This is a genomic window from Mesorhizobium sp. CA13 (genome assembly GCF_020165235.1).
In the GTDB taxonomy this organism is placed as follows: Bacteria; Pseudomonadota; Alphaproteobacteria; order Rhizobiales; family Rhizobiaceae; genus Mesorhizobium.
This window is the reverse complement of the sequence record NZ_JAIUHS010000007.1, coordinates 169,419-227,089: the sequence shown is the minus strand read 5'-3', so window position 1 is coordinate 227,089 and position 57,671 is coordinate 169,419. Positions and strand designations below refer to the sequence as shown.

The window sequence follows — 57,671 nt, the reverse complement described above, 5'->3', positions numbered from 1 at the left end:
TGGGCGTAGGCGCGGCCGAAGCGGTTGGCGAGGAAGGCGTCGAGCGCGATGTCCTCCTGCTTGACGAAGCCTGTCGCCGGCAAGGTGCCGTCGGCCAGCATGTCGAGCACGGCGCAGATGCCGGACGCCGTGGTGATCTGGATGGCGCTGCGCACCGTCTGGCCGACCCGCTTCGAATAGATCTTGTTGGCGTAGGTCTCCTGCAGCAGGCGGCCGTTCTTGCGCCCCGAGACGGTGACGAAGACGATGACCACGTCCTGCAGCGTCGCTGGCAGCGCGCTTTCGAAAATATCCTTCAGCACCTCGCGGCGATGGCGCAGGCCGAGATCGTTGAGCAGCGCCTTCATGATGGCGGCGTGGCCGGGATAGCGGATGGTGCGGTAGTTGAGCGTGCGCACCTTGCCCTTCAGCGTCTCGGCCAGCGTGCCGAGCCCGCCCGAGGTGTTGAAGGCCTCGTAGGTTACCCCGTCGAGCGAGAATTCCTCGCGCTCCTCCAGCGGCGGCACCTCGACCAGCTCACCCTCGACGATCGCCTCGCAGGGCTCGCAATATTCGTTGATGACGCCGTCGGTGCTCCAGGTCAGATTGTAGTTCAGCGCGTTCGAAGGATATTGCGGCAGCGCGCCGACGCGCATGCGCACGCTTTCCAGCGTGTCGAAGCGGCTGGCGAGATCGTTGGCGACGATCGAGATGAAGCCGGGCGCCAGCCCGCATTGCGGGATGAAGGCGCTGTCGGCCGAACGCGCCAGTTCCTTTACGCGCCGGGTCGAGACGACGTCTTCGGTGAGGTCGAGATAATGCACGCCGGCGCTTGCGGCGGCTTCGGCGATACGCGTGGTCAGATGGAAGGGAGCGGCGCTGAGCACCGCGAACTTGCCGGCGAGCGCAGCTTCCAGCGTGCCCGCGGCCGCGATGTCGAGTTCCAGCGTCTCGACGCCGTCAGGCAGTTCGGCCGCGGCAAGCTGCGCGGCCGAGCGGTCGACGAGGGTGACGTGATAGTCCCCGGTTGAAAACAGCATCTCGGCAATGGTCGAGCCGATCTTGCCGGCGCCGACGACAACAATGTTCTTCATGATGCGGTTCCCTCGCCCGACAGTTGATTTGCCCCGCTACAATCGCGGCTTGCCGGACGAAAGGAAGCGTGGAATTGTGCGAAATGAAGTACAGTTTTAATCAATATGCCGACCAGGTTCGTTGAAATGCTCAGTGATGCCGACCAGGCCCTGCTTGCCCTGCTGCGCGAGAACGCGCGCGCCTCGACCGCCGCTTTGGCGCGCCGGCTCGGCGTGTCGCGCACTACGGTGCAGAGCCGCATCGAACGGCTGGAGCAGCGCGGCATCATAGCCGGCTACGGCGTCAAGCTTGCGCCCGACTATGAACAGGGACTGGTGCGGGCGCATGTGCTGCTCACCGTGACGCCCAAGCTCGCCGACAAGGTGGTGCGCAGCCTGCGCGCCCTGGCGCCGGTCAGGACGCTGCATTCGGTGAGCGGCAATTTCGACATGATCGTCATCGCCGACGCGCCGTCGATCAAGGACCTGGACACGCTGCTCGACCAGATCGGCGCCCTCGAAGGGGTCGAACGGACGTCGTCGTCGATCATCCTGTCGACGCGGATCGATCGCTAAAGCACTCGGCCCACAGGCGATCCGGATGAATACGCCCGCCTCAGCCTCCCAGCGGATAGGGCATGTAGCCGACGAAGCCCGCGATCTTCCAGCTGCCGCCGACCTTCCTGCAGAAATACAGCGTCTGCCATTTCAGCCTGTCGACGCCGCCATCCGCCTTGGCGACGGTGCCGTCGAATTTCTTGTGCAGCACCGCGCGGTCGCCGTCGACATCGATGTCGCGCAGGTTGGTGACGCGGAACAGCGCCTCGCGCAGCGGCTCGGCGAATTTGGTCGCCGCCGTTTCCTTGGCCTGGCGCAGCCACTCGTCGCGGTAGATCTCCAGCCTGGGGAATTGCAGCCGCCAGGCGTCGGCGTTGGCAAGAAAATGCGCGTGCATGCCGAAGAAGCTTTCGGCGACGAAATCATCCTCGACCATGGGCCAGTCCTGGCCAATGAAGGCATCGATGTCGCGCCGCACCAGCATCTCCCAAAGCGCGTGGCGGTCGGCATCGCCGGATGGAAACGGATTCTTGTCGAAGGTCATTCTAGGTTCTCCGCTCTGGAAATGCGCCCGGCCCGAATGGCTTGGAGCCCGGCCGGCGAGCGCACGATGCAAGCGCTTCTGTAATAAAGCAACGTGGATTTCCAAGAATGTTGCTTTCCAACAAGGCCTCTATCGGGATCGCCTCGATCGGGGTAAATCTCGGCCGAGGCGGGCGCTCCCATAGTGTCCCGCCATATCATCAGAGGAGGTCCGCTCTTGCCCAAACAATGTTTTGGAACATCGCATGTCCCGCTGTCACCCGCGGTGCGGGCCGGCGACTTCGTCTATGTCTCGGGCCAGGTGCCGGTCGGCGGCGACGGCATCGTCGTCAAGGGCGGCATAGCGGAACAGACAGAGCAGGTGCTTTCCAACGTCAAGGCGGCGCTGGCGCTGGCCGGCTGCACCATGGACGATGTCGTCAAGACCACCGTCTGGCTGGAGGACGCGCGCGACTTCGGTGCCTTCAACACCGTCTATGCCAGGCATTTCCCGAAGAACCCGCCGGCCCGCACCACGGTCGAATCGCGGCTGATGATCGACATCAAGATCGAAGTGGAAGCCGTCGCCTACCGGCCGCTCTGACGGCCGTCGGCGAGGATGGAACGAAGCGAAGAGGCGCGCCCGATGCAATTTGATCTTCTGTTCAAGGGCGGGCGGCTGATCGATCCGGCGGCCGGGCTCGACGCGCCGCGCGATCTCGCCATCGCCGATGGCCGCATCGCCGCCATCGATGCCGACATTCCCGCCGACCGCGCGGCCCGCGTCATCGATGCCAGGGGCCGCATCGTCGCGCCGGGCCTCGTCGACCTGCATAGCCACGTCTATTGGGGCGGCACCTCGCTCGGCGTCGATGCCGACCAGCTGGCGGCCAAGAGCGGCACCACCACCTTCATCGATGCCGGCAGTGCCGGCGCCGGCAATTTCCTCGGCTTTCGCCGTCATGTCATGGAGCGCTCGAAGGTGCGCATCCTGGCCTATGTCAACATCTCCTTCGCCGGCATTTTCGGCTTCTCGCAGACAGTGTCGGTCGGCGAGTGCAGCGATCTCAGGCTCTGCGAACCGCGCGAGGTGGTGGCGGCGGTGCGCGAGCACGCCGACGTCGTCGTCGGCGTCAAGGTCCGCTCCGGCAAGCATGCCGGCGGTGCCAGCGGCATCGCGCCGGTCGATCTGGCGCTGGAGGCGGCCGACAAATCCGGTCTGCCGCTGATGGCGCACATAGACGAACCCCCGCCCGGGCGCTCGGAAGTGCTGCCGCGCCTGCGCCGCGGCGACATTCTCACTCATTGCTTCCGGCCGTTTCCCAATGCACCGGTCTTCGCCTCCGGCGCGGTGCGGCCCGACATGCGGCTGGCGCGCGAGCGCGGCGTCATCTTCGATCTCGGCCACGGCATGGGCTCGTTCGACTTCGAGGTCGCCCGCGCCATGCTGGCCGAAGGGCTGGCGCCCGACGTCATCTCGAGCGACGTGCATCTCTACTGCGTCGACGGTCCTGCCTTCGACATATTGGTGTGCATGTCGAAGCTGCTGGCGCTCGGCATGCCGCTGGTCGAGGTGTTGCGCGCCGCCACGCAAGCGCCGGCGCAGGCGATCGCTCGGCCTGATCTGGGCACGCTCAAGGTCGGAACCGCCGGCGACGTCGCGCTGCTGCGGCAGCACTCCGGCCGCTTCACCTTCGTCGATGCGGTCGGCGCCTCGCTGGCCGCCGACCAGCGGCTGGTCTGCGAAGGCATCGCGATCGGCGGCGCCTGGTGGCCGAACGAGACAGTGAACGATATCGGCGACACCGAGCGTTTCGAGGCGCATGCCCCGCATACGCATGTCGAGGTGGCGGCGAGGCATTTCGGGCGATGATTGGCCAATCTCCCCTCTCGTGGGGGAGATAGAACGTCACCGCTGTGCGTTGCTGACCGCCCCGTAAACCGGCGTCGCAATTCCCTCCATCCGCGCCTTGATCTGCAGCGCCACATATTTCGAATAGAAGCGCGACAGCGCCAGATTGCCGCCGTGGAACCACAGCGCCTCCTGCGCCGTCGGTTTCCACATGTTGCGCAATTCGCCCTGCCATGGCCCGGGGTCGCCCTTGACGCCGGAGCCGAGGCCCCAGCACGGGCCGACCTTGTCGGCGACCTCGCGCGAGACGATTTGCGCCACGGTCTCGTTCATCGACTGATAGCCGGTGCAGGCGATGATGGCGTCGGCTTCAAGCTCGCTGCCGTCCTCGACCAGGATGCCGCCAGGCGTGAGCGACTTGATCGCCACACCGCTGCGGATGCCGATCTTGCCGTCGATGATCAGGTCCGAAGCGCCGACATCGATGTAGTAGCCGGAGCCGGTTCGGTAGGCCTTCATCAGCAGGCCGGTCTCGTCGTCGCCGAAGTCGAGGGCGAACCCGGCGGCGCCAAGCCGCTCGTAAAAAGCCGCATCGCGTGCGCGGATGATGTCGTAGAGCGCCCGCTGGCCCTTGGGCACCAGCGCGAAGGGCGTCGAGGCGACGATCATGTCGGCCTTTTCGGTGGTGATGCCGCGCGCCAGCGCGTTCTCCGAAAAGATCTCGAAGCCGACTTCCATCAGCGTGTCCGACTTGACCACGGTTGTCGGCGAACGCTGGATCATGGTGACCTCGGCGCCGCTTTCCCAGAGATCGACGCAGACGTCGTGCCCGGAGCTCGCCGCGCCGATGACGGCGACCTTTTTGCCGCGGAATTTCTCGCCGCTGGAATACTGGCTGGAATGCAGGATCTCGCCCTTGAACCGATCGGCGCCGGGCAGGTCGATCGGCCGCGCCGGACCATAGGCGCCGGTGGCGAAAACGATGTGCTTCGGCTTCAGCGTGATGTGCTGGCCGACGCGGTCCACGACCACGGTCCAGACCTTCTCGACCTCGTCATAGCTGGCGCTGACGCATCTGGTGGCGACCCAATAGTTGAGCTCCATGACGCGCGTGTACATTTCCAGCCAGTCGCCCATCTTGTCCTTGGGCGTGAAGACCGGCCAATTGTCGGGAAACGGGATGTAAGGCAGATGGTCGTACCAGACCGGATCGTGCAGCACGAGGGTGCGATAGCGCTTGCGCCAGGAATCGCCCGGCCGGGCATTCTTCTCGATGACGATCGAGGGCACGCCGAGCTGCCTGAGCCGCGCGCCCAGCATGATGCCGCCCTGGCCGCCGCCGATGACCAGGCAATAGGGCTGCTCCGAAGCGCCGAGCTCGCGGATCTCGCGCGCCCGCGCCTCCGACCAGGTCTCGCGCTCCGGGTCGGCCTTGTGGCGCACGCCCAGCGGCCGCGCCGCGCCCTTGCGCTCCTCGAATCCTTTGAGGTCGGTCATTGCCGTGAACAATGTCCGGCAGCGGCCGTCGCGCAGGCGCATGATGCCCTGGCCCGAGGCCACAGCGGTCTCGAAGGTGAACCAGGCCTCGATGATGCCTTCGTCCGAGGTGGCTTCGCCAGTGAGCTGCCATGCGGAGGGCTTGGTTGTCGCCAGCGTCGCCTTCAGCATGTCGGCGATTGCGTCGCGGCCTTCCATCGTGGTGACGTTCCAGGTGAAGGTCAGGAGGTCGCGCCAGTAGCAATCGTCGACGAACAGGTTGGCCGCGGCGGGAGCATTGCCGGCTTCGAGCGCTTGCGACAGGGATGCGAGCCATGCGGCTGCCTGTTTCGTCGGTGCCATTTCGAGCATTTTTCTCTTTCCCTCTTTACTTCTCAAGTCAGCGCCGCCCGTCTTTTCCTTCTCCCCTTGTGGGAGAAGGTGGCCTCGCGCAGCGAGGTCGGATGAGGGGTGCTCCAGGGAATGCCAACGCCTCACTCCGCTGGAACACCCCTCAACCGTCTCGGCGCTGCGCGCCGATCCACCTTCTCCCACAAGGGGAGAAGGAAAAATGCGCCTCAATCCCCGAGCGGCTCCATTTCCTTCCCCGTCCGGTGGATCTGGGCGTTGTACTTGATGCGGCGCACCGTTTCGCGGGCCGAGCCGTCGAGCTTGTAGGCGGCAGCCACCGCCATGAGGTCGATCATGGCCAGGAAGGCGAAGCGCGATGCCGTCGGCTTCAGCGTATCGGGATATTCCGGCACCGCCACGGTCAGCCTGACGTCGCCGACGCGGGCGAGCTCGGTATCGGGCGCCGTCACGCAGATGGCGTTGGCGCGGTAGTGCTTGGCGAGTTCGACCGCCTCGATCACCTCACGCGTGCGGCCCGTCGCCGAAATGGCGATCACCAGGTCGCCTGGTTTCAAGGTCGAGGCCGTCATGCGCATCAGATAGGGGTCGCATTGCGCGCTGATCGATATGCCGTAGCGAAACAGCCGGTATTGCGTTTCCTGGGCCAGCGCCGAAGAGCTGCCGCCCAGTCCGAACACGGTGACCTGGCGCGCCTTGGCGATCAGCTCGGCGGCCTTCTGCAGCTGGACCGGGTCGAGCTGCCGTTCGGCCTCCTGCAGCGCCCGCCGCGCTTCGCCGAAAACGGCGTTCCAGAACGGCATGCCGGTGTCGCTCTCCCTGGCCGGCGAGGTGTCCAGATAAAGCGCGCCGACGACCAGGCTCTGCGCCAGCTTCAGCTTGAAATCACGCACGCCCTCGCAGCCGATGGCGCGGCAGAAGCGGGTCACCGTCGGTTCGCTGACGCCGGCACGCTGGGCAAGGGCGGCATTGGAGGCATCGACCGCGTATTTGACGTCGTCGAGCACGACGTCGGCGACGCGGCGCTCGGCCGGACGCAGCTCGGCATAGGAATCCTTGACCAGCGAGATGATGTCGGGAATCCGCCGGACAGGCTCGCGCCCGTCCGCCTCGCCGTCCGTCATCAGGCCTTCCCGGCTGTCAGCTTCGGTCATGAAGTGGTCTTCCCTGGTCCCTTGTCGACCTCTTACCATGCTTGCACGCTGTCGTTCCATGCGCGCGACCCGCTGCAACTGCTGCGTGCCGCTGCGGCATGCCGCCCGCTTTACCGGTCGGCGCCATCCGCCTCCCGGCGTCGCTTTTGCCGAGTATGTAGGAAAGCAACACGCATTTCAAGACAAAGAAAAAACAATGAAAGCAGACATATAGAGGAATAGGCGGCCCTCAACGGCGGAACGGTCGCGCTCTTCGCTTGACACCAAAGTAGGATAGTTACAGACTGATTTTTGGCAGTCGATTGGACGCACTCTCCGAGGGGCGGATGAACGCGGGCGAAGCAACAGCGCCGAAGCTTGGTGTGCAGGCAGCGACCAAGATCTATCACACGGCATCCGGCGACCTCCTGGCGCTGGACCGCTGCAGCCTCGACGTCCACGCCAATGAAATCGTCTCGATCGTCGGCCCTTCCGGCTGCGGCAAGACCACGCTTTTGTGGTCGATGTCGGGCTTGCACAGCCTGACCGGCGGCGAGATCCGGCTCGACGGCGTCAAGATCACCGGCCCGCATCCCGACATCGGCATCGTGTTCCAGGAAGCGAACCTGCTGCCCTGGCGCAACCTCGATGCCAATATCCGCTTCCCCTTCGAGATCAAGGGCGAGAAGCCGGACCGCGCCTGGATCGCGCATCTGCTCCACCGCGTCGGGCTCGACGGTTTCGGCGGCAAGTTCCCGCGCGAGCTTTCGGGCGGCATGCAGCAGCGGGCCGCGATCGTGCGGGCGCTGGCGCCAAAACCCTCCGTGCTTTTGATGGACGAGCCGTTCGGCGCGCTCGACAGTTTCACCCGCGAGGAGATGAACCGTCTCGTCGAGGAGATCTGGCTCGACACCAAGACCACCATCGTCTTCATCACCCACTCGATTGAGGAAGCGATTTTTCTCTCCGACCGCGTGGTGGTGCTGAGCGCCCGGCCCGGCCGCGTCGCCAGGGAATATCGCGTGCCGTTCGTGCGGCCGCGTTCGCTGGAGATCATGGCGACGAAAGAGGTGTTCGACCTCACCAACCGGATCAAGATGGACATCGTCGGCGAGCGCGTCAGGCCGAAGGCGCCGGAGCAGGAACGCGTCGGCGCCGAGATCGTGAGGATCAGGCCGTGAGCGACGCCATCCCGGAATTCTCGAAGTCCAAATCGGGTGCCAAATCCGGCGATGGGCAGGACGTCAGCCTGACCAATCTCTCGGCCTTCGCCAGCGGCCCCGGCATCAAGTCGGGCAAGGAGGTGGCGGCGATCATCGCTGTCGCCGTGATCATCATCGGCGGCATCGAATTGGCGCTGCGCCTGTTCCACGTGCCGCTCTACATCATGCCGCCGCCAAGCTCGATCGCCTACGCGCTGTTCGACGAATTCCCGCTGATCGCGCCGCATCTCGGCTATACGCTGGTCGAGCTGGTTTCCGGCTTCGCCATCGGCGCCGTCGTCGGCCTGGTGCTGGCCGCCGTCATCACCCAGTTCCCTTTCGCCGAGAAGATCGTAGCGCCCTACATATTGCTGCTCGTCACCACGCCGATGCTGGCGCTGGTGCCGCTTTTGATCCTGCGCTTCGGCTTCGGTTACACGCCGCGCATCATCGCTGTGGCGCTGGCCGCCGGGCCGATGGTGATGATCAACGCCGCCACCGGTTTCCGCCGCGTCGACAGCGCCAAGATCGCGCTGGCGCGCTCCTATGGCGCCAGCACCTTGCAGATATTCTGGAAGATCCGCGCGCCGATGGCGCTGCCGATGATCCTGGTCGGGCTGATGATCGGCGCCATCTTCGGCCTGCTGACCGCCGTCGGCGCCGAGATGGTCGGCGGCGGCTTCGGCCTCGGCAACCGGCTCACCACCTATTCGTCGATGATCCAGATGCCGCAATTCTTCGCCGTGGTGCTGATCCTGTCGACGCTCGGCATCCTGATCTACGTGCTGTTCTTCCTGATCGGCAAGAAATGGGCGAGCTGGGAGGCTTGAGCGCGATCATGATCGCCCGGGAGCGACAGCCATCGATCAATAAAAAGGGCAATCAACAAAAGGGGAATGCCATGACTAACGAAAACTCATTCCAGACGGCGACAAGAACGGGCATCACCCGCCGCACCTTCCTGCAGGTGACCGCGGCCGGCGTCGTGACCGCCACCGCGCTCGGTGCATCGGGCTTGAAGGCCAGGGCGGCGGCCTATGGAAAATTCACCTGGATCTCGCCGCGCGGCACGCTCGAAGTGCTCGACGACTATCCCTATTGGGCAGCCAAGAAGGCAGGCTATTTCGACGGGCTCGACACCGACATGCAGCCGGGCCCGTCGGACGGCACGGCGACGGTGAAGTTCGTCGATGTCGGCCAGGCCGATATGGGCTTTCCCTCGCCCGGCGTGTTCTCCTTCGCCATCCAGAACGGCATGAAGCTGAAGTCGGTGTTCCACATGGGCGCGCGCGACACGTTCTCCATCGCCTTCCGCAAGGGCGAGGGCACGAACGACCTGAAGAAGCTGGAAGGCAAGACCATCCTGCTCGGTTCCGCCGCCTGGCAGTCGATCACTGATCCGCTGCTCGCCGCGCAAGGCGTCGACATCAAGAAGGTCAAATATGTCGAGGCTGGTTGGCCGACCTGGGGCACGGCGCTCGCCGGCGGCCAGGGCGACGCGGCCTTGTCGTGGGAGGGGCTGCGCGCCGAATGGATCGCCAAGGGCCTCGACTTCGAATATTGGCTAGGCGTGAAGAACTCGAAGCTGCCCGCCAACACTTTCGTCGTGCGCACCGCCGATCTGGAAGATCCCGACAAGAAGGCGTTCCTGGAAAAATATCTGCGCGGCTGGGCGATGGGGCTCGAATTCGGCTACCAGAACCCGCGCGCGGCGGTCGAAGCTGTGTTCGAGCAGTTCCCGACATTGGCCAAGAACCTCGGGCCGGAGCTCGGCACCACATCGATCCTGCAGCAGATCAACGTCTTCCGCGGCGACATGGACAAACGCGGCGGCTGGGGCTCGCACGACATGGCGAGCTGGCAAGGCTTCTTCGACGAGATCCACAAGATCGGCCAGATCACCAATCCGGTGAAGGCCGAGGATGTCTGCACCAACGATCTCATTCCCGCGGCCAACGACTTCGACAAGGCCAAGGTCAAGGCCGATGCCGACGGCGTCAAGCTGTCGGAGGGCTTTGCCGCGCTCGATGTCGAGAAGATCAAGGCGCATCTGTTCGATTCGGCGGTGAAGTAGGGGCAAGGCATGGCTGCGCCGGCGCCGTTGCCCTGCCGGGCATTTCTCCCCGTATAGTGACGGAGAAAGACGCTGTCGTCGATGGCTTCGCCAGTCTCCCGCGTCTCAAGAAAAGGCGCGGAAGTTGCGGCCGTCTCCCTTCTCCCCATCACTACACGGGGAGAAGGTGCCGGCCGGCGGATGAGGCGTGGCGCAAGCCTCGATGACCGAGATCGGCGGCAAGAGCTTTGCCGCTCGCGATTCAATCAAGAATTGGGAGGCTGATTTGGCCGATAAGGTAAAAGTGCTGGTCGTGGGTCTCGGCAATATGGGCGCCTCGCACGCCAGCGCCTATCATCGCTCCGACGGCTTCGAGATCGTCGGCATCATGAGCCGCTCGATCAAGAGCAACAAGAAAATCCCCGCCGAACTTGCCGGCTATCCGCTCTACGAGGATTTCGACCTCGCGCTGAAGGAGACCAGGCCCGACGCCGTGTCGATCAACAGCTGGCCCAACACCCATGCCGAATACGCGCTGAAGGCGATAGCGGCCAACTGCCACGTGTTCATGGAAAAGCCGCTCGCCACCAACATCGAGGATGCCGAGAAGGTGGTGGCGGCCGCGCGTGCCAGGAACCGCAAGCTGGTGCTCGGCTATATCCTGCGAGTGCATCCATCCTGGATCAAGTTCATTGAGGTCGGCAAGACGCTGGGCAAGCCGCTGGTGATGCGCCTCAACCTCAACCAGCAGAGCAGCGGCAGCGCTTGGCACTGGCACAAGAACCTGATCGATTCGCTGATCCCGATCGTGGATTGCGGCGTCCACTATGTCGATGTCATGTGCCAGCTCACCGGCGCCAGGCCGGTGCGCGTGCACGGCATCGGCGCCAAGCTCTGGGCGGAAGCCGACAAGCAGAATTACGGCCACCTCCACGTCACCTTCGATGACGGTTCTGTCGGCTGGTACGAGGCAGGCTGGGGCCCGATGATGAGCGAGACGGCCTATTTCGTGAAGGACGTGGTCGGCCCCAAGGGCGCGGTATCGATCGTCGCCGGCCAGCAGGCGAGCAGCGCAGCGGAAGCGGCGGAGGTCTCGAACTCGGCCGACATCGACCGCCACACAAAGACCGACGCGCTGAAGATCCATTATGCGGCGGTCGACGCCGACAAGAACTTTTCGAAACCCGACGAGATCGTCAGCATGGAGGACGAGCCCGGCCACCAGGAACTCTGCGACCGCGAGCAGGCCTTCTTCCTGCGCGCCATCCGCGAGGATCTCGATCTGACCGAGCAGATGGACGCCGCCGTCAACAGCCTGCGCATCGTGCTCGCCGCCGAACAGAGCATCGAATTGGGGCGCACCGTCGAGCTGACGTGAGACAAGCGCGCTGCTGGGGGCAGCAGTTCAGGTCGGCGCCGCCCCTCACTCAGCCCTCTCCCGAGAAGAACGGGAGGCGGGTCGGTAGCATCAGAGCGCTTTCCTTCTCCCCGTCGTTACGGGGAGAAGGTGCCGGCAGGCGGCTGAGGGGCGGCGCCAACGTTGGCCCGAAGCGATAGCTCGGGCGGCGGCGCAAGGCACAAAACCGGGAGGAGAGACATGGTCACCGACAGCCTGCTGAAAACCTATGCGAACTCCGATGCGCTGGATCTTGCTGACTTGGTGCATCGGGGCGAGGTTTCACCTGCGGAACTGGTCGAAGCGGCGATCACGTTAGTCGAGAAGCTCAACCCGGCGCTCAACGCGGTCATCCATCGCCTCTATGACATGGCGCGTGCCCAGGCGCAGACGGTCGACAAGAACGCTCCCTTTGCCGGCGTGCCGTTCCTGCTCAAGGAACTGGCCTCGTCCTGGACCGGCGCGCCGAACACCAATTCCTGCTTCTATCTGAAAGACGTGGTCGCCGATTTCGACACCGAAGTGGTCCGCCGCATGAAGGCGGCCGGGCTGGTGCTGGTCGGCAAGTCGAACGCGCCCGAAAACGGCTGGTCGATCACGACGGAGCCAAAACTCTACGGCACGACGAAGAACCCGTGGAAGGAAGGCATCACGCCGGGCGGCTCGAGCGGCGGCGCGGCGGCGGCCGTAGCTTCGCGCATGGTGCCGATCGCGGAAGCCAGCGACGGCGCCGGCTCGATCCGCATTCCGGCCTCCTGCTGCGGCATCGTCGGGCTGAAGCCGTCGCGCGGACGCGTCAGCCTGGCGCCGTTCGGCGACTATTGGTATGGCGGCGCGTACTTTCTCTGCTGCTCGCGCAGCGTGCGCGACACGGCGGCCTATCTCGACGCGGTATCCGGCGCGCTGCCCGGCGATCCCTATACGCCGCCGGTCCCCGACGCCTCCTGGCTCAGCCTGTCGGCCCAGGCGCCGAAGAAGCTGCGCATCGGCTTCACCGTCACTCCGCCCAACGGCACGGCCATCGACGCCGAAGTGAAGGCGGCGGTGCTGGCGACCGTCGCGGGGCTTGAGCGGCTGGGCCATGATGTCGAGGAACACGACATGCCGCTCGACGCGGATTCCGTGTGGGCAACCTACACCAACATGACCTGCGTGCAGACGGCCGCGACATTCGACTACCATGAAACCGTGATCGGCCGACCGGTGACATCGGGTGATGTTGAGCCCGTGACCTGGGCGGTCATCGAACGCGGCCGCGCCATCAGCGGCGTCAGGCACATCTCCGATGTCGAGCAGCTCAGGCAGGTCGGCCGCGACATCGTCGGCGACCTTTCGCCCTACAATCTCTTCGTCACCCCGACGCTGACGCAACTGCCGCGTCCGTTCGGTCATTACGACATGTCGGAGACCGACATCGACCGCTACAACGCCAAATGGACGGATGCGGCGTTCGCCTTCCCCTTCAACATCTCAGGCCAGCCGGCGATCTCCCTGCCGCTCGGCTGGTCGAAGGACGGCGTGCCGATCGGGGTGCAGCTCGTCGGCCGCTATGGCGATGAGGCGACCGTGCTGGCAGCGTCGGCGCAGCTCGAACGGGAGATGCCGTGGAGGGATAGAAGGCCGCCGGTGAGCGGCTAGGTGCGCGGAATGGAGGGAGCCAATACCCCCGTCGCATTCTACGGCGCCCCCGCTATCCAATCCTCTCCAGCCGCCTCGGCAGCCGATTCATGGCGACGGGCCCGTCCGGCGTGATCAGGAACTGATCCTCCAGATTGAAGCTCGCCAACCCGTCGATGTAGAGCGGAATCTCGAAGGCCAGCACCATGCCGGCTTCGACCAGGACATCGCTGTCGGCCGCGATGAACGGCCATTGCTCCGAGAATACAGACTGCCCGACACCGTGGCCGAAATGGCCGCGGCGCCAGGAGCGCAGGCCTTGCCGCGCCAGGCTGTCGGTGGCGACGCGGTGCACATGGCCGAGCGAATTTCCCGGCATGAGTGCCGCCAACCCGTCCTCGAAGGCGCGCTCGGCGATAGCGTGCAGTCCTGCCTGATCGGCGGAAGGCGGTCCGAAGGTGTAGTTGCGCGACATGTCGGAGGCGTAGCCGCCGACCGTGCAGACCATGTCGCATTTCAGCGGATCGCCTGGTATGGCCTTGGCGTCAGCGCCCTTGGCCCGGGCGCCGAGCGTCACATATTCCGCCGTCGCCACCGGATGGGACAGCCCAGTCGCAGCGTCGGAAACACCTTGCCGGTAGAGCGCGACGAGATGGGCCGGCCGCATGCCGGCCATCGCATCGACCTGCAGCCGCTCCAGCCCGGCTTCCGACAGGATGATGCCTTGTTGCAGGAGCTCGATCTCGCGTTGCGACTTGATCGCCCGCAGCCGATCCAGCACTGGCGAGCCGTCGACCATCCGGCACTGCGGCAGCAGCGCCTGCATGGCCGCGAAATCGGCGGCCGGAACAAAGTCGAGGTCGATGCCGAACGTTGCGCGCTCCAGTCCGAATTCGGCAAGCAAGGCTTGCAGCTGGCGTACCGAGCCGGCGAGATCGAGGGTGGCGGGCCGCGCGAAATCCGGCGCGCGGCCAAGCGAGACAAGGCCGGCCTCGATACGCTCCGCCAGGGGAAGGCCTTGGGCTGCCGTCTCGACCGGCGCGGATTCGATCCAGATCGGGTGCGAACGCACGACCGCTTCGGGCGCGGCGATCCGCAGCTGCGCGGCATTGAAATCCGCGACGACGACGCCGATCGGCAGGTCCTGCCGGGCCGGGATGACAACGAAGCCGGCGCCGGCGGCCTACTTGATCGATTCCAGCTTGGCGAGGGCGGCGGTGAAGCCGGCCAGCGAAACCGGGATGGTGACCGGCTTGCGGGTCACCGATTCCATGCCGATGTTGAGATTGGTTCCCGATTTCATCGCCTTGATCAGCTCCGGCGGCAGCGGCGTGGCGGCATAGGCGCCGTTCTGGTCGCTGGTCTGGATGGCGATCGTCGTCTTCTGGCCCTGATCGATCTGGTAGCTGGCGCCGGAGGGCAGGAACAGCCCGTGCGGCAGGGCGAGCAGCATGGCGAGGGAGCCATTGCCGTTGTCGCGGCGCACGGTCACGGTCAGCACGCGCTGTCCGGTCTTGGCCTCGGTCAGGTTCTGCGAAACCTGGCACTGGAGCTCGCTGTTCGCCGCGCCGCTTGAACAGTTCACCGCCCATGGATTGGCGTCGGCCGGCTTGGATTGAGCGGGCGGGGGCTGCGCCGGCTTGGCGTCCTCGGCAAGCGCCGGCGCGGCGACCGATGCGATCAGCCCCAGGGCGCCCAGTGTCGCGGTCAGATTTAACAGATTAGCACGCGCTAAAATGGCTGCCATGTTCTTTCATGCCCCGCATTTTTCTCGAAACGACAGGTATTTTCCTGCCGGCGGCTTGATACAATACTCCTGACTGTTCCGGAAGCCGCACCCCGGCGTGGAGAGCCGGCAAAATTACTGTTGCGGTATTGTCACAGGTAAGAACTTTACGGCGCAACAACAGCAGTCACGACGTTGGGGACTCGCCATACAATAGAATTCGCGCAAGAATTGGTGCGGGGCGAGCAGTCCCCAAAGGGCGGCCAGGGATGGGAACTACCGAGACGTCTCGGCAGGTTGGGGGCATGGCAGCGCGCGGGGAGGATTTCCGCGTGCCTGTGGCCTATGGTCGTTCGCGCTTTGCAAGGCATCTCTGGAAGACGACGGCGCTTTCGACGCTGGCGCTGGCGTTGTCAGGCGTGGCCGCCTATGGCGAGGACGCCCTCTGGCAGCCGCAGATACGCGCTATCGTCGGCGCCGACAACAATGGCGGCAACGCCGCGCTCGAAGGCTTCATCCCGATCAAGCAGACCGCCGAATCGGTGCTGTTCCTGGACGTCAGGGCCAAGCACGATTTCAAGGACGCGTTCGGCCAGGACGTCGGCCTGGGCATTCGCCGCATCGTCAATCCCGACCTGATGCTCGGCGGCTACGCCTATCTCAATGTCGAGAACTACAACTCCAACCAATTCACGTCAGCCACGCTCGGGGCCGAGGCCATCACCCCGCATTTCGACGCGCATGTGAACGTCTTCGTGCCGATCAAGGGCGACACGACGGACCATTCGGTATCCTCGACCCTGTCGATGGTCTCGAACCAGTTGATCGAGCAGATCTCGGTGCTCGACCATCGCGACTACGCGGCCTGGGGCATCGAGGGCGAGGTCGGCGCGCGGGTGCCGCTCAACCTTCCCGACAAGCATTCGCTGCGGCTCGACATAGGCGGCTATCATTTCGAGGATCCGCATGGCGATGACCGCGGCGTCACCGGGGTCAAGGCCGGCATCGAATATGAGATCGGCGATGTCTTCGGCACCGGAACGGCGCTGACCTTCACCGGCGAGGTGCGCAACGACAATCGCGACGACACCCAGTTCGCCGGCAGCGTGCGCCTGAGCATCCCGTTCAATCCCGGCCAAGGCGGCGCGGACAGCGGGCCGGAGCCGGTCTATCCGGTCAGCGAAGGCCTGCGCAAGCGCGTCAACGAGCGGGTGCGCGGCGACATCGGCGTCAGGATTCAGAGCCAGGAGCTGCCCGGCGGCTCGACGACCCGCGTCGCCATCAACGCCGCCACCAATGCCGCCTTCGGCAAGTTCTACTACGCCGATGGCGGCCTGGCCGGCGCCGGCACGCTGGCCGATCCGACGACGCTGGACGACGCGGTGACCAAGGCAGGCGCGGGCGGTTTCGTGGTGGCGCTGGGCGGCAATGGCAACATCACCACCACCGGCACGACGCTCGCAGACGGCCAGACCGTCATCGGCAGCGGCCAAAGCGTCACCGCGAAGCTGTTCGGCGGCGGCACCGGCACCTTCAATCTGGGCGGCAGCGACGGCACCATCCAGGGCACCGACGTCGCCAACAACGTGATCACGCTCGGCAACGGCGACACGCTGAACGGCATCACCATCACCGGCGGCGCCGACGGCATCTTCGGCAACAACATCACCGGCGCCGCGCTGACCAATGTCACGGTGACAGGCGGCGGCGGCAACGGCGCCGCCTTCACCGGCACCTCGACCGGCATCACCGGTTCCAATTTCACCGCAACCGGCAACGGCCTCGACGGCCTGCACATCGAAGGCGACGGCACCTACAATTTCGCCGGCACGACGCTGCTGCAGGGCAATGGTGACGACGGGCTCGATGCCAGCGGCCATGGCACCTATACATTCGCGACGCTCAACGCGAAGGACAATGCCGACCGCGGCATAACCGTTCAGGGCACCTCGACATCAGGCAGCTTCACCACTATCGGCGGCACCGTGTCGGGCAATGGCGGCGTCGGCGTCTTCATCGATCCGATCACCGCGCATGTTGTGCTGGATTCGATTACTCAGAGCGGCGGCACGTCGGGCGTCGTGCTCGATCAGGTGGCGGGCAGCTTCACCGTCAACGGCAGCACTACCGTTTCGAACACGTCAGGGCCGGCGATCGCCATTTCCGATTCGCCGGCGGCGATCCGCTTCGGCGATATCGATATCAGCGCTCCCGCCGGCGACGGCATCTCGTTTGCCGGCGTCAACGCGGCGGTTGTGGCCGGCAACATCGTCATCTCCGGCCTCGGCGTCGGCACCGGCCTCGACTTCTCCGGCAGCCATACGAACTTCACCGCGCAGTCGCTCAACATCGCCGGCACCAGTGCGGCCGGCTCGATCGGCATCGACCTCGCCTCGCCGAGTTCGGGCGGGGCAACGATCGTCATTACCGATGGCGGTGTGATCACGGGCGTCGACACCGGCGTGCGCTTCGGCAAGGCCGGCTCGCTCGCCAATTCGGCCAATGCCGAATTCAGCTTCGGCGGCGGTTCGATATCAGGCATCACCGCCTCGCTCGACGCGCGCGGCCTCAACCAGACGCTCGGCCACTACGCCTTCGGTTCGACCACCTTCAGCGGCCCGCAACTGTTCGACCAGCAGAACGTCATCTTCGTCGGCGCCGCCGCGACCGGCTCGGGCACCGGCTCCTCGCTGCTCGACCTCGCCTCGATCGCCACAGCCGATGCCAACACCGACGGCTCCGCGATCTTCGTTCTGGTCAATCGCGGCACGATCGACGACGCCGATGGATTCTCGCTGAGCGCCGGGCAGACGCTGGCCTCGTTCGGCAACGGGCGGACCTTCTCGCTCGGCGGCATCCCGGTCAACGTCACGGGCGACAACGTCGAGCACGCCAGCGCCGTCTCGGACGCCGCCGGCGCGGCGACGCTGACCAGTTCGGCCGGCGCGGACACGGTCACGCTGGCCAACAACACCTCGCTGCTCGACTTCAACCTCTCGAACGCCAATCCCGGCGGCAACGGCATCCATGGCAACAACGTCACCGGCGTGACGATAGGCGGCGTCAATGTCAGCGGCGCCGGCCTGAACGGGCTGCTGTTCGAAGGCGCCAGCAACGTCACGGCTAATAATTTGAGCTCGACCGGCAATGGCGGCGACGGCCTGCGTATCGACGGCGACGGCACCTATGCCTTCAACGGCACGACGGGGCTTTCGGGCAATGGCGGCAGCGGCCTGTCCATCACCGGCGACGGAAATTACGCGTTCCAGACACTGAACGCATCCGACAATTTCGACTTCGGCGTCAACGTTCTCTCTGCGGCCGGCACATTCAGCACCACGGGCGGCGCGATCTCTGGCAACGGCGGTGGCGGGGTCGCCATGTTCGGCGCCAATCTCGACGTCACGCTAACTAGCCTGACGCAGGACGGCGGCCTGTTCGGCGCCATACTCATCGGCGTATCCGGAAACTTCGCCGTTTCCGGCGCAACGACGGTCAGCAACGCCTCTCTCGGCGGCCTCGGCATCTTCGACAGCACCGCCGATTTCACTTTCGGAGCCGTCGACATCTCGGACATCACCGGCGTCGGCATCGACCTCCAGAATTCCGGCGGCGCGGTCACCTTCGGCGGGCCGGTCACCCTGACCCATATCGACAACCAGGGCATCCTCGCCACCGGCAGCGCCGGCACGATCACCTTTAGCGGCCCGGTCAACATGTCCGATCCCGGAGACGGCATCTGGCTGGAAAACAACACCGGCGCCGTTTCGTTCAGCGGCGCCGTCACCATCGACCAGCCGTTCGATAGCGGCATCGACGTCGTCGGCACCAACGGCAATATCAGCTTCGACGACATCGATATCACCGGCCTGTGCAATTGCTCCACCGCGCTCGACCTCTCGGGCAGCACCTCGACCTTCACCGCCGCCACGCTCGACATCAGCGGCAGTTCCGGCGGCTCCTCGATCGGCATCGACCTGTCGGGCACCAATGGCGGCTCGGTGAGCATCGGCGGCGGCGTCATCACCGGTGTCGACACCGGCGTCCAGATGGGCACCAACGGCCTGGTCGGAAGCACCGCCAACACGGCGTTCTCGTTCGGCGCGGCCGGCGGCGCGTCGATATCAGGCGTCATCGCCTCGCTCGACATGCGCGGCCTGCTCGCCGGCAGCGGCACCTATGCCCTCAACGGCACGCACCTGGTCGGACCGCAACTGTTCGACACGGCCGACGTCGTCTTCGTCGGCTCGACCAGCACCGGTACCGGCGACGGTTCCAGCGTCGCCAACCTGATCGATGCCGCAGCCGCCGACGACCTGACAACCAACGCCAACACGACCTTCGTGCTGGTCAAGACGGCGGCGGTGCAGACCACCGACACCGATGCCGACGGTTTCACGCTGGCCAGCGGCCAGTCGCTGGTCTCCTTCGCCAACGGCCCCATCATCAGCCTGGGCGGGCCGCCCGCCAACGTCACCGGCGCCGAGGTCGTCACGGGCGCGACGATGAGCGATCCGACGGGCTTCGGCGGCGCGACGCTGAACAACGGCGCCGGCAACACGATCGACCTCGCCAGCGGCAACACCGTCTCCAACCTCAGCGTCAACAGCTCGTTCCTGGCGATCGACGGCACGGCGTCGATCAACGGTCTCACCAGCACCGGCGTGACGATCCTGGGCGGGGTGATCGGGCTTTACCTCGGCAGCGCGTCGGGCGCGATCACTGTCAATGATCTGACCATCCAGGGGTCGGTGCCGAACGGCGTCGTGCTGGCCAACACATCCGCGACGGTCGACTTCACCGGCACCACCACGATCGCCGGCGGCAGCAACATCGCGCTGCTGGTCAATAATTTCGACGGCACCGCCAATTTCGCCGATCTCGACATATCAGGCGGCAGCGGTCTCGGCATCGCGATCCTCAACGGCTCGAGCGGAAGCCTGACCTTCGGGGCGGCCAGCTCCATCGCCAACACCGGCGGCGGCGCGATCGTTATCGGCAGTTCGTCGGCCGACGTCGCCTATGACGGCACGATCAGCCAGAGCAGCGCGGCGAAAGCCGTCAGGATCGACGGCACCACCGGCGGCCTGATCACATTCGGCGGCTCCATCACCTCGACCGGCACTGGCGGCCTCTTCGATATCGGGGAGACGATCGCCCCCACCGACACCGCGATCCGCTTCATGGGTCCGCTGACGGCGACCGGCGGCGGTGGCGCGTCGATCACCGGTCTTGGCGGCGGCTCGACATTCGAGGTCAGCAGCACGCTGTCGATCACCGGCGCGACCGGCGACGGCCTTTCGATCGCGAGCGTCACCAGCACCGCCAGCGCGGCCTTCGGCGCGGTCACGATCACCGGCGCTGGCGGCAACGGCATCGACATTTCCGGCAATGCCGGCCAGGTGAGCTTCGGCACGACCAATGTGACCATGGGCGCGGCCGCCAACATGGCCGGCATCAATTTCAGCGGCACCAACAACAACGTGAATTTCGGCACGACCACCGTCAGCGGCCTGGGCGCCGGCGCCAACCAGAAGGCCATCGACTTCGCCGGCTCGGCCACGACGGCCGGTTTCGGCCTGACGACCATCACCGGAAATGACGATGCGAGCTCGCGCGGCATCGACCTGTCCTCGACGACAGGCAACCGCACCATCACCTTCCTGACCGGGTCGTCGATCTCCGGCGCCGGCATCGGCGTCGACCTGTCGTCCGGCCAGACGACGGCGACCAGCGCCAATGCCAACTTCACCTTCGGCGACGGCGAATTCGCCGACGCCAACGGCCGCAATTCCACGATCACCGCGGCGGCGGGCAATTTCACCGTCAACACGGTGGGCCTCGCCGCGACCGGCAATTACGATTTCGACGACGTTGCCTTCACCGGCAACGCCAATCTGGCCAGCGCCGTCGGCGGCGTCATCATGGTCTCGCAAACGGGTGGCGTCATCAATGCCGGCACGAACGGGCTCAGCGCCGCTGTTACCACGGTCACGGTAGCCCAGGCCGATGCCATTGTCGGCACGCAGACCTTTGCCTTCGTTGGCACGGTCGATCTCAGCGGCACGCCGTTCACGCTCGATTCCGGCCAGTCGATCACCGGCTTCGGCAACGGCAACGCCATCACCACGACCGGCACCATCCAGCCGGTGAACGTGCAGGGCAATCTCGGCGCCACCGGCGGCGACGTCACCGGCGACGCAGGCGTGGTCAGGAGCACGGGCAGCGATACCCTGCATCTGCTCGGCAGCAATCAGGTGCGCAACACCGACTTCGACTTCACCGGCGGCAGTGGCTCGGTCTTCACCATCGACCAGAGCGCCGGCAGCTTCAACAATGCCGGCGGCATCGTCATCGAAGGCGTCAAAATCAGCAATGTCGCCGCCGGCCAGACGGCGTTCAAGGTCGCTGGCCTCGACACCAATTTGTCGATCACCAACAACAACGTCAACGTCGCCGGCACGCTGCTCGACGTCAACGGCGGCGCCGGCAATATCACCGTGACGCGCGGCACCTTGCCCAATGGCGGGCCGGCCGGCACGCTGACCGGCGGCGGCATCTCGATCGCCAATCACGGCGGCAATCTGATCAATTTCACGGACAAGGTGACCGTTGGCGGCAACGGCGTCTCGCTCACCAGCAATCTCGGCACAACCATCAACTTCACCGATGTGGGCATTTCCACGAACGGCGCCACGGCCTTCAGCGCCACCGGCGGCGGCACGATCAACGTCCTGACGGGTACGGTCAACGCCACCAACGCCCAGGCTGTGGCCCTCGACGGCATCACCGGCAACATCGATTTCGCCTCGACCAGCGCGACGTTCGGTTCCGGCAGCGGCATCGACCTGCAGAACCTCGGCGGCACGTTCAATTTCGGCACCGGCACGCTGACCAACACCGGTTCGGGCACGGCCTTCAATGTGGGCTCGGCCACCAATGCGAGCGGCGGCAACGCGAACATATCCTACGCCGGCGCCATCGTCAGCAACGGCACCGGCGCGGCAGTCTCGATCCAGGAATTGACCGGCGGTTCTGTGACGCTGTCGGGCAACCTGACCGACGCCGTGAATACCTCCGCCGGCGGTAATGTCGTCGTTGCCGGCATCGACAACGGCACGGCGGCGACGGTCACCTTCTCCGGCACGACCAAGCAGATCAGCTCGGGCGCGACGGACGGCGTCAATCTCGGCCTCTTGGGCAATTTCCCGACGGGTACGCCGGCGCCCAACACGAACGGCACGATCAACTTCACCCAGGGCGGCCTGGCCATAACGACGACGGACGGGACAGGCTTCGTCGCCGGCTATGGTGGTACTGTCAGCGTGTCCGGCGCCGGCAACACGATCGCCGCCTCAAACGGCAACGGGTTGGTCGTATCCTTCGCCGATGTGGGCAGCGATGGCGTCACCTTCGACAGCATCTCGGCGAAATCCAACAGCGATGGCGCCGGCGTCTTCCTGTGGGGCTCTGTCCTCGCTGGTGACGTCGACATCGGCGGCCTGAGAGATACCGGATACACAGGCGCCTCGCTGTTCGGCCTGAGCGGCACCGGCGAGGTTAATTTCACCGGCACGACCGATCTCGACGTCAGCTATACCGGGTTCGACATTGGTGGGCCTCAGGTAGGCACCATAAACATCGCCAATGTCGCGGGATCCGCCCTGACCATCGATGGCGGCCAGTTCGGCATCAGACAGAGCTCGCAGGGCGGAACCATAAACGTCGGCGTCAACGGCAGCGCCAGCATCACAAACACCACCCTTGCGGCCCTCAGCCTCGGCGGCGGCAATGACCTGGCCTTTACCACGCTGACCTACAACGGTTCGATCACGATCGGTGCCGGCGCGGTGTTGAGCGCCAGCGGCGACGGCACCCGTCTGAACATGAGCGGGTCAGTCAATTCCACCACGTCATCGACAGCCTTCGACTTCTTTGGTCATGCCGATGGCATATACGATATTTCGAGCACCATCGACCACAGCGGCGGCAAAGGTGTCGCTATCGGCGGCTCCGCCAACGGCACAGTCACCTTCTCAGGCACGTCGAAGAAATTCGACACCGGCGCCAACGATGCCATCGTCAAAGCGCCTGTATACGTAATGGACCCTCAGACCAAGGGCACGCTGGCCTTCACCAATGGCGGTCTCGTCATCACCACGACCAGCGGCGCCGGCTTCATCGCCAGCACCACCGGCTCCGGCACGGTCACCGTCAGCGGCTCCGGCAACACCATCACCACCACGACAGGCACCGCGCTCAAGCTCGACGGCGCGAGCGTCGGGGCGGGCGGCATCACTTTCGGCTCGGTTTCGGCCAATGGCGCGGCGACCGGCGTTTCGCTCAACAATGTCAGCGGCGGCGGGCTCGATCTCGGCGCGGTCGACCTGGAAGGCATCACCTCGCGCGGCGTCGACATTTCGGGCACGCTCGGCTCGACGTTGGACTTCGATAGCCTGAAGATAGGCCTCAATGCCCCGAGCGCGATCGGTCTCGATCTCAATGGCGCTTCGCTCGGCGCGAGCACCATCACGGCGGGCGATTTCGACGTCGACGGCGGCAGCTTCGCCGGCACGATCGGCATCGACATGGCCGGCACGACCGGCACCGGCACGATCCAGCTCGGCGACGCCGCCAACAACAATCCGGCGGGCCAGACCTCGACCATCGGCAATGTCGGCTATGGCGTCCAGTTCTCCAGCGCCACCAACGCCAGGCTGGTGTTCGGCGACGGCGCGGGCCTGGCCGAATCGACGATCGCGACCACCGGTGGCCAGGTCATCCACGCCACCGACACCCTGCCGACCAATGGCGACTACAATTTCAACGACGTCAATTTCACCGGCGACATTTCCAACCTGTCATCGTTTAACATCTACTATGTCGTCGAGGGGGGCACCGGCGACGGCAGCCTTGCCAATCCGGGCAGCTACGCGAGTGCTCAGACGTCCACGGCCAATGTCATCGTGCTGATCGACAAGAGCGTCGACGGCAGCCAGTCGACCATCGACATGAGCGGCACCACCTTCGATCTCGATGACGGACAGGTCCTGCTCGCCTTCAAGGACAACGACGCGGCCATCGATGTTTCGCAGCTCGGCGTCGACACCAGCAGCGGCGCGTCGGCTGCATTCCATTTCACCACGGTGCAGAACTCGCCGATCATCTCGGCGCCTGCCGGTATCGACACGCTGCGGCCCATCCTGCAGAGCAACAACGCCACTTCGGTGATCGACCTGGCGACATCAGGCAGCGGCATCTTCACCGGCGGCATCCAGAACCTCATCATCCGCAATACCGGCACCGGCGCCGGCATCTTCGGCAACGCGTCGGCCGCCTCCAGTTTCTTCCTCAGGAACAACGATATCACTGCCGGCGGCAACGCGCTCGACTTCTCCGCGACGGGCGCAGCGGCCAACACGCTTCTGCTGTCGATCGACGGCAATACGCTGGCATCCACCGGCTCCGCTCTGGCCGGGTCCTTCGTCGGACAGAACATCGACCCGGACCTGAACTCGATCGCGATCAGGTCGTTTGCCAACAACAAGGTGACCGGCGGCACCGGCGGCGGCATCGCCTTCACCAATGTCCGTTTCGATTCCGACGGCGCCGGCGGCTTCGTCAGCGCCGGCACGCTCGACATCGGCACCACTGGTGCGCGCGTCCAGGGGAACGGCCTGAGCCTCACGGGCACCAGTGGTACGCTCGATCTCGGCACCTTCACCGTTGCCAACAATGGCGGCACCGGCGTGCTCGTCGACACCAAGGGCCCGCCCGCCACTACATTCACGCTGAACAGCAGCGGCGGCACGGTCGATACCACCAATGGCGCGGCGTTCAATCTCGACCCGCTGACCGTAAACTTGACGGTGGCCAGCGTCACCGCCACCGGCGGCGCCAGCGGCGTCATCTTCGACGGCGTCACCGGCACCTTCACGGTCACGGGCGCGACGACCATCACCGGCACAACGGGCGCCGGCATCAGTTCCAGCGCCAGCAATCTCGCCGGCACCTTCAATTTCAACACGCTGACGGTGAACAACACCGCCTCGACGGGCGGCGGCATCGGCTGGGAGAGCGGCACGCTCAACATCGGCGGTCTCGCCAACATCGACACCGCCAGCGGGGCCGGCCTGTTCCAGGGCGGCGGCACGACCAGCTTCAGCGGCGGACTGACCATCGACACCACCACCGCCGCCGGCATTTCCGGCCCCGGCGGGACGATCAACATCCTCGCCACCGCTGGCAGCGAGACGGTGAATTCCACCAGCGGCCAGGCGATCAATCTCACCAATGCCGCCCTCGACATCGCGCTCGATTCGACGTCATCCGGCGGCGGCGGCAGCGGTGTCGTCCTGGTCAATGCCACCGGCGCCGCCAGCCTCGGCACCGGCACGCTGAGCGGCGGCAGCGGCACGGCGTTCAGCGTCGACGGCGGCACCGTAAGCACCACCTATGGCGGCGACATCACCCAAACGAGCAACGCGGCCCTGGTCTCGGTCTCATCGGGCCATACTGGCACGCTGACCTTCACCGGCACGCTGTCGGCGACCAACGGCACCGGTCTGCAATTCCTCGATGCGGACGGGAGCTACAATTTCAACGGCACCACGACGTTGAATGGTGGGGCCGCCGCCATCAATATCATCAGCAACTCGGGCGGCACGTTCAACTTCGGCACCGGCACCTCTATCACCAGCCCGAACAGCACGGCCTTCAACGTCGATACAAGCGCGGCGAACGTCACCTATAGCGGCAACATCACCCAGGGCGGCAATCTCGCGCTGGTCGCCATTACGGGCCACACCACGGGAACGATCACCTTCCAGACCGGCACGTTGTCGGCAACCAACGGCACCGGCCTGCAGTTCGACAATGCCGACGGCACCTACAATTTTAACGGCACGACGACGCTCGCCGGCGGCGATGCTGGCGTCGATATCACGACCGGGTCGGGCGGCACGTTCGGCTTCGGCACCGGCACCTCGATCACCAATCCGAGCGGTGTCGGTTTCCTTGTCAATGGCGGCACTTCAAACGTCACCTACAATGGTACGGTCGGCAAAACCCTGGCCGGCAAGATCGTCGATATCTCCGGGGTCACCGGCGGCGCGATCACTCTGGCCGGTAATCTTACCGCCAGTGGCGACTTGGACAACGGCATCTTCGTCCATAGCAACACGGGCGGCACGTTTACCTTCAGCGGTGCCACCAAGACATTGACCACCGGCACCAACACCGCTGTCGACCTGGCGACCAATACGGGCGCGACGATAAACTTCAGCAATGGCGGTCTTGCCATCACCACCACAGGCGGCATCGGCTTCAGCGCCACAGGCGGCGGCACGGTGAGTGTCACGGGGTCCGGCAACACGATTTCGACCGGCAGCGGCGCGGCGGTTAACATGGACACCGTCGCTGTCGGCGCCGGCGGCATGACCTTCGCTTCCACGAACACGAGCGCCGGCAGCGGCAGCGCCGTAATCCTCGACACCGTTACCGGCGGAACGGTCAACTTCGGCGGTGGCGCGCTGGTCGGCGGCGGCAGTGCCACGATCCGAATCGGGGACGGCGCCGGCAGCGCCAACACCGGCGGCACCGCGGCTTTCGCCTATGCCGGCACCATCACCAGCGGAACCGGCCGTGCGATCGATATCCAGGATCGCGCCGCAGGCGCCGGCAATATCACGCTGTCGGGGAACATCAGCCACAATGTGGCCGGCCAGACCGGCATCCTCCTGGACGACAACGCCGCCGGCATCATCACTTTCTCGGGCGCCTCGAAGTCGATCACGTCGGGCAGCGCGACAGCCGTCAACCTGACGGACAATGCCGGCGCGACGATCAACTTCACCAATGGCGGCCTGGTCATCAGCACGACCAGCGGCATCGGCTTCAACGCCACCGGTGCGGGTCCGGCAGCAACCACCGGCGGCACGGTGACGGTTCAGGGCACCGGCAACACGATCAGTTCGCCAACCGGTACGGCGCTCAATGTCGTCAACGCGACGATCGGAGCGAGCGGGCTGGTCTTCCGGAACATTTCGTCCACGGGTTCGAGCGGCAATGCCGGGATCGTGCTCGACAACACCGGCACGAGCGGCGGACTTACGGTGACGGGCACCGGCACGGCGGGAACCGGTGGCACGATCTCGAACAAGACCGGCGCCGATATCCTGACCGGCTCGGACGCCAGCGGCCAGACCACGTCCGGAACCAACGGCACCGGTATTTTCCTGCGCAACGCGGTGAACGTTTCGTTGACCAACATGCAGCTCAACGACTTCACGAACTTCGCGGTCTACGGCAACACGGTCACCAACTTCACGATGACCGGCATGACCATCAGCGGCGTCAACGGCAACAGCAATGCCGGTAATGTGGAAGAAAGTGCTGTCCGCTTCGACAATCTGCTCGGCAGCGCCTCGATCACCGGTTCCAAAATCAGCGGCGGCGCGTACGGCAACCTCGCCGTCTGGAACACCAGCGGCACGCTGAACCGGCTGACCATGAGCGGCAACACGTTTGGCCTGATCAGTTCAACCCTTGGCAACGACAACGTCGACTTCACCGTCTACAACAACGCAACCGCGAATGTGACGCTGGACAACAACACATTCTCCGGCACACGCTCCGACTTCTTCGAGGCGATCGCCAACAACAATGCGATCATGGATGTAGTGGCGACTAACAATACATTCCATAACGGCCAGACGATCATACCGGGCGGTGGCATCGCAATTTCGGTGCGCAGCGGCTCTGGCGGCAACACGTCCGCCGCAACCACCACCTTCAACATTGCCAACAACATTGATACCGATGGCGGTACCAACGCCTTCGGCACCGTCGGCATCTTCGTTGCAAAGGGCCAGGATCTAGGAACTGTGACCGGCAAGATCACCGGCAATCAATTGGTGGGCCAGCCGGGCTCAAATTCCGATGGCATCTTCGTCCGCGCCGCCGGTGCCAGCGGCACGCTGACAACGCTCATCCAGAATAACACCATCACCGGTTGGGGCAATGCCGGCATCCACCTGCAGAACAACGATGGCAGCGCGACGATGAACGCCTCGGTGTTCGGCAACAGTGTGACTGCCGCGGGCGTTGCCTTCCCGTATTCTGCATTCTTCGCGGACAATGGCGCTACGGCAACAGATACCGGCACGATGAATCTTGTGCTTGGCGGTACCTCGGCAGGGCAACAGAATACTTTCACGGGCGGTGCCGGCGCCGTGGCGGACGTCAGTCTTGGCAATCTCGCCACGACAACACTCAACTTGTCGCGCAACGGTTCGGTTGCCGGCACCGCAGATGGCGTGGTTCAGGACGACAATGTCGGAACGCCAACCGTCAACATAATCAGCAGCCCTGTCACACTGGTGGGTACGCTACCGCCAACGCCGCCATAATCGAAGGTCGTCAGCCGGACGGCTGACGCACCTGGGATTTCAGCGCAGTAGACCTGTCAGGATGGTGCGTCGACTATGGTTGATACAGCGATGCGCACCAGCCGACGTGGAGGGCTGATGGCGGCGTAATTATGTTACGCCGCGTTGAGTGGGACAGCCGAGCATATTTTCGACGTAATTTAATAAAAGCAAAGTAAAACAAATTATTTTTCGCTCTGGTATGATGTTGCGTAAATTATCACCATCTGCTTATTATGTATTAGAAGCGAGGGGGGCGAGGATGTCGGAACCATTTCTTTCCGAAATCAGAATCATGTCTTTCGTATTTGCGCCCAAGGGTTGGGCGTTGTGCAATGGACAATTGCTGCCCATTGCACAGAACCAGGCGCTGTTCTCGCTGCTGGGAACCACCTTCGGCGGCGATGGCCGGGTGAATTTCGCACTGCCTGACTATCGCGGGCGCGTGCCGATTCATGTCGGCAGTGGCCACACTTTGGGCGAGCGAGGCGGCGAACAGGCGCACACGCTTCTGATCGGGGAATTGCCGTTTCACAGCCATGTCGAGCAGGCCACGACCGCCAACGCCGACACGCCGGTGCCCACTGGCAATTTGCTGGCAACCGTAGCCAACACCTATACGCCACCTGGGAACGTCACGGCGATGGACCTCGGCACGCTGGCACTTGCCGGCGGCGGCCAGGCACATATCAACATGCAGCCGTTTCTGACACTGAGCTTCTGCATCGCCTTGCAGGGCATCTTCCCGTCGCAGAATTGAGAGAGCGCAACAATGGGACAACCCTTCGTTGGCGAAATTCGCATGTTTGCCGGCAATTTTGCGATAGCCGGCTGGATGTTCTGCGAAGGGCAGCTGCTGCCCATCTCGGAGAACGAGACGCTTTTCCAGCTGATCGGCACCACCTATGGCGGCGATGGCCAAAGCACATTCGCGCTGCCCGACCTGCGCGGCCGCCTTCCGGTACATCAAAGCGCCGACTTCATTCTTTCCCAGACCGGCGGCGTGGAAGAGGTTACGCTTACGCCCCAGCAGATTCCTTCGCACACGCATCCGTTCCTTGCGTCGCTGAACAATGCCGGGGCAAGCACCCCGACCGGCAACATGACCGGCCAGGTCGGTGCGTCGCAAATCTATCGTGAGGCGCCGGCGACTACGCCGATGTCTCCGCAGACCGCCGGGCAGACCGGCGGCAGCCAGCCGCATACGAATTTCCAGCCGTATCTCTGCGTCAATTTCATTATCTCGCTGTTCGGGATTTTTCCCTCGCCGACTTAAAGAGGACCGTCATGGCCGACCCGTTCGTCGCCGAAATCCGTATCTTTCCGTTCAATTTCGCGCCCAAGGGCTGGGCCTGGTGCGATGGCCAATTGCTGCCGCTGTCGCAGAATACCGCATTGTTCTCGCTGCTCGGCACTACTTATGGCGGCAACGGCACATCCAACTTTGCCTTGCCAAATTTGCAAGGCCGCGCGCCGATGCACCCGGGACAAGGACCAGGGCTTTCGCTACATGGCCTCGGCGAGCCGGGTGGTTCGGAGACTGTGCAGTTGCTGATATCGGAGATGCCGCAGCACGGGCACACGATGATGGCGAACGTTAATCCCGCCAATCTGGCGACGCCAAGTCCGGCACGATCCTTCGCGCGTACCTCGCCCGGGACGTCTTATTCGGCGACGGCTTCGTTGACGCCGCTTAGCGATCAGGCGGTACGGCCCGCCGGCGGCGACCAGCCGCACAACAACCTGCAACCCTACCTCACCTGTAACTTCTGCATCGCGCTGCAAGGCGTCTTCCCGCCGAGAGGCTAATTCCCCGCCAACAGGGCAGGACCGATATCATGGCCAAGACAGCAGAACCAAAATCGAAGGCCCCCGGGGCCAAGACGCCGGCAGCAGCGCCAAGGGCCGCCTCCAAGGCTCGCGAGAGCGCGCGCTCGCGGCGACCCGGTACTGCGCCGGCCTACCAGCACATGCCCGCCGGCGGGTCCTTTTTCGAGCTGTCGCGGCTGATGGTCGTCGGCATCGATTCCGCCAAGGGACAACTGATCCAGAAGGCGCAGACCTCGCCGAACGGACCATGGCCGTCGGCCTGGTCTGTCATCGCGCCCGGCGCGTGGGTGATCATGACCGCGGGGCTCACCAAGGACGGTCGCGTCGCCGTGGTTGCGCAGCTGTCGGGCACCACCAGCCTGTCCTTCATCACCGAGGATGCCAACCAGATCGGCCCGATCGACAAGTGGACCGCGCCGGTCGGCATCGGCGCTCCGCCCGGCGCCGCCAGCTACCAGAAGCTGTGCATGGCGCGCGATGCCGACGGCCGCATCGAGATCTTCCTCACCGACAATCTGGGCCGCGTCTGGTGGATCTACCAGAACCCGGATGTGATAGTTCAAGTGCAGAAGACCATAACCCCGCCCGGCACGACGACACCGATTGTCGTGACCGTCGACGAGCTCAGGCCGCCCGCCCTGCCGTGGAGCGCCTGGATTCAGCTGACCGGCCAGCTTGTGGCGATCACCGCGCTACGCCAGGCTGACGGCCGCATCGCGCTGTTCGGCATCAACTCCGCCCTCCATCTCTATCGCTGCCAGCAGGCCAAGGCGCAGGCGCTGACGGTCGCCGACTGGACGCCATGGGTGCAGATCGACGCCGGCTACCCGTTCACGGAAATGGCGCCGATTGTCGGTCCGCTGGGCGCCACCAATCTCTTTGCCATGACGCAGCAGGGCCAGGTCCTGCACACCAAGCAATTGCCGGCCGGCTCCGACACCTGGACGGCCTGGGCGACGCCCGGCTACAGCAGGGTTCCCAGATATACGCTCTGCGCCGGCATCCAGGGCGACGGCGACATCGTGCTGGTCGCCTCCGACCAGCAGCATGTTCACTCCTTCAACGCCCAATACGACGCCACAACCCAGAACTGGTCGGGATGGCGAGATTTCAACGCCTCCGGCGCCAACACCCGCCTGTCGCTCGACTACAATGCCGATGGTCGTCTTGCCTTGTTCTCGATGATGATCCAGAACGACGGCACGAATGGTCTGTGGACCATCAATCAGATGGCCATGGACAGTTCGGAATGGGAGTGGACCTGGACGGCGCTGGCCACCAGCAACCTCAAGCAGATTGCCGTGGTGCGCGACCTGACGCCGCCGGTGTGACGTCAGGCAGCGTGACAGAAGCGAAACTGGCGCAGCGGCTCCCGGCCTGGCCGCGGTCGCGGCAGGCCGGCCTCACTTTCCGCCCCGCCACGGAGGCCGACATGCCGTTCCTGGCGCGGCTCTACGCCTCGACCCGTATCGAAGAACTGGACGTGACGGACTGGAGCGAGGCGCAGAAAGCCGCCTTCCTCGACATGCAGTTCCAGGCGCAGCACGCGCATTACCGCAAGCATTATCCCGAGGCCGACTGGCTGGTGGTGGAGCGGGCCGGACAGCCCATAGGCCGCCTCTACATCGAGCGCTGGCCGAGCCAGCATCGCATCATCGACATCGCCTTGCTGCCGGCCCATCGCCGCAAGGGTCACGGCTCAGCACTGCTGCGCGACCTCATCGACGAGGCATGGTCATCGGGCAAATCGGCCTCGATCCATGTCGAGAAGAACAATCCGGCCAGGCGGCTCTATCTCGAGCTCGGCTTCGCAGTGGTCGAGGACAAGGGCGTCTACGATCTAATGGCGTGCGCGCCGCCGCGGGGTGGCGCGGACAGTGGGTGAACGGGAACGCCATCCGCTTCGTCATTCCCGGGCCGAGAATCCTGTTCCGGTCGCCGCACAATTCGGCGGTGCTTGTTCGCTACCGACCCTTCGCGCCAGCGTCTCACAAATCGCACTACTGCTGCGCTCACGCCTGCTTCCAAACTCTAATTGAAGACCGCCTCATAAAGCAGTCCCGTCGCGTCGGCGGCCACAGGCACGATGAAGATATCGTGGGTATCGCCATTGCCGGCGAAGCGGTAAGTCGCCTGCGGCAGCGCGGTTGCGCGCGGGCCCTTGAACAGCAGCGAGAAACCGCCGCCCGGGCGCGGGCTGGAGGCGATGCGGTTGACCGCGCTCAATTCGAGCGCGATCTGCCTGCCGCCGGCCTCGACGGTGAATGCCTGCCCGACCGCCTGTTCGAAATCCGATGCCGACGCCATGCCACCCCGCTTCAAAGCGCTTGCTGGAGCGGGCGGCCAAGCGCAGCCCCGCTCCGGCTCCTCATTTCCTCGCAATTCCGGACGCAAGACGCTACGGCTCCCGGAATTTTACCATGCGAGGCCACTATCGCCGCTTCGCGGCAAGCTGTCCATAGAGCAATTCCAGGAAAAGTGTGTACGGTTTTCCCGGGAAAAGCGCGCAGCGCTTTTCCTGGGGAATTGCGCAAAAACAAGGAGATAGAGCGGCTCGCCGTTTCCGGGAAACGGTGAACCGCTCCAGGGCCCGTATGGTTGCGGGCGTCCTGCAAGGCGACTAAGGCGCAAAGGCCAAAATACAGCAGCGCATGTCCTTTTATACGCGACGGCGACGCTGTAGTACTTTGTCCCTGCGCGGGATTGCTTCGAAGCGAGGCCGGCGCAACAAGAACAGATCCCGCTTTGGGAATTCAATGCTGGACGGGCCGGCCCGGTTGGCCGGCGCGAGGAGGAAAACGGACACATGGCTGACAGCGGTGCGAAGACGGAAACGGCGGGCGAGGCCTTGCCGCTGTTCTATTCCAGGCCCGAGGCGCTCACTCCGGCGCGGCACGGCTCGCTCGGCCTGACGGCGCGCAGCGACTTCTCCTTCGCCCGCTCGGCGCATGCCATCCCGGTGGTGGCCTCGGAGATGCCGGCGGCGATGCGCTCCTACCCGATCGTTTTCATCGGCCCCGCCAAGGCGCCCGTCATCATCACCGGCCTGCGCCAGGACGAGAACCTGTTCGTCGACGCCGACGGCAAGTGGGCCGGGCCGCACTATATCCCCGCCTATGTCCGCCGCTATCCCTTCATCCTCGCCGACGATCCCAAGCAGCCCGGCCGGCTGACGCTGTGCGTGGACCGGGCGAGCGAGCGCGTCATCGACCAGCTCCTGGCGCCGTTCCGCGACGACAAGGTGCTGCCGTTCTTCAGCGGCAACGAGGCGACGGAGGCGACGAAGCAGGCGCTCGCCTTCTGCAACCAGTTCCAGATCGACTTCAGGGCGACCCGCGAGATGGTCGACAAGATCGACGCCCATGCCCTGTTCGCGCCGCGCCAGAGCAAGGTGACGCTGGAAGGCGGCGAGGTGCTGAACCTCACCGATTTCCAGGTGATCGACGAGGCCGCCTTTAACAGATTGAGCGACGAGGCCTTCCTCGACCTGAGGAAATCAGGCGCGCTCAGCCTGCTCTACTGCCACCTTGCCTCGACCAACAGCTGGACGTCGCTGGTGCATCAGGCGTCGCTGCGCAAGGCGGAAGGGGCGAAGAGCGCCTGAACAACCTAGGCCGAGATCCTTGGCGGCGCGGCTGGTGAACGAGGCTCGGTGCTAAGCCGCGGCCCGCCTGTCGTGCCGCCCTTCCCTGATCTCCTCCGTGAGCTTGTCGCAGAAGGCATCGAGATCGCCGGGATTGCGACTGGTGACCAGCCCCTGGTCGGTGACGACCGCGCTGTCTTGCCACAAGCCGCCGGCATTGATCACGTCGGTCTTGATCGACTTGTAGGATGTGACGCGGCGGGTTTTGATGATCCCGGTCTCGACCAGAAGCCAGGGCGCATGGCAGATCGCACCGACGACCTTGTTGGCCGACCAGAACGAACTGATGAAATCCAGCGCCTTGCGCTCGACCCGCAAGAGGTCGGGATTGATGACGCCGCCGGGCAGAACGATCGCATCGTAGGCATCGGCCCGGGCCTCCTCCAAGGTCTTGTCGACCGGAACTTCGCGGCCCCAATCCTTGTGGTCCCAGCCCTTGATCTTGCCGCTTTCGAGCGACACGATTTCGACCTCGGCGCCGGCCTGGCGCAGTTTGCTCAGCGGCACTTCAAGCTCGGACTGTTCGAAACCATTCGTCGCAAGGATGGCGACGCGCTTGCCGGAAATATCCTGCATCGTTTTCCTCCATGGTTGGATTGGATGCAGGGCTAACGAGCCTGAACCGGTACCGTTCCTCACTGTAACCTTATGTGACCGGAGCACGTGACCGGAAGGATCGCGACGAAAGACCGCGGGGCCGCCGCGGCCCCGGCGCCCTATCCTGTCGAGGTCCGCCAGAAAGCGAAAAAGCCGCGGGAAACCGCGGCTTTTTCGATGCTTGATCCCCTAGAGGAAACTGGAGCGGGTGAAGCGATTCGAACGCTCGACCCCAACCTTGGCAAGGTTGTGCTCTACCCCTGAGCTACACCCGCTCGCGCGGCTTTGGGCCGCAAGCCGGGCCTATATGGCTGAAGAGCGCGGCGATTGCAACAGGGAAATCGCAGGCTTTTTTCAATGCGCCGGCGGGGCCGCCGGCGGCAGCCGGAAGGATTCGGCGCCGCGTCGCGCGGCGGTCTTGTCTCGACCATGTCATTGGCCGTAAACGGCATGGCTGGAAAACCAGCCGAAGACGAGAACCCATGCCCAGGACCGAAGCCGAGCTCTTTGCCTTTCTTGCCGAACTCGGCATCGCCGTTTCGACGAAACGCCATCCACCGCTCTATACGGTCGCCGATTCGCAGGCGCTGCGCGGCGAAATCGCCGGCGGCCACACCAAAAACCTGTTCCTGAAGGACAAGAAGGACGCCTTCTTCCTGGTCACGGTCGGCGAGGACGCTGTCGTCGACCTGAAGCAGATCCATCATGTGATCGGCGCCGCCGGCCGCGTTTCCTTCGGCAAACCGGAGATGCTGATGGAGCTTCTGGGCGTCGCGCCGGGCGCAGTCACGGTGTTTGGCCTGATCAACGACACGCAGCACAGGGTCAAGGTCGTGCTCGACGAGGCGCTGATGCGGCATGCGGTGATCAACGCGCATCCGCTGACCAATGAGGCGACGACGTCGATCGCATCGGGCGACCTCGTCAGATTCGTCGAGGCAACCGGGCACGATGCTGCTATCTTGAAAGTCTCGGCATGATCGCCACATGGATGGCGAAACCGGTTTCCAACCAAGGACAGTGCGCCGATCCGCTGGCGCCACCGAAAGGGCGACGACATGAGTGACAACAATCCGTTTGGCGGCTCCTTTGGCAATAGCGGCGGCCAGTATGCCACGACGGTGCAGTATGGCGGCGGCGCGGAACCGCAAAAACCTGCGGCTGGCGCCGCGCCCGCCGGCGACGTCATCAAGGATACCACCACCGCGGCCTTTGCCGCCGACGTCATCCAGGAATCGCGCCGCCAGCCGGTGCTGGTGGATTTCTGGGCGCCGTGGTGCGGGCCGTGCAAGCAGCTGACGCCGCAACTGGAAAAGGCGGTCCGCGCCGCCGGGGGCAAGGTCAAGCTGGTCAAGATGAACATCGACGACCATCCCTCGATCGCCGGCCAGCTCGGCATCCAGTCCATTCCCGCGGTCATCGCCTTCAAGGACGGCCAGCCGGTCGACGGCTTCATGGGCGCCATCCCCGAGAGCCAGATCGCCCAGTTCATCGACAAGGTCGGCGGCAAGGGCAGTGGGGCTCCTGATGTGACCGAGGCGCTGGCGGCGGCGGCCGAGGCCCGCACGGCCGGCGACGTGCAGACGGCGGCCGACATCTATGACGCCGTGCTCGAGCAGGCGCCGGAAACGATCGAGGCAATAGCGGGGCTGGGTGAATTGCTGTTCGAGGCCGGTGATGTCGAAGGCGCCGAGGCAATGCTGGCGCGGGCGCCGGAGGCCAAGGCCGATGCGCCGCCGCTGGCCGCGCTGCGCGCCAGGATGACTTTGGCCGCGCAAGCGTCCGAACTCGGCAACCCGGCGGAGTTCGAGCGCCGCCTGGCCGAGAATCCTGACGACCATCAGGCCCGCTTCGATCTGGCCATGGTTCAGAACGCCAGGGGCGAGCGCCACGCGGCCGCCGACAATCTCCTGGCCATCATCAAGGCTGATCGCGGCTGGAACGAGGACGGTGCCAGGGCGCAATTGCTGCGCTTTTTCGAGGCCTGGGGCATGACCGACGAGGCGACGCTTGCCGCGCGGCGCAAATTGTCGTCGCTGCTGTTTTCCTGAGCCAGCGCGGCCGAATGGCCGCGCGGGGCTTGCACCCGGTGCTGGCCGCGCCAGATAGGACCAATCCGGCCCGCCTTTCCCTCGGGAGGCCAACAGCCCGGGCGGCGACAGGCGGATCGCGGCATGGACGCGCTTCCCGGGCGAAGCGATCGGAGGAACGAGGTGCAGGCGGGAAACGCTCACTACCGGCTCGGCAAGGATCTGCCGTCGACCATTCCGGTCTTTCCGCTCGAGGGCGCGCTTCTGCTGCCGGGCGGCCGCATGCCGCTCAACATCTTCGAGCCGCGCTACCTGCAGATGGTCGACGAGGCGATCGCCGGCTCCCGGCTGATCGGCGTCATCCAGCCCAGCCTCGACGGCGCCTTGCGCGACGATGGCGAGCCGGAGCTCTGCAATGTCGGCTGCGCCGGCCGCATCATAGCGCTTTCCGAGACCGGCGACGGCCGCTACCTGATTTCGCTGCAGGGCGTGTGCCGGTTCCGTGTCACCCATGAGCTGACGGTCAAGACGCCGTTCCGCCAAGGCAAGATCGCCCCCTTTCTCGCCGATCTCGACGAGGACCAGGCGGCCGCGGAGGTCGACCGGCCGGCGCTGCTGCGGGCGTTCCGCTCCTATCTTCAGGCCAACGATCTGGAGGCCGACTGGGAAAGCGTCAGCCGGGCCGAAAACGCCATGCTGGTCAACGCGCTGTCGATGATGGCGCCCTATGGGCCGGCCGAGAAACAGGCGCTGCTCGAAGCGGCCGATCTGAAAACCCGCGCCGAAACGCTGATCGCCATCACCGAAATGGCGCTGGCGCGCGAGAACGAGGATTTTGGCTCGAGCCTGCAGTAGGATGTTGAGAGAGGGCACGATGGCGGCGGATGGGCGTGACGGAAAGAGAGCGAATGTCGACCCCAGGATGCTGGAGCTACTGGCTTGCCCGCTGACCAAGGGGCCGCTGGCCTGGGATCCCGAGCGCGGCGAACTGATCTCGCGGGTCGCCAAGCTCGCCTATCCCGTGCGCGACGGCATCCCGATCATGCTGCCTTCGGAGGCGCGGAGCATCCCGGCGGAAGACGTGCTGTCGCCGCCCCGGCTGGGCGGGCCGGCCGGCTCGACGTGACTGGGTGGTCATTTGAGGCCGGCGTTCTACGGCGCCCCCCTCTGCCCTGCCGGACATCTCCCACGAGGGAGATCGGACGTCACAACGGCTTTCGCCAATTTTCAACGTCCAAAAAAGAGCGCTGCAGCCGAAGCTGCCAATCTCCCCCCAAGTGGGACCCAAGTGGGGGAGATGCCCGGCAGGACAAAGGGGGGTGCTGTCCCGCTGCCTTATCAGTATCGGACGATTTCTTGCCGCAGATCACGCCCTGGCCCTACTGAAAATTGCGCCCCCTGGGCATGACCTTTTCCGCCTTGTCCGCCAGCGTCGCGATATCCTGCCGGGCCGGCGCGTCCGGCTTCACCTCCTCCAGGAGCACCGTCAGCCAGGGCGTCAGATCCTCGATCTTCTCGGCGACGATGTGAATGACGTCCGATTCCGACTGCAATTTGCCGGTGACCTTGACGAAGCGCGCGCCCATGACGATGGGCCGGAAACGGTCGAAGGTCCGCTCCCAGAAGATGACGTTGGCGACGGCCTCGTCATCCTCCAGCGTCAGGAAGACCGCATTGCCCTTGCCGGGCCGCTGCCGCACCAGGACGAGCCCGGCGACCGAGACGCGCCGTCCGTCCCGCACGGAGCCCAACCTGGCATTGGGGATGACCCCGGCCCGGTCGAGCCGCTCGCGCAGGAAGGCGACCGGATGCGCCTTCAAGGACAGGCCGAGCGAGCGGTAATCATGGATGACATGCTCGCCGAGCGGCATTCTGGGCAGTTTCGTTTCGGGCTCCAGCTCGCGCAGGCCAAGGGCTGGCCGGTCGAACAGCGGCAGCTTCTCGGCGGCGCTCTTGCCGTCCAGCGCGCGCACGGCCCATAGTGCCGCGCGGCGGTCGAGGCCGATGGACCGAAAAGCGTCGGCCTGCGCCAACCTTTCGAGCTCGCCGACATCGAGGCCGGAGCGCAGCCAGACATCCCGGACGGATGCGTAGCTTGAACCGCGCCGCTCGACGAAGGCTTCCATACGCTCCTTGGAAAGTCCCTTGATCTGCCTGAAGCCGAGCCGCACCGCGTGCTGCGTCGCGATGACGCCGCGCATTTCGGCATGGCGCGGCAGGATGTGGGCCGGGTCGAAAGTCGCCTGTTCCAGCGTGCAGTCCCAGACGGAGAAATTGACGTCGACCTCGCGGATGTCGACGCCATGATCGCGCGCGTCGCGCACCAATTGCGCCGGCTGGTAGAAACCCATCGGCTGCGAATTCAGGATCGCGGCGCAGAACACGTCGGGATAGAAGGTCTTGAACCAGCACGAAGCATAGACCAGCAGCGCGAAGGAGGCGGCATGGCTTTCGGGAAAGCCGTATTCGCCAAAACCCTCGATCTGCTTGAAACAGCGTTCGGCGAAGTCCCGGGTGTAGCCCTTGCCGACCATGCCGTCGATCATCCGCCGGCGGTAATTGCCGATCGTGCCGGTGCGCTTGAAGGTGGCCATGGCGCGGCGCAACTCGTCGGCCTCGCCCGGCTTGAAGCCACCGGCCACGATGGCGATGTTCATCGCCTGTTCCTGGAACAGAGGGACGCCCAGCGTCTTGTGGAGGATCGCCTCCAGCTCCGGTTTCTGATACTCAGGCTGCTCCTTGCCTTGCCGGCGGCGCAGATAGGGGTGGACCATGTCGCCCTGGATCGGGCCGGGCCGCACGATCGCCACCTCGATGACAAGGTCATAGAATTTTTTTGGTTTGAGACGCGGCAGCATCGACATCTGCGCGCGCGATTCGATCTGGAAGACGCCGATCGTGTCGGCGCGACCGATCATTTTATAGACCGGCTCCGCCTCTTCCGGCAGGGTGGCAAGGACATAGGGCTGCCCGTAAGGGTCTCGCGCCTGCGGATAATGGTCCGTCAGCAGAGTGAAGGCGCGCTTCAGGCAGGTCAGCATGCCGAGCGCCAGCACGTCGACCTTGAGGATCTTCACCGCGTCGAGATCGTCCTTGTCCCATTCGACCATCTTGCGTTCCTCCATCGCCGTCTTGACGATGGGGACGATCTCGTCGAGTCGGTCCCTGGTGATGACGAAGCCGCCGACATGCTGGGAGAGATGGCGCGGAAAGCCCATGATCTCGTTGGCGCGCTCCATCACATGTCGCGATATGGGATCGGTGCGGTCGAGGCCGCCGGCCCGGGCTTCCTTCTCGCCAAGTTCGGAGGTCGACCAGCCCCAGATCGAGCCGGACAGCGACGCCCTGACATCCTCGGACAGGCCCATCGCCTTCGACACTTCGCGCAGCGCCGAGCGGCCGCGATAGCTGATGACGGCGGCGGCCAGCGCGGTGCGCTTGGAGCTGTATTTCTCGTAAATATATTGGATGACCGTCTCGCGCTTCTCATGCTCGAAATCGACGTCAATGTCGGGCGGCTCGTTCCTCTCCTCGGAGATGAAGCGTTCGAACAGCGTGTCGATCCGCTCCGGCCCGACCTCGGTGATGCCGATGCAAAAGCAGACGACCGAATTGGCGGCCGAACCGCGCCCCTGGCAGAGAATGTCCTGGCTGCGGGCGAATGTGACGATGTCGTGGACGGTCAGGAAATAACGGGCATAGTTCAGGCGCTCGATGAGGGCGAGCTCCTCCTCGATGCGCTTCGTCACCGATTGCGGCACGCCCGAGGGATAGCGCCTGGCCGCCCCCTCCCGCGCCAGCCTTTCCAGCTCCGCCTGCGGGCCGAGGCCCGATTGCGTCGGCTCGTCGGGGTAGTTGTACTGAAGGTCGCTGAGCGAGAAGGTCAGTTCCTGCGCAAAGCGCAGCGTTTCGGCCAGCGCCTCCGGATGCCTGCGGAACAGGCGCGCCATCTCCAGCGGCGGCTTCAGATGGCGCTCGGCATTCGCCGTGAGTTCCAGCCCGACCTCCGAAACGGGAATGTTGAGGCGGATCGCGGTCAGCACGTCCTGGAGGGGGCGCCGTTCGGCCGTGTGGTAGAGAACGTCGTTGGTCGCCATCAAGGGCAGGCCGGCCAGCTCCGCCATCGCCGCCGCCTGCTCGATCCTGAAGCGGTCGTTTCCCGCATAATCGGGCGAAACGCCAAGCCGCAGGCTTTTGCCGAAACGGTGCTTGAGCTCGCCAAGCAGGGCCAATGCTCCCTCGGCCCCCGCCGTGAGGTCGGGCAGGACCGCCAGCGACATCAGATCGCCCCATTCGAGAAGATCGTCGCGCCGCAGAAGGGTCGCCCCCTTTTCATTCTCCTCGCGCAGATTGGCTTGCGTGAGCATGCGGCACAGATGTCCCCAGCCCTTGCGGTTCCGCGGATAGGCGAGAATGTCCGGCGTGCCGTCGCAGAAGACCAGCCGGCAGCCGGGGTGGTAGGCAAGCGTCTCGACCTTGGCCTGCTGCCAGGCGCGCACCACGCCCGCCACCGTGTTGCGGTCGGCGAGCCCGATCGCGGAGAACCCCATGAGCTTGGCCGCGACGACCAGCTCTTCCGGCTTGGAAGCGCCGCGCAGGAAGGAGAAATTCGACTGGATACCGAATTCCGCATAGGGAATGGCGATCAGCGCGTTCATGCGAAGACCCCGTGCAGGAACCAGCGCGGCGGGATTTCAGAGCCGCCATAGAGACCTTGCCGGTAGAGCCAGTAGCGGCGGCCGTCGGCATCCTCGATACGGAAATAGTCGCGTGTCGACGCCGCCTCGTCGCTTGAAAATTCACGCCACCATTCCGGCGCGATGCGTTCGGGCCCTTCGGCCCGGGTGACCCGGTAGAGCGCGCGCCGCCAGCGGAAATTCAGCGGCGGTCCCTCGGGCATTTCGGTGGCCGGCACCTCGATCGGCTCGGGCGAGCGGAAAAGCCGGATCGGTCGCTCCGGAGGGAAGATGGTCATCGGCGCCTGCATCCTGTCCGGTTTCTTCGGCGGCGTGGTGCGGCGCGGGGTTTCCGTGAAGGGGATGGTGGCGACGGCACGCTCGGGCAGGTGGCTTTCCACGGCGACCGGCTTGAGAACCGCCCCCTCGCCAAGCCGGGCGCGGATGCGGTCGGCGAACAGCGCGATATCGGCGCCGTCGTCGGTCGCTTCGCCTGTCAGGTCGGCTTGCGGCATGTCGAAGGCGGCCGCCGCCAGCACCGAGAGCCGCACCAGGTCGAAGCCATAGCCGGCATCGATATGCTGCTCGAGGGCGGCCAGCCGCTCATGGAACAATTTCTGGATCAGCCGCGGTTCGCGCATCGGCCGCGACGTGCCGAGCGCGATGCGGCTGACGGCGCCGTCGACGCGGAACAAGAGCAGCGCCAGGCTTCTCGCGCCTTCGCCGCGCCGCTCGAGGTCGATCTTCAGGGTCGTCGCCAGCATGCCCACCAGCCGTTCTATGTCCTCTGTCAGCGTGACGGGCTCGGCCAAATGGCGTTCGACCGAAAGCGGCGCGACGGGCAGGCGCGGCGACACCGCCTCGTCGAGGCGGCCGAGCGCCTGGTCGAGGCGCAACAGCAGGGAGCCGCCGAAGCGGCGGGCGAGCGGCGCGCGCGGCGCGGCCATGACCGCGCCCGCCGTACGCAGGCCCACACTTTCCAGGCTGGCGCGGATTTCCGGCGCGATGCGCAGCGCCGCCAGCGGCAAGGGCGCCAGAAGCGCTTCCTCCTCGCCGCCGGCAACGATGCGGTCGCCGCAGAACCGCGCCGCCGCCCAGGCGGCGCCGGGCGTCGCGGCAAGACCGGCGCGGACGTCGAACCCTTGCTGGAAGAAGCGCGACAGGATCTCGTCCAGCATGGTGCGTTCGCCGCCGAAAAGATGGGTGCAGCCGGTGACGTCGAGGAACAGGCCGTCGGTCCCGTCGAGCGCCACCAGCGGAGTGTAGCGGTCGCACCAGTCGGCAAGGCCTTCGAGCAGGCGCCGGTCGGCTTCGGCATCGGCCTCCATTATGTCGATCGACGGATGCATGGCGCGCGCGTCGGCAATGCCCATGCCGGGCTTCAGATGCAGCGCCTCAGCCCGCTCGTCGAGGGCTAAGATGCGCTGCGCGTTGCTGTCGCGATGGCTGATCACCAGCGGCCGGTGATCCGACGGCCGGGAACGCCAGGACCGCCCCAGGCGCTGCCGCAGGATCCGTTCGGCCGCGAGATAGGGAAACCACAGGGACAGGATTCTTTGCTCGTTCTTCCCCGGCCCTTCTTTCCCCAATCCTTCTTTCCCCAATCTTTCTTTCATCGAATACGCGTTCATCGGGGTTCCACTCCAATATGAATTGTCCTGGCAGGGCCGTGCGGCTCTTGCCGATGTTGATGGTGAAGGCGGGGCGGCCGATCGAGCCGGCAAGCGGCCCGGCGACCGTGTCGCGCGGCCCTGCCGGCGCCGGCGAGACGATGAGGCGGACGGGCGCCGCCGTCGGTTCGGGTTCGGCCGCCTGCCGCAGCAGGAAGACCGGCCGGCCGGCGCTCTGCGCGCGGGCGTGCAGCCGGCGCGTCGCGGTCAGGTCCAGCCGCTGCGGATTGCCGCGGACTTCAAGGATGACGGCGGCGAGCGCCGTCATGCGGGCCGCCTCCTCGGCGACCCACAGCGCATCGGCGAGCCTTGGCGCCTCGGAAAACAGCAATTGCTCCGGCTCGATGCCGAAGGCGGCGTGGAGGCCCCTTGCATAGGGAAAGCCCGCCTCGCGAAAAACCTCCTGGGTGCCGATCCAAAGCACCGGCAATCGCGATCCTTGCTTGAGGATCAGGCTGGGCTTGAGGATCAGGCTGGCGAGCGACAGGGCGAAGCCGGCGACGGCTCCGGCATCGCGGGTCTCGACGCCATGGATTTCGTTCAAGGCCGCTTTCGGCAGGCCGCCGCCCAGATCGTCGCCCAAATGGCCCCCCAAGAGGGCATCGAGCCGGCCGACGCCGGTGCGCAGGAAAGCATCCGGCCTGGCCACGGCGATGCCGCGCCGGACCACGGTGCGGTCCGCGTCGGCCATGCCGTCGTCGGAAGCCGCGCCGGCCGGCGCCTGCAGGCGCTCGGGCAGCGTTCCCTCGATCTTCGCGATCTGGCGGCGCAGGGCAAAAACAGTCTCCCGCGCCACGGCGGTCATCGCCATGACGGTCAGCTTCCACTCACAATTGTTCCTGTTATGTTCCTATTGATTCCAGAGGCGACCCCAAGAGTCAAGCAGACTCACGGGGAATTTATTCCTCTCCGATAGGAGTGTCGCGTTTGGCCGGGAAAGCCGGCCGCGCCCCCAAGCCAGGCGAAACGGCCCCCGGCGCCATGCGCAATTCCCTGCTCCGGGTTTGAACCGGGGAAATCCCGCGTCATTTGCCGATTGTGGCGCGAAAGCCTATATGCCGGGATCAAAGGACAAAGCATGGCCCGCATCTACAAGACCCGCGTCTGGCATGACCAGCTTTCGCCGTCGATCGACGAGATGGAGTTCCTGGCGCTGGAGGCCTACGCCCATCTGCCCGAGGATTTTCGCAAGCTGACCGGCGAGATCATCATCCAGATCGCCGAATTCCCGACCGACGAGATCATGGACGACCTGTCGCTGGAAACGCCCTTCGACCTGCTCGGCCTATTCGAGGGACGCGGCATTGCCGAGCGCTGGAACCCACAGACCGGCGAAGGCCCGAACCGCGTCACGCTCTACCGCCGCGCCATTCTCGACTACTGGGCCGAGAACGAGGAGACCTTGGGCGACATCGTCACCCATGTGCTGATCCACGAGATCGGCCACCATTTCGGCCTGTCGGACGACGATATGGAGAAGATCGAAGAGGCGGCCGAGTGACGGTTCTACGTCAGACCGTCATTTCACAATGAGTGTGACGAAATGTTTTAATACGTTCTGCATAGTCTGCTCCCCGGTATGTCCTGCCACTGCCCATTGCGCAAAATGTCCATCAATGTACATGCGTGCGAGCCCGTAGACGAGCGCCCTCGCGGCTATCTGGGTCTCTGCCATGTCGTCCGACCGGAGCATGTTTCGTCGCTGTGCTTCTGCCATTGACGCTTCCATCAGCGAACGCACCGCTTCGTTATCGTGACGCAGCGACTCTGAAGCATCCCAATCAATAAGATTGCGTGTCGAGATGATCTGGAAGTGGGTGGGGTTTCGAATTGCCCAGCGCAAATAGGCGATTCCAACAGCGGCAAAGCGTTCGATCGGATCGTCCGTCGCAACCTTCTCGACCGCATCCGTGATCTCCGAGCGGAACCGGCTCATTGCCTGCTCCGCGACAGCCGTCATCAATGCGGTCTTGTTGCTGAAGTGGCGGAACGGCGCACCTGGGGAAACGCCGGCACGCTTTGCGGCTTCGCGCACGCTCACATTGTCGGGGCCGCCTTCCTCGACCAGTTGAACCGCGGCATCGATCAGGACCTCCCGCAAATTGCCATGGTGGTAACCAGTGCGATGAGGCGCCTTGGCTTTTGCCATCTCTTTCCCTTCGTCCCGCAGAGCTGCTCCCGCCTCTGTAGCATGATTCCGCGATTTATGTAATCGCCGTTTACAATTCCGGCCAGAGGATGTAAGCAGTGATTACCGATGAGATCGGAACAGGCCTGCGGTCTTCGCGGCTCCCGAACTCCCCGCTGAGGAGACGAACATGCTCGCCAGAACAGCCCCACCCCGCCCGCAATCGGGCATTTCGCATCAAAGTCCAGCCGAAGAACCTCAGCAGGAGAATTTCGCGATTGTTCAGTCGAGCGCTGCTGTGCCCTCCTTCACGCTTTATCGGCTTGCCGCCGTCGCCGGGATGGGAAGCGCGCTTATTCTTCTGGTCAACGCGGCTAAACGCAGCTCGCTCATCGCAACCACCGATCTGACGCAACTTCTCGCGCCGGTCGCCGAGATATTGGCGCTTGGCCTCGTCGTGGGCCTGTTTCTTGCATTTGGCCGGCGCGCGGGGCTGTTCGGCACTATCGCGTTTGTCGTCAACTTCGTTGCACTGGCAAGTTTGGTAGGCGTGGAAGCAGTGATCAATCTGGTATTTTCGAAGCTTCCGCTCACAACCATCATCGAGCTGCGGACCGGGCCGCTCGGTCTGGCTCTGGTCGCCAGTTCAGTTCTTTTTCTGGTTGGAACGCTCGCGTTTGTGATCTCTCTCGCCGTTGCAAGAGGCGTGCCGCGCATTCCTCTCGCCCTCTATCTCATTGGCGCGGTGCCGATCGCGCTTCGTGCGTTCGTTCCGGAGCTCGCTCTTGACCTGGGCTTGGCGACGCTTGCGGCATCGATCGCCTGGCTGGCGGCGTGGCTGTGGATGCGAGGGCCTACCAATCGCTGAGCTTGGTGTCCGGCCCGTATTCCTGGCCCTCCACATCCTTCACCACGGCCTGGCCGCAGCGCATGGTCTTGGTCTTCTTGTCGTAGGCATAGGTGGGCGAGCCGAACAGGTGCCAGCCCTTGTTCAGCGCCGCCGTCACCTTGTGGCAGAAGCTGGCGTCGTCCGGAGCGGTGAGAAAGCGGTAGAGTTTCATCATTCAATCCCTGTCGTCAGTCCCATCGCCCGCGATCGGCAATCCACACATGGCACATCATGCGCCGACGGCCGCGGCCTTCGCCAGCAGTTTTTCGGCCTGCGCCAGGTGCAGCCGTTCGACCATCCTTCCCTCCAGCGCAATCACGTTTCTGCCGGCATTCTCCGGAAGCGCAAAGGCCTCCTTCACCGCGCGCGCCTTGGCCACCGCCTCCGCGGACGGCGCAAAGGCGCGGTTCGCCGCGTCGATCTGTGCGGGATGGATGAGCGTCTTGCCGTCGAAGCCCATGGCGGCCGCCTCCGCGCATTCGCGGCTGAAAGCATCGAGCGCGCGAAAATCGTTGAAGACGCCGTCGAGGATATCGAGGTCGCCGGCACGCGCCGCCAGCACCATCTGCATCAGCCACGGCAGCAGGTAGCGCCGGTCCGGCGTCGCCAGAATGCCGGTGTCCTTGGTCAGGTCGTTCGTTCCGGCAACGAAACAATCGAGCCGCGAGGCGGGATCGCGGCCAAGTTCGGCAATGGCGCCGACATTGAGCACGGCCTTGGGCGTCTCGATCATCGCCCATAGTTTCACGCTGTCGGGAACGGAATTGTCGTCGAGCACGTCACCAGCCTCGAGCACTTCGCGGGGCGTGTCCACCTTGGCCAGCAGGATGCCGTCCGGCTCCGCCTTGGCCGCCGCCAGCAGGTCGGCGCCGCCCCATTCGCTGGAGAGCGCATTGATGCGTACAACCATCTCGCAGCGCCGGCCACTATGGTTGGTATCGGGACGATTGCTGAAGATGACGGCCAGCCTTTCGCGCGCCGCGACCTTGTCGGCCGGGGCTACGGCATCCTCCAGGTCGACGATGACGGTATCGCAGGCAAGCTGCGCCATCTTTGCCAGCGCCTTGTCGTTCGAGGCCGGGACATAGAGCACCGAGCGGCGCGGGCGGTAGGGATCGGTCGTCATGCCAAATCTATGCCGCCTGCCGCGGGTCGAGGCAAGGGAGCGGCATCGCGCGGCGCTCTACCGGCGCTACCTACAAGGGGCTCGGCATCGCGCTGGCCCTCCTGAAAGCGCACGATGGCACGATCCGGCTGGTTGACTCCGGGCGCGGCACGCGCTTCGACATTGTTTTGCCAACCGCGTGACTCCCATCCGCGGCTCTATTCGGAAAGGCCTGAAACGTGCGCTACGACATCGTCATCATCGGCGGAGCCATCGTCGGCTCCTCGATCGCCTATTATCTGCGCGAGGAAGGCTTTTCCGGCTCGATCGCCCTGGTCGAGCGCGACCCGCAATTTTCCCATGCGGCGACGACGCTATCCATGGCCTCGATCCGCCAGCAATTCTCGATTCCGCAAAACATCCGCCTGTCGCAATTCACGCTGAAACTGTTCCGCCGGCTGAAGGAAGAATTCGGCGCGGACGCCGACATCGGTTTTCGCGAGGGCGGCTATCTTATTCTCGCCGGCGAGGCCGGGCTGCCGATCCTGAAAGCCAATCACGAGGCGCAGGTCGCCGAAGGCGCCGACATTTTGCTGGAGGAAGCCGAACAATTGGTGCGTCGTTTCCCATGGCTGTCGGCCGAGGGCATCACCGCCGGCGCCTATGGCCGCAGCGGCGAGGGCTGGTTCGACGCCCATGCCATGCTGATGCTGTTCCGCAAGGCGTTGCGGGAGAAGAAGATCGACTTCATCAACGCTTCGGTCACCGGCATCGAGCGGCAAGGTGAGCGCGTTGCCGGCGTCAGCCTCGACAATGGCGAGCGGCTCGAGGCCGGCATCCTCGTCAATGCCGCGGGGCCGAACGCCGGCAAGGTCGCCGCGCTCGCCGGGCTGGCGCTGCCGGTCGAGCCGCGCAAGCGCAACGTCTTCGTCTTCGAGGCGCGCGAGAAATATGCCGACATGCCGCTGCTGGTCGATCCCTCCGGCATCTATGTCAGGCCGGAAGGCTCGGTCTATCTCACCGGCGGCGCCGAGCCGGAAGAGGGCGACGGTCCGGCCGACCCCGCCGATTTCGACGTCGACTGGCCGCTGTTCGAAGAGGTGATCTGGCCGGTGCTGGCGACCCGCATCCCGGCCTTCGAGGCGATCAAGCCGACGCGCGCCTGGGCCGGCCATTACGACTACAACACGCTTGACCAGAACGCGGTGATCGGCCCGCATCCCGAAGTCGGCAATTTCCTCTTCGCCAACGGCTTTTCCGGCCACGGTTTGCAGCAGGCGCCCGCCGTGGGCAAGGCGCTGGCCGAACTGATCGTCCATGGCGGCTACCGCACGGTGGACTGCTCCGCCTTTGGCTACGCACGCATTGCCGAAGGAAGGGCGTTCCGGGAATTGAATGTGATTTGAGGAGCGCCCTTTCCTTCTCCCCTTGTGGGAGAAGGTGGATCGGCGCGTCAGCGCCGAGACGGATGAGGGGTGTTCCAGCGGAGTGAGGCGTTGGCGTTCCCTGGAACACCCCTCATCCGTCGCCTTCGGCGACACCTTCTCCCACAAGGGGAGAAGGAAAGGGCGCTTCTAAGCCGCGGCTCTATTTCCGGCCTCGAAATAATCTTGCAGCCATGCCAGCACCCGTCCCCAGCCCTCGGCGTGCTCGGCCGCGGCCTCTTGCCGGCCGGCAAAACCGCCGTGGCAAACGGTAAGCCGCGTGCCGGAAGCGATCGGCTCCAGCAGCCAGGCGACCTTCGTCTCCCGCCGGCCGAGCGTCGGGTGGTCCCACCCATAGGCCCGCGTCTGGACGATCCGGCGCGGCGTCTCGATCTCCAGGAATTGGCCGCCGGCTGGCATGTCCTTGCCGTCAGCGGTTCTGACGACAACCGCCCAGCGGCCGCCAACGCAAAGATCGGCCGTCCACCCGACCATCCGGTAGGTGTCGGCGGATCCCCACCACAGTTCGGCTTCGTCCGTGCTCAGCGCCCGGAAGACACGCTCGGGCGGAGCACCGATATCGGCGGTGGCGAACACGGTCTCGCCATTGGTCATGGCGTGCGTGGCGGGCTCATGCGGCATGGCTGCCTCCCAAGAGATTGATACCGAAACGATCACCCTTTCGATGGCGGGCGCTCAAAGCCCTTGCCGGTCTCCAGCAGGCTCTTCAGGCTGGACAACACCAGCGGCCAGCCCTTGGCGACGTTTTCGATCAGCCTGTGCGGACCGTCGGCTTCGTGGGCGACGCTGAGCTTCATCAGGGCGCCCTCCTCCTCGATGGTGAAGGTGCAGCGCGTGTAGCCGTCCTCCTTCACCTCGGGCAGCCATTCGTTGCGCCACCTGATGACGAGACGCCGCGGCGGGTCGACCTCCAGGATCTCGCCTGAGTCGGCGATGCGGCCATCGGGGAAGACCAGCTTCCAGCTCGAGCCCACTTTCCAGTCGCTCTCCTGATGGGAGCAGAGGAAGAACTGCCGGTTGAATTCCGGATCGGTCAGCGCTTGCCAAAGCTTCTCGGGCGTGGTGCGGATATAGGTCACATAAACGAAGGCGTTGCTCATCGGTCGTCCCTTTCAAGACGTTTCTTCAGGTCGCTGAGGGCGGCGAGCCGCCCCCGCTCGAACTTGCCGATCCAGCGTTCGGCGATCTCGTTGATCGGAACCGGGTTGAGGTAATGCTCCTTCTCACGGCCCCTGCGCACAGTGGTGACGAGGTTTGCTTCCTCGAGGATCGCCAGGTGCTTGGTCACCGCCTGGCGCGTCATGGCCATCTGTTCGCACAGCCCGTTCAGCGTCTGCCCGTTCCTGGCATGGAGGCTGTCCAGCAATTGCCGGCGGGTCGGATCGGCCAGCGCCCTGAAAACAGCGTCCATGCTCATGGCATTAATATGCAACCATTTGGTTGCATGTCAAGACGACATGTCATGCCAACGGCTGCTGGATCCGGCCACAGGAGAAAAAATGTCAGCGCGTGCGGGAGAACCAGAAGGCGTCGGCCATGCGCGTCATGCCCATGCGCTCGTAGAAGCCGGCGGCGTCGGGCACGGAGACCAGGCTGATGGCGACGGACGGGCCGAGCTGCCGCCGCGCCTCGTCCATCAGTCCCTTGCCGATGCCGAGCCCCTGCGCCGATCCGCAAACGGCGAGATCGGAGATGTAGCAGACCCAGGAGAAGTCCGTCACGGCCCTGATGACGCCGACCAGCGGCTTGCCTTCGATATCCAGCCGCGCGCTCAGCACCAGATTGGCGCCCGACAGCATCGCCCGCAGCCTGTCGGCATCATCGACGGGACGGATCTCGCCTAGGCCGGAATCCACCAGCACGCGGCGGAATTCGGCGACGTCGAGTGCGGGTTCGCGTGCATAGAGGATTTTTTCAGCCATCGCAGCCAGACTGCACCATCGGGCCGCGAATCCGAAGCCCTTTGTGCCGTACCCCGTGCCGACGCGCGCGAACACCTGCCTTTTATTTGCCGCCGGCTTTGTGTAAACCGGGCGCCAGCAATCCCCAGCAATGCCAGGAAGACGGGCAAAGACCATGGAAAAATTCACCAAGCTTACCGGCGTCGCCGCGCCCATGCCGATCGTCAATGTCGACACCGACATGATCATCCCCAAGGATTATCTCAAGACGATCAAGCGCACGGGGCTCGGCAGCGGCCTGTTCGCCGAGATGCGCTACAAGGACGACGGTTCGGAGAATCCGGATTTCGTGCTCAACAAGCCGGCCTACCGCAAGGCGCAGATCCTCGTCGCCGGCGACAATTTCGGCTGCGGCTCCTCGCGCGAGCACGCGCCGTGGGCGCTGCTCGATTTCGGCATACGCTGCGTCATCTCGACCTCTTTCGCCGATATCTTCTACAACAACTGCTTCAAGAACGGCGTGCTGCCCATCACCGTCAGCCCCGAGGATCTCGACAAGCTGATGGACGACGCTTCGCGCGGCTCCAACGCCACTTTGTCGATCGACCTCGAGGCCAAGGAGATCCGCGGCCCCGACGGCGGCGTGGTCAAGTTCGATCTCGACGACTTCAAGCGTCATTGCCTGCTGAACGGCCTCGACGATATCGGCCTGACCATGGAGAAGGCCGGCGCCATCGCTTCGTTCGAGAAGAAGAACGCCGAGCTGCGCCCCTGGGCCTGAGTGGCGCGGACTGACGACATCGGCCCGGCCGTCGCTGGCCGGGTTTGCGGCGGCTGGAGGAGGAACAGTCATGACACGCCCGCTTCTTGCCAGCGCCTGCGCCCTGGCCGTGACCGTGGCGACGCTGGCCGGCGCGCATGCGCAGGCCGAGACGCCAGCGACGCAGCCACCGGCGGTAACCGAGACGCCGGCCACGGATCAGGGAGCCGCCGACGTTTCCGACGACGACAAACAGGCGCCGGTCCCGTTCGAGGGCGGTCAGTTCACCATCACGCAGCAGGAACAGTATGGCGAGAAGGTGCTTGCCTATGACGGCAAGCAACTGGCCAGCAATTACGACGTCTTCTTCGACAGGATAATCGAGGTCGGCGGCGTCAAGGTGGCGCTGTTCGATGTCGGCGACGGCGGCAACCAGTGCGGACCGGCGACAGTGATCGTCTGGAAACCGGAAGGCGGCGAGATCCAGAGCACCACCGTCGAGCAGGACGAGTGCGGCGCGCCGCCCACGGCCGTCTCCGACAACGCCATCTATTTCGTGCCTTATCTCCTGCCTGGCGATTCGAAACCGGCATTGCAGTGGTCGCCGACATCGGGGCTGACGATCTCCGGCAATCTGACCTACATGCCCGAACCCGGCACCGACTGGAAAGACATCGATCCGTCGAAATACGACAACATCATCGACGCCTTCCACAATGAGGCGGTCTACAAGGCCGCCGAAGCGTTGCTCGGCAAGGACATGCCCGACATGGCGACCAGCCTGCTGGTCGGCGGCGGCACCGAAAATACCGCGTCCGGCGCCTTCTATGCCAGCGGCTGCGTTCCGCACGATTGCGGCGGCAATGACGGCTTCATGGCGGTCGACCCGGCCCAGCATAAGCTCTATTTTGCTCGCCGCGGCGACAATGGCGAGCCGGACGCCAAGCCCCCGGTGAAGACCTGGCCGGCCGACGTGAAGGCCGCGCTCGACAAGGCGATGAGCGCGGCGAATTAGCGCAATTCCGGGAAACGGTTTTCAGTCCGGAATTGCGCACCGGTGGCGGGCCAGCACCCCCTCTGTCCTGCCGGACATCTCCCCCTCAAGGGGCGAGATCGGCCGTCACCTCTTCCTTCGCCAATTTCCCAACGTTGCCAAGTGAGCGGGGCGCCGAAACTGTCAATCTCCCCCTTGAGGGGGAGATGTCCGGTAGGGCAGAGGGGGCAGTGCCCCGCCAACATCACCTGTCGCGCCCTAAATATGCAGCGCGTGTCCAAGCGCCTTCAGCGCCGCTTCCTGGAAGCTTTCGCCCTGTGTCGGATGGGCATGGATGGTGCCGGCGATGTCCTCCAGCCGCGCGCCCATTTCGAGCGCCAGGCCGAAGGCCGTCGACAGTTCCGACACGCTTTGGCCGACCGCCTGGATGCCCAGCACCAGATGATTGTCCGCTCGCGCCACGACGCGGACAAAGCCATCCTCGCCAAGCCTGGTCATCGCCCGTCCATTGGCGGCGAAGGGAAACATCCCGATCTTGATTTCGCCGCCGAGCGCCTTGGCCTCTTCCGGCGACAGGCCGACGGTGACCAGCTCCGGATCGGTGAAGCAGACGGCGGGGATAGCCCGCTTGTCCCAGCTGCGCTTATGGCCGGCGACGATTTCGGCGACCATCTCGCCTTGCGCCATCGCCCGGTGCGCCAGCATCGGCTCGCCGGTGACGTCGCCAATGGCGAAGATGCCGCGCATGGAGGTGCGGCACTGCTCGTCGATGCGGATGAATCGTCCCGCCATGTCGAGGTCGATCTGGTCGAGTCCCCAGCCTTCCGTCACCGGCTTGCGGCCGACCGTGACTAGGATCTTGTCGGCGGCGATCCTCGCATCCTTGCCGTCCGAGGTCTCGACCAGCAGCGCATCGCCCTTCGCCGACAGGCCCTTGGCCTTTGCGCCCGGCATCACCTCGACGCCGAGTGCCGCGAGCCGCTTGATCACCGGCCGCGTCAGTTCGGCGTCATACTGCGCCAGCACGCGCGGCAAGGCCTCGACCACGGTCACCCCCGCGCCCATCTTGGCGAAGGCCATGCCGAGCTCCAGGCCGATATAGCCGCCGCCGACCACCGCGAGCTTTTTCGGCACCTCATTGAGCGCCAGCGCCTCGGTGGACGAAATCACCGGACCGCCGAACGGCAAGCCCGGCAGCTCGACCGGCGCCGAGCCGGTGGCGATCACCACCGTTTCGGCGCGGATCACCTGGCTTCCCGTCTCGGTTTCGACCGCGACCGTCTTGCCGTCTCGGAACGTCGCCCAGCCGTGCACGGTCTTCACCCCGGCCTTCTTGAGCAGTCCGGCTACGCCGCTGTTCAGCCGGCTAACGATACCGTCCTTCCAGGCCACCGTCTTGCCCAAATCCAGCGCCGGAGCGGCCAACGAAATGCCGAGCGGACTCTTGCCGCCCGCCATCTGCGCGACCTTCTCGAATTCCTCCGCCGCATGGATCAGCGCCTTGGAGGGAATGCAGCCGACATTGAGGCAGGTGCCGCCCGGCCTGCCGGCCTCGACGATGACGGTGTCGACGCCGAGCTGCCCGGCCCGGATGGCTGAGATATAACCGCCCGGCCCGGCGCCGATGACCAGCAGCTTGCAGGAGATTTCTTTCATGTTGCGACCCTTCGATCCGAGGGAATATTCCGTCGCGATCCTTCACGCCCCCCTCTGTCCTGCCGGACATCTCCCCCACGAGGGGGGAGATTGGCAGCTTCGTCGCTTCGCTCATTCCTGCAACGATGGAGATTGGCGAAACCCGAGGTGACGTCCAATCTCCCCCCTTGTGGGGGAGATGCCTGGCAAGGCAGAGGGGGGCGCTGGCCCGCCGTCATTCCCGTCATTCAGCGCCCCCTCTAATCCACGAAAATCAGCGCCGGCGTCTCCAGCAGCGTCTTGATACGCTGGATGAACACCGCGGCGTTCCAGCCGTCGATGACCCGGTGGTCGAAGCTCGACGACAGGTTCATCATCTTGCGCGGGATGAATTGCGTGCCGTCCCACACCGGCCGCACCATCATCTTGTTGACGCCGATGATCGCCACCTCAGGGTGGTTGATCACAGGCGTCGTCGCCACGCCGCCCATGGCGCCGAGCGAGGTGATGGTGATCGTCGAGCCGGAGAGCTCGTCGCGCGTCGCGGTTCCCGACTTGGCCGCCTCGGCCAGCCTAAGGACCTCGGCGCCGCACTCCCAGATATCCAGCGCTTCGGCGTGCTTGACGACGGGCACCACCAGTCCCGACGGCGTCTGCGCGGCGATGCCGATATGGATGCCGCCATGCTGGTGGATGATGCCGGCCTCGTCATCGAACAGCGAATTCAGATGCGGCTGGTCCGCGATCGCCTTGACCATCGCCCGCATCAGGAACGGCAGCAGCGTCAGCTTGGGCCTTTGCGCTCCCTTGGCCGCCCGCTTTTCCTTGTTGAGCGCGGCGCGCAATTCCTCGAGCGCGGTGACGTCGATCTCCTCGACATAGGTGATGTGCGGGATGCGCGACTTCGCCAGCGTCATCTTCTCGGCGATCTTGCGCCGCAAGCCCACTACCTTGATGTCCTCGACGGCATCGTTGCGGGCGAGGCCGGAGGCCTTGGCCATGTGCGGCCCGCGCGCCAGGAACGCCTCGATGTCCTCATGCCCGATGCGGCCCGCCGGGCCGGTTCCCGACACCTGGCGCAGATCGATGCCTGCCTCTTTTGCGCGCAGCCTGACCGCGGGCGATGCCAGCGGCTTTTCGCCCTCGGGGCGAGGCGCCCCCTTCGCGCGACCGTTATCCTCGGGCTTGTCCCGAGGATCTACCGTGCTGGGTGAGTGAGACGCGTTTGATCTTGAAGTGTCGGCAGATCCTCGGGACAAGCCCGAGGATGACGACGATGCGAGCTTTGGGGGCGCGAGATTTGGGGATGCCGGCACGAGGCTCGGGGGCGCGTGACCCGAGGAGGGCGTCGGCCCAGCGTTCGACGCCGCCGCCTCACCCGCCGCATTGCCCTCGCCGGCCACCTTCAGCCGCACGATGGGCGAGCCGATCGCCACAGTGTCGCCGATCTCGGCGCCCAGCCACAGGATCTCGCCATCGACGGGGGAAGGGATCTCAACCGTTGCCTTGTCGGTCATCACGGCGGCAAGCATCATGTCCTCGCGCACGATGTCGCCGACCTTGACATGCCATTCGACGAGCTCCGCCTCGGCGACGCCCTCGCCGACATCGGGCAGCTTGATGATGTGTTCGCCCATCTCAGACTCCCCTTCTAGGCTTCCAATGTTTCCACAAGCGCCCGGCCGACTCTGGCCGGACCCGGAAAATAGTCCCATTCCTGCGCATGCGGATAGGGCGTGTCCCAGCCGGCGACGCGCGCCACCGGGGCCTCCAGATGGTAGAAGCAGTTCTCCTGCACCAGCGCGACCAGCTCCGCGCCGAAGCCTGAGGTCAGCGTCGCCTCGTGCACGACGACGCAACGCCCGGTCTTCTTCACCGACGCCACGATGGTGTCGAGGTCGAGCGGCAACAGCGTCCTGAGATCGATGATCTCGGCATCGATGCCGGTCTCCTCGGCCGCCGCCTGCGCGACATAGACCATGGTGCCGTACGCCAGCACCGTGACGGCGGAGCCGGCCCGGCGGATCGCCGCCTTGCCGAGCGGCACGGTGTAGTGGCCGTCGGCGACCTCGCCCAACTCGTGCTTCGACCACGGCGTCACCGGCCGGTCATGATGGCCGTCGAAGGGACCGTTATAGAGCCGCTTCGGCTCGAGGAAGATGACCGGGTCGGGATCCTCGATCGCCGCGATCAGCAGCCCCTTGGCGTCATGCGGGTTCGAGGGCACGACAGTCTTCAGCCCCGACACATGGGTGAACAGCGCTTCCGGGCTCTGGCTGTGCGTCTGGCCGCCGAAAATGCCGCCGCCGGTCGGCATGCGCACCACGATCGGGCAGGTGAAATCGCCGTTGGAGCGGTAGCGCAGCCTTGCGGCTTCCTGGGTCAGCTGGTCGTAGGCCGGATACATGTAGTCGGCAAACTGGATCTCCACGCACGGCTTCAGCCCATAGGCGGCCATGCCGATGGCCGAGCCGACAATGCCGGATTCGTTGATCGGCGCGTCGAAGCAGCGGCTCTTGCCGTATTTCGCCTGCAGGCCTTGCGTGCAGCGGAACACGCCGCCGAAAAAGCCGACATCCTCGCCGAACACGACGACTTTGGCGTCGCGCCCCATCGACACGTCCATGGCGTCGCGAATGGCCTCGATCATGGTCCGCCTCGGCATGGCTCAGACCCCCGCCTGCTGGCGCTGGCGCCTCAGATGCGGCGGCATCTCGGCATAGAGGCCCTCGAACATGTCGCGCGTCGACGGCTTGCCGCCGGCATGCAGCGTGCCGTGGCTTTCGGCCTCCTTCTGCGCCGCGATCACCGTGTCGAGGATTTCGGCTTCGGCCTGCTTGTGCCGATCCTCCGACCAGACGCCGAGCCGGATGAGATGGTTCTTCAGCCGCACCACCGGGTCGCCGAGCGGCCAGGCGTCGGATTCGGTCTTCGGCCGGTAGGCCGAGGGATCGTCGGAGCTCGAATGCGCGCCGGCGCGGTAGGTGACATATTCGACCAGCGTCGGTCCGAGATTCTTGCGCGCCCGCTCCGCCGCCCATTTCGCCACCGCGTGGACGGCCAGATAGTCATTACCGTCGACGCGCAGCGCCGGGATGCCGAAGCCGAGGCCTCGAGCCGCGAAAGTGCCTGAACCGCCGCGCGCTATGCCTTGAAACGTCGAGATCGCCCACTGGTTGTTGACGACGTTGAGCACCACCGGCGCCTTGTAGGTGGAGGCGAACACCAGCGCCGAATGGAAGTCGGATTCGGCGGTCGAGCCGTCGCCGATCCAGGCGGCGGCGATCCTTGAGTCGTTCGAGATCGCCGAGGCCATCGCCCAGCCGACCGCCTGGATGTACTGCGTCGCCAGATTGCCCGAGATCGAGAAGAAACCGTGTTCCTTCGACGAATACATGATCGGCAGCTGCCGGCCTTTCAGCGGGTCGGCCTCGTTGGAGTAGATCTGGTTCATCATCGTGACCATCGGGTAGCCGTCGGCGATGAGCAGCCCGGCCTGCCGATAGGTCGGGAAGTTCATGTCGCCCGGGGCGAGTGCCTTACGGAAGGCGCAGCTCACCGCCTCTTCACCCAGATGCTGCATGTAGAAAGAGGTCTTGCCTTGCCGCTGCGCCATTTGCATCCGCGCGTCGAAGGTCCTCAGCGTCATCATGTGGCGCAGGCCTTCGAGTAGTTCCTCGTCCGAGAGCAGCCCCGCCCAAGGCCCGACGGCTTCGCCATTGCGGTTCAGCACGCGGATGATTGAGAAAGCCATGTCGCGGATGATGCGCGGATCGACATCGATTTCGGGGCGCGGCACCGAGCCGGCGGCGGCGATGGTCACGTTGGAGAAATCAGGCGTGCCGCCCGGCCGCACCTCGGGCTCCGGAACATGGAAGCGCAACATCCCAGCATCGGCCATGACCTTCGTCCTCCAATGGCGCCCGGCACCGATATTTGCATATCCGCGCCGCCAGACCAGTGCGAATTCGCCGGCCCTTTCGCT

At 65.0% G+C, this 57,671-nt stretch carries 46 protein-coding genes and 1 tRNA gene (1 of these 47 only partly in view); 24 read left to right on the top strand and 23 right to left on the bottom strand.

Features of this window, described 5'->3' with window-relative positions:
* Window positions 1-1,073: the 5' portion of a saccharopine dehydrogenase family protein gene (locus LB566_RS18395; protein ID WP_140550585.1), read on the bottom strand. The gene continues 31 nt to the left of window position 1, outside the view; 1,073 of the gene's 1,104 nt are visible here — the first part of the coding sequence; it begins with the start codon at window positions 1,071-1,073; its stop codon lies off the left edge, out of view.
* Between the two features lie 126 nt (window positions 1,074-1,199).
* Here LB566_RS18395 and LB566_RS18390 point away from each other — a divergent pair, with 126 nt between their 5' ends.
* On the top strand, window positions 1,200-1,628 hold the full coding sequence (locus LB566_RS18390) for an Lrp/AsnC family transcriptional regulator (RefSeq protein WP_140492118.1): 429 nt from the start codon (window positions 1,200-1,202) through the stop codon (window positions 1,626-1,628).
* Window positions 1,629-1,668: 40 nt separating this feature from the next.
* On the opposite strand, the gene LB566_RS18385 is transcribed toward LB566_RS18390, so the two are convergent.
* Window positions 1,669-2,154, bottom strand: a complete 486-nt coding sequence (locus tag LB566_RS18385) for a hypothetical protein (RefSeq protein WP_140550584.1) — start codon at window positions 2,152-2,154, stop codon at window positions 1,669-1,671.
* Window positions 2,155-2,370: 216 nt separating this feature from the next.
* Here LB566_RS18385 and LB566_RS18380 point away from each other — a divergent pair, with 216 nt between their 5' ends.
* Complete coding sequence (locus LB566_RS18380) at window positions 2,371-2,736, top strand: RidA family protein (protein WP_140550583.1); 366 nt, start codon at window positions 2,371-2,373, stop codon at window positions 2,734-2,736.
* 42 nt (window positions 2,737-2,778) lie between these two features.
* Complete coding sequence (locus tag LB566_RS18375; RefSeq protein ID WP_224625412.1) at window positions 2,779-4,005, top strand: amidohydrolase/deacetylase family metallohydrolase; 1,227 nt, start codon at window positions 2,779-2,781, stop codon at window positions 4,003-4,005.
* Window positions 4,006-4,041: 36 nt separating this feature from the next.
* Here LB566_RS18375 and LB566_RS18370 read toward each other — a convergent pair whose 3' ends face one another.
* Window positions 4,042-5,832, bottom strand: coding sequence for an NAD(P)/FAD-dependent oxidoreductase (locus LB566_RS18370; RefSeq protein ID WP_224625411.1), 1,791 nt, complete (start codon window positions 5,830-5,832; stop codon window positions 4,042-4,044).
* Window positions 5,833-6,038: 206 nt separating this feature from the next.
* Window positions 6,039-6,983: a MurR/RpiR family transcriptional regulator gene (locus LB566_RS18365; protein WP_224625410.1), complete on the bottom strand. Its 945-nt coding sequence runs from the start codon at window positions 6,981-6,983 to the stop codon at window positions 6,039-6,041.
* A 326-nt stretch (window positions 6,984-7,309) separates the two neighbouring features.
* On the opposite strand from LB566_RS18365, the gene LB566_RS18360 reads away from it, so the two are divergent.
* The 5 genes from LB566_RS18360 to LB566_RS18340 all read left to right on the top strand — a co-directional run bounded on the left by LB566_RS18360 (window position 7,310) and on the right by LB566_RS18340 (window position 13,251).
* A complete protein-coding gene (locus LB566_RS18360) occupies window positions 7,310-8,143 on the top strand; it encodes an ABC transporter ATP-binding protein (protein WP_224625409.1) in 834 nt (277 codons plus the stop codon).
* Window positions 8,140-8,994 carry an ABC transporter permease gene (locus tag LB566_RS18355; RefSeq protein WP_140492076.1) on the top strand — a complete coding sequence of 285 codons (855 nt, stop codon included), beginning with the start codon at window positions 8,140-8,142 and terminating at the stop codon, window positions 8,992-8,994. Before LB566_RS18360 ends, LB566_RS18355 begins: the two co-directional genes overlap by 4 nt.
* A gap of 71 nt (window positions 8,995-9,065) precedes the next feature.
* Window positions 9,066-10,238 carry an ABC transporter substrate-binding protein gene (locus LB566_RS18350; RefSeq protein WP_224625408.1) on the top strand — a complete coding sequence of 391 codons (1,173 nt, stop codon included), beginning with the start codon at window positions 9,066-9,068 and terminating at the stop codon, window positions 10,236-10,238.
* A 265-nt stretch (window positions 10,239-10,503) separates the two neighbouring features.
* Window positions 10,504-11,595 carry a Gfo/Idh/MocA family protein gene (locus LB566_RS18345; protein WP_140550938.1) on the top strand — a complete coding sequence of 364 codons (1,092 nt, stop codon included), beginning with the start codon at window positions 10,504-10,506 and terminating at the stop codon, window positions 11,593-11,595.
* A gap of 219 nt (window positions 11,596-11,814) precedes the next feature.
* Complete coding sequence (locus tag LB566_RS18340; RefSeq protein WP_224625407.1) at window positions 11,815-13,251, top strand: amidase; 1,437 nt, start codon at window positions 11,815-11,817, stop codon at window positions 13,249-13,251.
* Between the two features lie 52 nt (window positions 13,252-13,303).
* Here the strand turns inward: LB566_RS18340 and LB566_RS18335 are convergent, their stop codons facing one another.
* Together LB566_RS18335 and LB566_RS18330 are read right to left on the bottom strand one after the other, a co-directional pair.
* Window positions 13,304-14,302, bottom strand: a complete 999-nt coding sequence (locus LB566_RS18335; protein WP_224625406.1) for a M24 family metallopeptidase — start codon at window positions 14,300-14,302, stop codon at window positions 13,304-13,306.
* Window positions 14,303-14,413: 111 nt separating this feature from the next.
* Window positions 14,414-14,977: an invasion associated locus B family protein gene (locus LB566_RS18330; RefSeq protein WP_140550575.1), complete on the bottom strand. Its 564-nt coding sequence runs from the start codon at window positions 14,975-14,977 to the stop codon at window positions 14,414-14,416.
* Between the two features lie 284 nt (window positions 14,978-15,261).
* Between LB566_RS18330 and LB566_RS18325 the strand changes: the two genes are divergently transcribed.
* The 6 genes from LB566_RS18325 (at window position 15,262) to LB566_RS18300 (ending at window position 32,098) form a co-directional block, all read left to right on the top strand.
* Window positions 15,262-28,365 carry a beta strand repeat-containing protein gene (locus tag LB566_RS18325; protein ID WP_224625405.1) on the top strand — a complete coding sequence of 4,368 codons (13,104 nt, stop codon included), beginning with the start codon at window positions 15,262-15,264 and terminating at the stop codon, window positions 28,363-28,365.
* Window positions 28,366-28,645: 280 nt separating this feature from the next.
* On the top strand, window positions 28,646-29,143 hold the full coding sequence (locus LB566_RS18320; RefSeq protein WP_224625449.1) for a phage tail protein: 498 nt from the start codon (window positions 28,646-28,648) through the stop codon (window positions 29,141-29,143).
* A 12-nt stretch (window positions 29,144-29,155) separates the two neighbouring features.
* Window positions 29,156-29,659 carry a phage tail protein gene (locus tag LB566_RS18315; RefSeq protein ID WP_224625404.1) on the top strand — a complete coding sequence of 168 codons (504 nt, stop codon included), beginning with the start codon at window positions 29,156-29,158 and terminating at the stop codon, window positions 29,657-29,659.
* Between the two features lie 11 nt (window positions 29,660-29,670).
* The gene (locus LB566_RS18310; protein ID WP_224625403.1) at window positions 29,671-30,192 is read left to right on the top strand and encodes a phage tail protein; all 522 of its coding nucleotides are present in this window, start codon (window positions 29,671-29,673) and stop codon (window positions 30,190-30,192) included.
* Window positions 30,193-30,221: 29 nt separating this feature from the next.
* Entirely contained in the window at window positions 30,222-31,544 is a 1,323-nt protein-coding gene (locus tag LB566_RS18305) for a hypothetical protein (RefSeq protein ID WP_224625402.1), read from the top strand.
* Window positions 31,545-31,555: 11 nt separating this feature from the next.
* Window positions 31,556-32,098: a GNAT family N-acetyltransferase gene (locus LB566_RS18300; RefSeq protein WP_224625401.1), complete on the top strand. Its 543-nt coding sequence runs from the start codon at window positions 31,556-31,558 to the stop codon at window positions 32,096-32,098.
* 146 nt (window positions 32,099-32,244) lie between these two features.
* Here the strand turns inward: LB566_RS18300 and LB566_RS18295 are convergent, their stop codons facing one another.
* A complete protein-coding gene (locus tag LB566_RS18295; protein ID WP_224625400.1) occupies window positions 32,245-32,520 on the bottom strand; it encodes a DUF6916 family protein in 276 nt (91 codons plus the stop codon).
* A 499-nt stretch (window positions 32,521-33,019) separates the two neighbouring features.
* Between LB566_RS18295 and LB566_RS18290 the strand changes: the two genes are divergently transcribed.
* Window positions 33,020-33,817 (top strand): SapC family protein, encoded by a 798-nt coding sequence (locus tag LB566_RS18290; protein WP_224625399.1) that lies wholly within the window; start codon window positions 33,020-33,022, stop codon window positions 33,815-33,817.
* A 51-nt stretch (window positions 33,818-33,868) separates the two neighbouring features.
* Here the strand turns inward: LB566_RS18290 and LB566_RS18285 are convergent, their stop codons facing one another.
* Window positions 33,869-34,432: a type 1 glutamine amidotransferase domain-containing protein gene (locus LB566_RS18285; protein WP_224625398.1), complete on the bottom strand. Its 564-nt coding sequence runs from the start codon at window positions 34,430-34,432 to the stop codon at window positions 33,869-33,871.
* Window positions 34,433-34,653: 221 nt separating this feature from the next.
* Window positions 34,654-34,728 (bottom strand) — tRNA-Gly (locus LB566_RS18280).
* A gap of 207 nt (window positions 34,729-34,935) precedes the next feature.
* On the opposite strand from LB566_RS18280, the gene LB566_RS18275 reads away from it, so the two are divergent.
* The 4 genes from LB566_RS18275 (at window position 34,936) to LB566_RS18260 (ending at window position 37,609) form a co-directional block, all read left to right on the top strand.
* Window positions 34,936-35,433 (top strand): prolyl-tRNA synthetase associated domain-containing protein, encoded by a 498-nt coding sequence (locus tag LB566_RS18275; RefSeq protein WP_140639513.1) that lies wholly within the window; start codon window positions 34,936-34,938, stop codon window positions 35,431-35,433.
* A gap of 78 nt (window positions 35,434-35,511) precedes the next feature.
* Entirely contained in the window at window positions 35,512-36,504 is a 993-nt protein-coding gene (gene trxA, locus LB566_RS18270) for a thioredoxin (RefSeq protein WP_224625397.1), read from the top strand.
* 162 nt (window positions 36,505-36,666) lie between these two features.
* On the top strand, window positions 36,667-37,338 hold the full coding sequence (locus tag LB566_RS18265) for an LON peptidase substrate-binding domain-containing protein (RefSeq protein WP_140550937.1): 672 nt from the start codon (window positions 36,667-36,669) through the stop codon (window positions 37,336-37,338).
* 19 nt (window positions 37,339-37,357) lie between these two features.
* Window positions 37,358-37,609, top strand: a complete 252-nt coding sequence (locus LB566_RS18260) for a Trm112 family protein (protein WP_140550563.1) — start codon at window positions 37,358-37,360, stop codon at window positions 37,607-37,609.
* A gap of 253 nt (window positions 37,610-37,862) precedes the next feature.
* Here the strand turns inward: LB566_RS18260 and LB566_RS18255 are convergent, their stop codons facing one another.
* From LB566_RS18255 to LB566_RS18245, 3 genes are read right to left on the bottom strand one after another with little or no spacing between them, the layout of a single operon-like run.
* The gene (locus LB566_RS18255; RefSeq protein WP_224625396.1) at window positions 37,863-41,141 is read right to left on the bottom strand and encodes an error-prone DNA polymerase; all 3,279 of its coding nucleotides are present in this window, start codon (window positions 41,139-41,141) and stop codon (window positions 37,863-37,865) included.
* Window positions 41,138-42,613 (bottom strand): DUF6504 family protein, encoded by a 1,476-nt coding sequence (locus LB566_RS18250; protein WP_224625395.1) that lies wholly within the window; start codon window positions 42,611-42,613, stop codon window positions 41,138-41,140. The genes LB566_RS18255 and LB566_RS18250 overlap by 4 nt, the downstream gene beginning before the upstream one ends.
* The gene (locus tag LB566_RS18245; protein ID WP_224625394.1) at window positions 42,555-43,640 is read right to left on the bottom strand and encodes an ImuA family protein; all 1,086 of its coding nucleotides are present in this window, start codon (window positions 43,638-43,640) and stop codon (window positions 42,555-42,557) included. The genes LB566_RS18250 and LB566_RS18245 overlap by 59 nt, the downstream gene beginning before the upstream one ends.
* Window positions 43,641-43,907: 267 nt before the next feature.
* Here LB566_RS18245 and LB566_RS18240 point away from each other — a divergent pair, with 267 nt between their 5' ends.
* Window positions 43,908-44,330, top strand: coding sequence for a metallopeptidase family protein (locus LB566_RS18240; protein WP_140550559.1), 423 nt, complete (start codon window positions 43,908-43,910; stop codon window positions 44,328-44,330).
* A gap of 18 nt (window positions 44,331-44,348) precedes the next feature.
* On the opposite strand, the gene LB566_RS18235 is transcribed toward LB566_RS18240, so the two are convergent.
* Window positions 44,349-44,978 (bottom strand): TetR/AcrR family transcriptional regulator, encoded by a 630-nt coding sequence (locus LB566_RS18235; RefSeq protein ID WP_140550558.1) that lies wholly within the window; start codon window positions 44,976-44,978, stop codon window positions 44,349-44,351.
* A 169-nt stretch (window positions 44,979-45,147) separates the two neighbouring features.
* Here LB566_RS18235 and LB566_RS18230 point away from each other — a divergent pair, with 169 nt between their 5' ends.
* On the top strand, window positions 45,148-45,825 hold the full coding sequence (locus LB566_RS18230; RefSeq protein WP_224625393.1) for a hypothetical protein: 678 nt from the start codon (window positions 45,148-45,150) through the stop codon (window positions 45,823-45,825).
* Here LB566_RS18230 and LB566_RS18225 read toward each other — a convergent pair.
* Together LB566_RS18225 and LB566_RS18220 are read right to left on the bottom strand one after the other, a co-directional pair.
* Window positions 45,812-46,018: a DUF1737 domain-containing protein gene (locus LB566_RS18225; RefSeq protein WP_140493464.1), complete on the bottom strand. Its 207-nt coding sequence runs from the start codon at window positions 46,016-46,018 to the stop codon at window positions 45,812-45,814. The genes LB566_RS18230 and LB566_RS18225 overlap by 14 nt on opposite strands.
* Window positions 46,019-46,075: 57 nt before the next feature.
* The gene (locus tag LB566_RS18220; protein ID WP_224625392.1) at window positions 46,076-46,972 is read right to left on the bottom strand and encodes an HpcH/HpaI aldolase/citrate lyase family protein; all 897 of its coding nucleotides are present in this window, start codon (window positions 46,970-46,972) and stop codon (window positions 46,076-46,078) included.
* Between the two features lie 218 nt (window positions 46,973-47,190).
* Here LB566_RS18220 and LB566_RS18210 point away from each other — a divergent pair, with 218 nt between their 5' ends.
* Window positions 47,191-48,357 (top strand): NAD(P)/FAD-dependent oxidoreductase, encoded by a 1,167-nt coding sequence (locus tag LB566_RS18210; protein WP_224625391.1) that lies wholly within the window; start codon window positions 47,191-47,193, stop codon window positions 48,355-48,357.
* Between the two features lie 168 nt (window positions 48,358-48,525).
* On the opposite strand, the gene LB566_RS18205 is transcribed toward LB566_RS18210, so the two are convergent.
* The 4 genes from LB566_RS18205 to LB566_RS18190 form a co-directional block, all read right to left on the bottom strand.
* On the bottom strand, window positions 48,526-49,017 hold the full coding sequence (locus LB566_RS18205; protein WP_224625390.1) for an SRPBCC domain-containing protein: 492 nt from the start codon (window positions 49,015-49,017) through the stop codon (window positions 48,526-48,528).
* Between the two features lie 32 nt (window positions 49,018-49,049).
* The gene (locus tag LB566_RS18200; protein WP_224625389.1) at window positions 49,050-49,496 is read right to left on the bottom strand and encodes an SRPBCC family protein; all 447 of its coding nucleotides are present in this window, start codon (window positions 49,494-49,496) and stop codon (window positions 49,050-49,052) included.
* A complete protein-coding gene (locus LB566_RS18195) occupies window positions 49,493-49,813 on the bottom strand; it encodes an ArsR/SmtB family transcription factor (protein WP_224625388.1) in 321 nt (106 codons plus the stop codon). Before LB566_RS18195 ends, LB566_RS18200 begins: the two co-directional genes overlap by 4 nt.
* Window positions 49,814-49,898: 85 nt before the next feature.
* A complete protein-coding gene (locus LB566_RS18190) occupies window positions 49,899-50,318 on the bottom strand; it encodes a GNAT family N-acetyltransferase (RefSeq protein ID WP_224625387.1) in 420 nt (139 codons plus the stop codon).
* A gap of 154 nt (window positions 50,319-50,472) precedes the next feature.
* Between LB566_RS18190 and leuD the strand changes: the two genes are divergently transcribed.
* Window positions 50,473-51,078 carry a 3-isopropylmalate dehydratase small subunit gene (gene leuD, locus LB566_RS18185; RefSeq protein WP_140491959.1) on the top strand — a complete coding sequence of 202 codons (606 nt, stop codon included), beginning with the start codon at window positions 50,473-50,475 and terminating at the stop codon, window positions 51,076-51,078.
* A gap of 70 nt (window positions 51,079-51,148) precedes the next feature.
* Window positions 51,149-52,072 carry a hypothetical protein gene (locus tag LB566_RS18180; protein ID WP_224625386.1) on the top strand — a complete coding sequence of 308 codons (924 nt, stop codon included), beginning with the start codon at window positions 51,149-51,151 and terminating at the stop codon, window positions 52,070-52,072.
* Window positions 52,073-52,309: 237 nt separating this feature from the next.
* On the opposite strand, the gene lpdA is transcribed toward LB566_RS18180, so the two are convergent.
* The 4 genes from lpdA to LB566_RS18160 all read right to left on the bottom strand — a co-directional run bounded on the left by lpdA (window position 52,310) and on the right by LB566_RS18160 (window position 57,587).
* Window positions 52,310-53,707: a dihydrolipoyl dehydrogenase gene (lpdA, locus tag LB566_RS18175; protein ID WP_224625385.1), complete on the bottom strand. Its 1,398-nt coding sequence runs from the start codon at window positions 53,705-53,707 to the stop codon at window positions 52,310-52,312.
* A 239-nt stretch (window positions 53,708-53,946) separates the two neighbouring features.
* Window positions 53,947-55,323 (bottom strand): dihydrolipoamide acetyltransferase family protein, encoded by a 1,377-nt coding sequence (locus tag LB566_RS18170; RefSeq protein ID WP_224625384.1) that lies wholly within the window; start codon window positions 55,321-55,323, stop codon window positions 53,947-53,949.
* Between the two features lie 14 nt (window positions 55,324-55,337).
* Window positions 55,338-56,351: an alpha-ketoacid dehydrogenase subunit beta gene (locus LB566_RS18165; protein WP_224625383.1), complete on the bottom strand. Its 1,014-nt coding sequence runs from the start codon at window positions 56,349-56,351 to the stop codon at window positions 55,338-55,340.
* Window positions 56,352-56,354: 3 nt separating this feature from the next.
* Complete coding sequence (locus tag LB566_RS18160) at window positions 56,355-57,587, bottom strand: 3-methyl-2-oxobutanoate dehydrogenase (2-methylpropanoyl-transferring) subunit alpha (RefSeq protein WP_224625382.1); 1,233 nt, start codon at window positions 57,585-57,587, stop codon at window positions 56,355-56,357.
* Between the last annotated feature and the right edge of the window lie 84 nt (window positions 57,588-57,671).

Bases quoted from the DNA above. Each gene is read 5' to 3' on its own strand.
- LB566_RS18320 (WP_224625449.1), top strand. From the start codon at position 28,646: ATGTCGGAACCATTTCTTTCCGAAATCAGAATCATGTCTTTCGTATTT.
- LB566_RS18240 (WP_140550559.1), top strand. From the start codon at position 43,908: ATGGCCCGCATCTACAAGACCCGCGTCTGGCATGACCAGCTTTCGCCG.
- LB566_RS18170 (WP_224625384.1), bottom strand. From the start codon at position 55,323: ATGGGCGAACACATCATCAAGCTGCCCGATGTCGGCGAGGGCGTCGCC.
- LB566_RS18200 (WP_224625389.1), bottom strand. From the start codon at position 49,496: ATGAGCAACGCCTTCGTTTATGTGACCTATATCCGCACCACGCCCGAG.
- LB566_RS18190 (WP_224625387.1), bottom strand. From the start codon at position 50,318: ATGGCTGAAAAAATCCTCTATGCACGCGAACCCGCACTCGACGTCGCC.
- LB566_RS18230 (WP_224625393.1), top strand. From the start codon at position 45,148: ATGCTCGCCAGAACAGCCCCACCCCGCCCGCAATCGGGCATTTCGCAT.
- LB566_RS18225 (WP_140493464.1), bottom strand. From the start codon at position 46,018: ATGAAACTCTACCGCTTTCTCACCGCTCCGGACGACGCCAGCTTCTGC.
- LB566_RS18275 (WP_140639513.1), top strand. From the start codon at position 34,936: ATGCCCAGGACCGAAGCCGAGCTCTTTGCCTTTCTTGCCGAACTCGGC.
- LB566_RS18205 (WP_224625390.1), bottom strand. From the start codon at position 49,017: ATGCCGCATGAGCCCGCCACGCACGCCATGACCAATGGCGAGACCGTG.
- LB566_RS18360 (WP_224625409.1), top strand. From the start codon at position 7,310: ATGAACGCGGGCGAAGCAACAGCGCCGAAGCTTGGTGTGCAGGCAGCG.
- trxA (WP_224625397.1), top strand. From the start codon at position 35,512: ATGAGTGACAACAATCCGTTTGGCGGCTCCTTTGGCAATAGCGGCGGC.
- LB566_RS18315 (WP_224625404.1), top strand. From the start codon at position 29,156: ATGGGACAACCCTTCGTTGGCGAAATTCGCATGTTTGCCGGCAATTTT.
- LB566_RS18180 (WP_224625386.1), top strand. From the start codon at position 51,149: ATGACACGCCCGCTTCTTGCCAGCGCCTGCGCCCTGGCCGTGACCGTG.
- lpdA (WP_224625385.1), bottom strand. From the start codon at position 53,707: ATGAAAGAAATCTCCTGCAAGCTGCTGGTCATCGGCGCCGGGCCGGGC.
- LB566_RS18310 (WP_224625403.1), top strand. From the start codon at position 29,671: ATGGCCGACCCGTTCGTCGCCGAAATCCGTATCTTTCCGTTCAATTTC.
- LB566_RS18340 (WP_224625407.1), top strand. From the start codon at position 11,815: ATGGTCACCGACAGCCTGCTGAAAACCTATGCGAACTCCGATGCGCTG.
- LB566_RS18195 (WP_224625388.1), bottom strand. From the start codon at position 49,813: ATGAGCATGGACGCTGTTTTCAGGGCGCTGGCCGATCCGACCCGCCGG.
- LB566_RS18285 (WP_224625398.1), bottom strand. From the start codon at position 34,432: ATGCAGGATATTTCCGGCAAGCGCGTCGCCATCCTTGCGACGAATGGT.
- LB566_RS18220 (WP_224625392.1), bottom strand. From the start codon at position 46,972: ATGACGACCGATCCCTACCGCCCGCGCCGCTCGGTGCTCTATGTCCCG.
- leuD (WP_140491959.1), top strand. From the start codon at position 50,473: ATGGAAAAATTCACCAAGCTTACCGGCGTCGCCGCGCCCATGCCGATC.
- LB566_RS18160 (WP_224625382.1), bottom strand. From the start codon at position 57,587: ATGGCCGATGCTGGGATGTTGCGCTTCCATGTTCCGGAGCCCGAGGTG.
- LB566_RS18165 (WP_224625383.1), bottom strand. From the start codon at position 56,351: ATGCCGAGGCGGACCATGATCGAGGCCATTCGCGACGCCATGGACGTG.
- LB566_RS18390 (WP_140492118.1), top strand. From the start codon at position 1,200: ATGCTCAGTGATGCCGACCAGGCCCTGCTTGCCCTGCTGCGCGAGAAC.
- LB566_RS18375 (WP_224625412.1), top strand. From the start codon at position 2,779: ATGCAATTTGATCTTCTGTTCAAGGGCGGGCGGCTGATCGATCCGGCG.
- LB566_RS18245 (WP_224625394.1), bottom strand. From the start codon at position 43,640: ATGGCGATGACCGCCGTGGCGCGGGAGACTGTTTTTGCCCTGCGCCGC.
- LB566_RS18385 (WP_140550584.1), bottom strand. From the start codon at position 2,154: ATGACCTTCGACAAGAATCCGTTTCCATCCGGCGATGCCGACCGCCAC.
- LB566_RS18235 (WP_140550558.1), bottom strand. From the start codon at position 44,978: ATGGCAAAAGCCAAGGCGCCTCATCGCACTGGTTACCACCATGGCAAT.
- LB566_RS18290 (WP_224625399.1), top strand. From the start codon at position 33,020: ATGGCTGACAGCGGTGCGAAGACGGAAACGGCGGGCGAGGCCTTGCCG.
- LB566_RS18350 (WP_224625408.1), top strand. From the start codon at position 9,066: ATGACTAACGAAAACTCATTCCAGACGGCGACAAGAACGGGCATCACC.
- LB566_RS18370 (WP_224625411.1), bottom strand. From the start codon at position 5,832: ATGCTCGAAATGGCACCGACGAAACAGGCAGCCGCATGGCTCGCATCC.
- LB566_RS18325 (WP_224625405.1), top strand. From the start codon at position 15,262: ATGGCAGCGCGCGGGGAGGATTTCCGCGTGCCTGTGGCCTATGGTCGT.
- LB566_RS18260 (WP_140550563.1), top strand. From the start codon at position 37,358: ATGGCGGCGGATGGGCGTGACGGAAAGAGAGCGAATGTCGACCCCAGG.
- LB566_RS18295 (WP_224625400.1), bottom strand. From the start codon at position 32,520: ATGGCGTCGGCATCGGATTTCGAACAGGCGGTCGGGCAGGCATTCACC.
- LB566_RS18255 (WP_224625396.1), bottom strand. From the start codon at position 41,141: ATGAACGCGCTGATCGCCATTCCCTATGCGGAATTCGGTATCCAGTCG.
- LB566_RS18305 (WP_224625402.1), top strand. From the start codon at position 30,222: ATGGCCAAGACAGCAGAACCAAAATCGAAGGCCCCCGGGGCCAAGACG.
- LB566_RS18330 (WP_140550575.1), bottom strand. From the start codon at position 14,977: ATGGCAGCCATTTTAGCGCGTGCTAATCTGTTAAATCTGACCGCGACA.
- LB566_RS18365 (WP_224625410.1), bottom strand. From the start codon at position 6,983: ATGACCGAAGCTGACAGCCGGGAAGGCCTGATGACGGACGGCGAGGCG.